This window comes from Paenibacillus sp. HB172176, assembly GCF_011947265.1.
GTDB lineage: Bacteria > Bacillota > Bacilli > Paenibacillales > Paenibacillaceae > Pristimantibacillus.
On the sequence record NZ_JAATHD010000037.1, the window covers coordinates 1 to 49,124 of the forward strand.

General features: G+C 50.1%; 32 protein-coding genes. 18 read left to right on the plus strand and 14 right to left on the minus strand.

All coding sequences use genetic code 11. The annotated features are described in order from the left end of the window. Positions 1–829 precede the first annotated feature (829 nt). The 4 genes from HFP08_RS27240 to HFP08_RS27255 all read left to right on the plus strand — a co-directional run bounded on the left by HFP08_RS27240 (position 830) and on the right by HFP08_RS27255 (position 6,731). Entirely contained in the window at positions 830–1,549 is a 720-nt protein-coding gene (locus HFP08_RS27240) for a DUF6973 domain-containing protein (protein WP_168123794.1), read from the plus strand. Positions 1,550–2,492: 943 nt separating this feature from the next. Further along, positions 2,493–2,933, plus strand: a complete 441-nt coding sequence (locus HFP08_RS27245) for a hypothetical protein (protein WP_206109328.1) — start codon at positions 2,493–2,495, stop codon at positions 2,931–2,933. Positions 2,934–2,935: 2 nt separating this feature from the next. Next, positions 2,936–4,774 carry an ABC transporter ATP-binding protein gene (locus HFP08_RS27250; RefSeq protein ID WP_168123795.1) on the plus strand — a complete coding sequence of 613 codons (1,839 nt, stop codon included), beginning with the start codon at positions 2,936–2,938 and terminating at the stop codon, positions 4,772–4,774. Then, positions 4,767–6,731: an ABC transporter ATP-binding protein gene (locus tag HFP08_RS27255; RefSeq protein WP_240941909.1), complete on the plus strand. Its 1,965-nt coding sequence runs from the start codon at positions 4,767–4,769 to the stop codon at positions 6,729–6,731. Before HFP08_RS27250 ends, HFP08_RS27255 begins: the two co-directional genes overlap by 8 nt. 96 nt (positions 6,732–6,827) lie before the next feature. Here the strand turns inward: HFP08_RS27255 and HFP08_RS27260 are convergent, their stop codons facing one another. Further along, positions 6,828–8,210 (minus strand): MFS transporter, encoded by a 1,383-nt coding sequence (locus HFP08_RS27260; protein WP_168123796.1) that lies wholly within the window; start codon positions 8,208–8,210, stop codon positions 6,828–6,830. A 135-nt stretch (positions 8,211–8,345) separates the two neighbouring features. On the opposite strand from HFP08_RS27260, the gene HFP08_RS27265 reads away from it, so the two are divergent. Further along, on the plus strand, positions 8,346–8,684 hold the full coding sequence (locus HFP08_RS27265) for an ArsR/SmtB family transcription factor (protein WP_168123797.1): 339 nt from the start codon (positions 8,346–8,348) through the stop codon (positions 8,682–8,684). A gap of 57 nt (positions 8,685–8,741) precedes the next feature. Here HFP08_RS27265 and HFP08_RS27270 read toward each other — a convergent pair whose 3' ends face one another. Both HFP08_RS27270 and HFP08_RS27275 read right to left on the minus strand, forming a co-directional pair. Then, a complete protein-coding gene (locus HFP08_RS27270; RefSeq protein WP_168123798.1) occupies positions 8,742–8,918 on the minus strand; it encodes a YjfB family protein in 177 nt (58 codons plus the stop codon). Between the two features lie 61 nt (positions 8,919–8,979). Beyond that, positions 8,980–11,292, minus strand: a complete 2,313-nt coding sequence (locus tag HFP08_RS27275; protein WP_168123799.1) for a helix-turn-helix domain-containing protein — start codon at positions 11,290–11,292, stop codon at positions 8,980–8,982. 197 nt (positions 11,293–11,489) lie between these two features. On the opposite strand from HFP08_RS27275, the gene HFP08_RS27280 reads away from it, so the two are divergent. The 8 genes from HFP08_RS27280 to murA all read left to right on the plus strand — a co-directional run bounded on the left by HFP08_RS27280 (position 11,490) and on the right by murA (position 24,216). Beyond that, a complete protein-coding gene (locus HFP08_RS27280; RefSeq protein ID WP_240941910.1) occupies positions 11,490–12,407 on the plus strand; it encodes an ABC transporter permease in 918 nt (305 codons plus the stop codon). A gap of 13 nt (positions 12,408–12,420) precedes the next feature. Further along, the gene (locus tag HFP08_RS27285) at positions 12,421–13,314 is read left to right on the plus strand and encodes a carbohydrate ABC transporter permease (protein WP_168123800.1); all 894 of its coding nucleotides are present in this window, start codon (positions 12,421–12,423) and stop codon (positions 13,312–13,314) included. A 74-nt stretch (positions 13,315–13,388) separates the two neighbouring features. After that, a complete protein-coding gene (locus HFP08_RS27290; RefSeq protein ID WP_168123801.1) occupies positions 13,389–14,924 on the plus strand; it encodes an ABC transporter substrate-binding protein in 1,536 nt (511 codons plus the stop codon). 104 nt (positions 14,925–15,028) lie between these two features. Continuing rightward, on the plus strand, positions 15,029–19,273 hold the full coding sequence (locus HFP08_RS27295) for a LamG-like jellyroll fold domain-containing protein (RefSeq protein WP_168123802.1): 4,245 nt from the start codon (positions 15,029–15,031) through the stop codon (positions 19,271–19,273). Between the two features lie 85 nt (positions 19,274–19,358). Next, the gene (locus HFP08_RS27300) at positions 19,359–20,855 is read left to right on the plus strand and encodes a sulfatase family protein (protein WP_168123803.1); all 1,497 of its coding nucleotides are present in this window, start codon (positions 19,359–19,361) and stop codon (positions 20,853–20,855) included. 16 nt (positions 20,856–20,871) lie between these two features. Next, positions 20,872–21,906 carry an SGNH/GDSL hydrolase family protein gene (locus HFP08_RS27305; protein ID WP_168123804.1) on the plus strand — a complete coding sequence of 345 codons (1,035 nt, stop codon included), beginning with the start codon at positions 20,872–20,874 and terminating at the stop codon, positions 21,904–21,906. A gap of 209 nt (positions 21,907–22,115) precedes the next feature. Beyond that, positions 22,116–22,934, plus strand: coding sequence for a DeoR/GlpR family DNA-binding transcription regulator (locus HFP08_RS27310; protein ID WP_168123805.1), 819 nt, complete (start codon positions 22,116–22,118; stop codon positions 22,932–22,934). Further along, positions 22,921–24,216 (plus strand): UDP-N-acetylglucosamine 1-carboxyvinyltransferase, encoded by a 1,296-nt coding sequence (gene murA / locus HFP08_RS27315; RefSeq protein WP_168123806.1) that lies wholly within the window; start codon positions 22,921–22,923, stop codon positions 24,214–24,216. Before HFP08_RS27310 ends, murA begins: the two co-directional genes overlap by 14 nt. Positions 24,217–24,224: 8 nt before the next feature. Here the strand turns inward: murA and HFP08_RS27320 are convergent, their stop codons facing one another. From HFP08_RS27320 to HFP08_RS27330, 4 genes are all read right to left on the minus strand, one after another. Next, complete coding sequence (locus HFP08_RS27320) at positions 24,225–25,013, minus strand: helix-turn-helix transcriptional regulator (protein WP_168123807.1); 789 nt, start codon at positions 25,011–25,013, stop codon at positions 24,225–24,227. Positions 25,014–25,111: 98 nt separating this feature from the next. Beyond that, positions 25,112–25,501 (minus strand): DNA glycosylase AlkZ-like family protein, encoded by a 390-nt coding sequence (locus HFP08_RS29415; RefSeq protein WP_346768771.1) that lies wholly within the window; start codon positions 25,499–25,501, stop codon positions 25,112–25,114. Then, positions 25,383–26,264 carry a winged helix DNA-binding domain-containing protein gene (locus HFP08_RS27325; protein WP_240941911.1) on the minus strand — a complete coding sequence of 294 codons (882 nt, stop codon included), beginning with the start codon at positions 26,262–26,264 and terminating at the stop codon, positions 25,383–25,385. Before HFP08_RS27325 ends, HFP08_RS29415 begins: the two co-directional genes overlap by 119 nt. 54 nt (positions 26,265–26,318) lie before the next feature. Then, positions 26,319–26,597 (minus strand): hypothetical protein, encoded by a 279-nt coding sequence (locus HFP08_RS27330; RefSeq protein ID WP_240941912.1) that lies wholly within the window; start codon positions 26,595–26,597, stop codon positions 26,319–26,321. Between the two features lie 780 nt (positions 26,598–27,377). Here HFP08_RS27330 and HFP08_RS27335 point away from each other — a divergent pair. From HFP08_RS27335 to HFP08_RS27355, 5 genes are all read left to right on the plus strand, one after another. Continuing rightward, on the plus strand, positions 27,378–35,675 hold the full coding sequence (locus HFP08_RS27335) for a cadherin-like beta sandwich domain-containing protein (protein WP_168123808.1): 8,298 nt from the start codon (positions 27,378–27,380) through the stop codon (positions 35,673–35,675). A gap of 160 nt (positions 35,676–35,835) precedes the next feature. After that, positions 35,836–36,978 (plus strand): response regulator, encoded by a 1,143-nt coding sequence (locus HFP08_RS27340; RefSeq protein WP_168123809.1) that lies wholly within the window; start codon positions 35,836–35,838, stop codon positions 36,976–36,978. Between the two features lie 8 nt (positions 36,979–36,986). Beyond that, positions 36,987–40,070 carry a sensor histidine kinase gene (locus HFP08_RS27345; RefSeq protein WP_168123810.1) on the plus strand — a complete coding sequence of 1,028 codons (3,084 nt, stop codon included), beginning with the start codon at positions 36,987–36,989 and terminating at the stop codon, positions 40,068–40,070. Positions 40,071–40,205: 135 nt separating this feature from the next. Further along, positions 40,206–40,952, plus strand: coding sequence for an ABC transporter ATP-binding protein (locus tag HFP08_RS27350; protein WP_168123811.1), 747 nt, complete (start codon positions 40,206–40,208; stop codon positions 40,950–40,952). After that, positions 40,949–42,916 (plus strand): ABC transporter permease, encoded by a 1,968-nt coding sequence (locus HFP08_RS27355; RefSeq protein ID WP_168123812.1) that lies wholly within the window; start codon positions 40,949–40,951, stop codon positions 42,914–42,916. The genes HFP08_RS27350 and HFP08_RS27355 overlap by 4 nt, the downstream gene beginning before the upstream one ends. Positions 42,917–43,039: 123 nt before the next feature. Here HFP08_RS27355 and HFP08_RS27360 read toward each other — a convergent pair whose 3' ends face one another. The 7 genes from HFP08_RS27360 to HFP08_RS27390 all read right to left on the minus strand — a co-directional run bounded on the left by HFP08_RS27360 (position 43,040) and on the right by HFP08_RS27390 (position 48,894). Then, the gene (locus HFP08_RS27360) at positions 43,040–43,432 is read right to left on the minus strand and encodes a PIN domain-containing protein (protein WP_168123821.1); all 393 of its coding nucleotides are present in this window, start codon (positions 43,430–43,432) and stop codon (positions 43,040–43,042) included. Continuing rightward, positions 43,432–43,665 carry a hypothetical protein gene (locus tag HFP08_RS27365; protein WP_168123813.1) on the minus strand — a complete coding sequence of 78 codons (234 nt, stop codon included), beginning with the start codon at positions 43,663–43,665 and terminating at the stop codon, positions 43,432–43,434. Before HFP08_RS27365 ends, HFP08_RS27360 begins: the two co-directional genes overlap by 1 nt. An 87-nt stretch (positions 43,666–43,752) precedes the next feature. Further along, positions 43,753–44,760: a sensor histidine kinase gene (locus HFP08_RS27370; RefSeq protein ID WP_168123814.1), complete on the minus strand. Its 1,008-nt coding sequence runs from the start codon at positions 44,758–44,760 to the stop codon at positions 43,753–43,755. Then, entirely contained in the window at positions 44,757–45,428 is a 672-nt protein-coding gene (locus HFP08_RS27375) for a response regulator transcription factor (protein ID WP_168123815.1), read from the minus strand. Before HFP08_RS27375 ends, HFP08_RS27370 begins: the two co-directional genes overlap by 4 nt. Positions 45,429–45,509: 81 nt before the next feature. Continuing rightward, a complete protein-coding gene (locus HFP08_RS27380) occupies positions 45,510–46,622 on the minus strand; it encodes a TolB family protein (protein WP_168123816.1) in 1,113 nt (370 codons plus the stop codon). Between the two features lie 131 nt (positions 46,623–46,753). Beyond that, complete coding sequence (locus HFP08_RS27385; protein ID WP_168123817.1) at positions 46,754–48,208, minus strand: sensor histidine kinase; 1,455 nt, start codon at positions 48,206–48,208, stop codon at positions 46,754–46,756. Beyond that, a complete protein-coding gene (locus HFP08_RS27390; RefSeq protein WP_168123818.1) occupies positions 48,205–48,894 on the minus strand; it encodes a response regulator transcription factor in 690 nt (229 codons plus the stop codon). Before HFP08_RS27390 ends, HFP08_RS27385 begins: the two co-directional genes overlap by 4 nt. Positions 48,895–49,124 lie beyond the last annotated feature (230 nt).

The window sequence follows — 49,124 nt, forward strand, 5'->3', positions numbered from 1 at the left end:
CCTTGCTGCGATTCAGAGTCTGTGCAATCTCCGTGACAAGCTTCCCTTTGAGATGTAAGTACACGGTTTGATAACGTTCATACATGCGGCGTTCTTTTTCTTGCTTCATGGCTTGTGTAACTTCTTCTAACGATTTGTTCTGTTCCATCTGTATCCCAACCTGTCCGAATAAGTTTCCTTACCTATTCGACAAGCAGGTCGCAATTTCCTTACCATAGTTTTCTAATACTTTAGTTCAACTTATATAGTTTAAGGACGGAAAGATTGAACTCATTGGAGGCCCAAAACTGAATGTTCTACGGACAATGTCCAACAATTTACTTATTACCTGATGACCGCTGATCTTAATTGGACAGGAAGCTTAGCATAGGAAGGGTTTGGTGTTTATACCCCCGAACGTCTTAGCCTGTATTTAAGTTATAATATTGGCCGGTGTATCACAATGCTAGCTTAAATATTCTCCTATCCACGGAGTTACCTCAATTATAACGAGTTTAGATAAACGCGATTTGTTGGCGGGACCCCTGAAGATGCCTATGGCATGTTAACAAAAACGGGATATGAAGTTGCTTCCAGAAACTGTTCTTTTGCTGTTTCTAACGAGGTGGAGCCGTAAATAGTGGATATAATTCGACAAAAACATACAAAGTTTGTAGTTTTATTTATCACTTTATACTACAATATGACTATTTTCTATTTTCCCGACAAGTGATACAATTAATTGGAAATTCACACCTAAGAGAAACAGGGGATGAAATTTTCCCGAAAAACAGGATTTTTTAGAAGTAGGTATTAAAAAAGTAAAAAAGTTTAGGAGGAATTTGTAAGTATGAAAAAAAATGTTTTAATTGCAACGCTCTCTGTATCCGCAATGCTTTTCAGTTCCACTGGCACGATGTATGCTGCTTCTGAATCTACACAAATGACTGCCTCTACTCAAGTAACCCATCATCCTAATCAAAAAGCTTTAGAACAGATCAGCATGGCGGTTCATTTAAAGATGGTTGAGGAAGTAAAACAAGGTTTGATCACTACGGATGAACAAGCTTGGACTAGAATTGCTGAATTGGATGCACTAGATCTTCCTGGAAATATTCAACCATTAGCTGCCTACGTCGGAAGCTATCTTACTAGCGCAGGAGAGATGTCCGCTGCAATCTTGGCAGTAGGTCCAATTGACGCATATACTGCAAAAGCTGACGCAGACACAGCATTCGCAAAAGCTGCGACTTCTGGTTATAGTAGACCAGAGGATGGGAAACAAGATGCTTTTAGACATGCCTATTGGAATATATTAATGACAAGAGATATAGGGTCTGGCCAAGCAAAAGAAGTAGCTGATATTCATGAAGAGTATAACCCGGGTTCTGCCCTTGCAAATGAAATGGATTTATATAATAATTCGATAGGGCGAGGCGCTTATAGCGCAGTACTACCCGGCGCTGATGATTCAGATAATGCCCTTGTCACTGAAATCAAATCGTGGTTAGATAATGGATTCCTCAAATACATTAATACAAGTGGATCATTAGTTTGGACAGATGAATAAAAGAATCTTAGTAACATTTGCTGTATTACTTACTTACTTTCTTGCTTGTTGGATGGTTGATCTAAGCAACAGTACAATTGTTATGAACGCTTCTGGCGGTTCTTACAATATTGAGAATCATTTATTTTTCGACAAGTATATCTTTTATAATGAAAACGGCGTAAGCAATACCGAGATAAACCTTAAACTAGACAGAATATTTTTGCTCTGTACGTTTGTTGCTTTTTTAGTTTATAACCTAATGAGAAGATTTAAGCAACCTAAGTAATAAAACTGCACCTCCGATTGTTAGATAACACCTAACATTGGAGGTGCAGCTTTGTTTATATCAACATAGCTGACTTAACTACTGCGCTAAAAGAAAAGCACGTAATCTATCCAGTAAAGGAATATGCTACCTAAAGACCTTAGGGTTTATTTTCGTTAAAATGTTGGCTGGCCTTCTGATTGAGAGATTATGTTAGGAATGAGCCTAGAAGAGGGCTTTTAGGCGATCTTAGGGATTTTCGAACAGTTTGAAAAGGTGAGCGTGATCCGGATGAAAATCCACGGTGGAGCCATCAGCAAATTTCAGCTTTTCATTCTTTGAAATGAATGATATTCTTTGGACTGACCAGGTGGTTATATGTATCCAAGAAGTGAAATTCATTCCGTAGTGACCTGTCTAACGCTGTATGCAATCGTTCATCTTCGAGGGCTAGACAGAAAAACGCGAATAACGTACGCTAACAATTGTGTTGTGTTAGGGTTGATTCGGCTTGAATCCCCTATTTAATATAAAAAGAAGGCTTATTCCATTTGAATGATGATGTGAATAAGCCTTTTTTACGCTTATTTTATCACTCTTAATGACAAATATGAGCTCTGGACATTTTGTATGCATTTGTATACAATTAAAATGGATTGTCGTGTATACAAATGTATGCGAGAGGAGCGGGAGGCAATGAAGAATTCGGGAGACCGAATGAAAGAAGATATGCTAAGCGATGGCAAATTAATCAGCGAAAGCGAAAGAAGCGGGAGGCATAGAGGCGGAAGGCATAAGGGAAAGCATCATCATCACCATGGGGGCGGCGCGCAAACGTTCCGTCGCGGCAGGGCGCTTGAGTTTCTGGAGAGGCTGCGGACGAATCGCGACACTTTAGAGAAGCAGCTCGGGTCTCCGGAGCTGCAGGAAATCAAGCCTGTCATGCTTGGCGAATTGAAGGCGATTGAAATGATCATCGATCAGTATACGCAGCATTTCGAGCTTCATGAAAGGATGGAGATGAAGGAGAAGGATGCTCTGGAAGCTTTGACGGCTAAGGATGATAGGCATGAAGAAGAAATGAATGTAGAAGAAATGAATGAAGAAGAATCGCATGGGCAAGGAGAGCGGGAATAGGCATGTGGAAATTACGAGCATACTGCAGGCCTTACTGGAAATTCATGATTCTGGGCCCGCTTTTTATGATTTTCGAGGTGTTCTTCGATCTGCTGCAGCCGAGATTGGCGGCCTATATTGTGGATTTCGGCGTAGTCGAACGAAATTTTAATGTCATAGAGCAAACCGGACTGACGATGGCGGGCGTGGCGATTCTGTCGCTTGCCACGGGTGTCGCCTGCAATCTGTTCGCAAGCCGCGCTTCCCAGAATCTCGGCGCGGATATTCGGGAAGCGCTGTTCACGAAGGTGCAAACCTTCTCCTTCGAGAATATGGACAGCTTCAAGTCGGGATCGCTCATCACCCGCATGACAAATGATGTGGTTCAAGTTCAGAATTTGATGCAAATTGCGCTTCAGGGTCTTGTTCGAGCGCCAAGTCTGCTGATTGGCAGCGTAGTCATGGCATTGCTCATTAATCTGCGATTGGGACTAATTCTATTAGCGGCTCTTATCGTTCTCGCGGCGGTTCTCTTTGCGCTGATCAAGTTCTCGGCGCCGTTATTTCGAAGCGTGCAGGCGAGGCTTGATGCCGTGAATACGAGAATGCAGGAAAACCTCGCGGGTATCCGCGTTGTGAAGGCGTTCGTGAGGTCGGATTATGAAAGGCAGCGGTTCGGCGAGGTCAATCGGGAGTATACGCAAATTTCCGTGAAAGCGGCGAGGTTCATTGCGATCAATTCACCGATTGTGACATTAATCATGAACACTTGTTTGGTCGTTATCCTGCTTTATGGCGGGAATCTGGTCTGGGACAGCGCGCTTCAGGTGGGCGAGCTCGTCGCTTTCGTCAATTATGTCGTGCAGGTGCTCTCCTCCCTGCTCATGGTGAGCGGCTTGCTGATGAATGTGTCGCAGGCGAATGTGTCGGCGCGGCGCATTCATGAAGTGTTGTCGGAGCAGCCGACTATGACAAGCGCAGAGGCGGGGACAGGAGCGAATTCAGAAGTGGGAGCTGCAATAGGGGCTGTCGTTGGCCACGGCGCTGGAGTCGGAACTGTCGCAAGAGCAACCGTTGGATCTGGATCCGGCGCATCCCTGCCCGCCCGGCAGGTCAGCTTCCATAATGTCGATTTCTCCTATTCGTCGTCAGCGGAGGTCAAGGATCGGATACTGAGCGATATTTGCATCGAAGCGCGTCAAGGCGAGACGGTTGCCATTATCGGCTCCACAGGAGCGGGCAAATCATCGCTGGTCCAACTGATTCCAAGGCTGTATGATGCATCGTCGGGGTCTCTTCAAATTGACGGGAGAGATATTCGGGAAATTCCGCTGGCCGAGCTCCGCGGCAAGATTGGCATGGTGCTTCAGGAGGCTTTTCTTTTCACGGGAACCATCCGGGACAATATCGCGTTCGGCAAAGGGGATGCGACACAAGAGGAGATCGAGCATGCGGCGAAGATTGCGCAAGCGCATGACTTTATCTCGAAACTGCCAGACGGATATTATACAAAACTGGGACAGAGAGGCGTCAATTTGTCCGGCGGCCAAAAACAGCGAATTTCGATCGCGAGAGCATTGCTCGTCAAACCTCCAATTTTAATTATGGATGACAGCACGAGCGCTTTGGATTTGGAGACGGAACGCAGGCTTCGCTTAGCTTTGAAGGCGGCGATGCAGGGCAGTATCACGTTCTTGATTGCTCAGCGAATTTCATCGGTCATCGACGCACAGCGGATTGTGGTTATTGAAGACGGCGCCGTTGCGGGCAATGGCACGCATGAGGAGCTTATGCGCACATGCGAGGTCTATCAAGACATATACAGATCGCAATATGGCAGTGAGGAGGAAGCTTATGCCTAGCCCCATCAACTCCGCGTCCAGCGAGAAATCTGCGGCGAATATGGCCCAAATGGGCTTTCAGCAACGCCAAGGTCATCAACTGGACGTGCAGACAGCAAGATCGAAGCAGGCCAAAAGCATCTTGCTCCGAATATGGACATATCTGCGGCGGCAAAGACTTTCCTTAAGCGTGGTGTTCGTCTCAACCGTCCTGACTTCCTGCTTCTTGCTTTTGGGACCTTATTTGATTGGCAGAATGATCGATGATTATATTGTTCCGCATAAGCTGGAAGGTTTCATAGGAATGGGGCTCATGTTATTGGGGGTGTACGCGCTCGGAGCAGCCTTCACGTGGATTCAGCAATTTATGGCGTCAAGCCTGTCCCAACATACCGTGCGTGAGATGCGCCAGGACTTGTTCGAGCGTTATCAGAGCTTGCCTATTCCCTTCTTCGACCAGAAGACGCACGGCGAGCTGATGAGTCGGGCGACCAATGACATAACCAATGTCTCTAATACGCTTAATCAGACGGTGGTGCAGCTTATTTCGAGTGTGCTGATGCTGGTGGGGAGCGTGGTCATGATGCTGAGCTTGAGCGTATGGATGACGCTTGTCACCGTGTTGACCATTCCGTTCATTGCGCTGCTCACGAAGAAGATTAGCAAGTACACGCGCCAGTTCTTCTCGGAGCAGCAGAAGACACTTGGCGAAGTAAACGGCTACGTACAGGAGAATATTTCCGGCTTGAAGGTTGTGAAGGTGTTCGGCAGGGAAACCAGGTCGATCGAGCAATTCCGCGAGATTAACGAGAGATTGCGGTCGGTCAGCATTAAGGCGCAAAGTCTCTCCGGCTCACTAGGCCCCATGATGAATACAATGAGGAATATCAGCTTCGTTATCATCGCGGTATTCGGCGGCATCTTCGCTTATCATGAAGTGATCACGATCGGTGTCATTATCAGCTTTCTCACCTATTCAACCCAGTTCAGCCAGCCAATCAATCAGCTTGCCAATCAATATAATCTATTCCAGTCGGCAATTGCCGGCGCGGAGCGGGTGTTCGAGGTGATGGATCAGGAGCCTGAGGAGGCGGAGTCGATAGGGGCGGAGATAGCGGATAAGACTGGCAATGCGAGGAGTTCAGGAAATTCCGAAAGTACGGAGGGATCGGTTGGATCGGAAAGGCTGGGAGCAGTGGTGAGTTCACTCGATCTTGGTGCCGACAGCGACCGTCTCGCGTTAAGAGGCGATGTTGTTTTTGAAAATGTCAATTTCGGCTACAAACCGGATGTGCCGGTTCTGAAAAATCTGTCGCTGCATGCCTCGCAAGGGGAAATGATTGCTCTGGTTGGTCCTACAGGCGCGGGCAAAACGACGATTATCAATTTGCTGACGCGATTCTACGACATTCAAGCCGGCGCGATTCGCATTGACGGGAAGGATATTAAGGAAATTCCCTTACATGTACTGCGCAGGAGGATCGGGCTAGTGCTGCAGGACGCGTATGTGTTCTCGGGCACGATTCGCGACAATATCCGCTACGGCAGACTTGAAGCCACAGACCAAGAGGTGGAGAATGCGGCGAGGCTTGCGAATGCGGACGGCTTCATCAGGAAGCTCCCGAACGGTTACGAGACGGAGCTTAGCGCAGAAGGAGGCAATCTGAGCCAAGGGCAGAGGCAGCTTCTCACCATCGCGCGCGCGGTTCTCGCAAATCCTTCCATTCTTATTCTGGACGAGGCCACGAGCAGCGTGGACACTCGGACGGAGCTTCATATTCAGGAAGCGATGAAGACGTTGATGAAGGGCAGAACGAGCTTCGTCATTGCGCATCGGCTTAGCACGATAAGGGAAGCGGACAAGATTCTCGTCATTAACGGCGGGGAAGTCATTGAGCAAGGAACGCATAAGGAGCTCTTGAAGCAGGAGGGCTTCTATGCAAATCTGTGCCGGTATCAATACGCGGGGGCAGGTTAATCCGAACGAAGAAGAGAGAGCAATCCGCAATGTATTGCTCTCTCTTGCTTGTCGGTCATGCGGTTGCAGGCAGACTGGGCCATATTCCAACAGTCATCAAGCCGACGCGCTTGCCTGCCGCGCATGGGAGCGCAGATACACGAACGCGCTGATGATTGACAGAGCGACGACAACCGCGAGGCCCCAATAGATATTGCTGAAGGCATGAGCCTGGGTGAAATTCTTCTGCCATTCCAGAGCGCTGGCCGATACGGCGACCCCGAAGGCGCCGCTGATGAATTGAAAGAGCTGGAATAAGCCCAGTCCCGATCCGATCTGCGCAGGCTGCAGCAGGCGCGACATCTCGTTCGAAATGCTGCTCGACAGTACGGTGAAGCCGCTGCTGAGCAGCATATAGATGAAGAGAATCGACAGATAAGAGCTTCCGACGAACAAGGCGAACAGGATGACGGATAGCAGCACGAGCATCGGAACAAACTGTATGAAAGTACTGTTGCCCCGCGCATCGATGATGCGTCCGACTCTGCGGGAGATTAGCATCGCGAGCAAAGAGCCAGGGAAAATGACGAAACCGGCTTCGATGGGGCTTAGCTCATATTGATGAACCAGAATCTGCGGCATCAGGAATAGCGTGGCGAAGCTGCAAAGATAAGCGGCAATGCCTACCGCTCCGAGAGTCAGATAAGCCTTGTTGCCGAACAACGATGGCAGAACGAACGGCTCCCGCGCCGAACGAATGCGGATGACGAATAAGAGAATGCCGACGATTCCGCCTACAAGCGCGTACCACCAATGATTCGTCAGCGCCAGCAGCAAGCCGGTGGTGCCAATGCCGATGAACAAAGCGCCTAGCGCATCGAAGGAGCCTTTGCGCGGCTGCTCCTTCGGCAGCAGCAGCGAATACAGCGGCGCTAGCAGCAAGGTGACGGCGGTTACGACGAACAGCATATGCCAGCCGAGATATTCGACGATGGCTCCGCCCGCTACAGGGCCGAGCCCCAGACCGACGGACACGGCGGACATAATGACGGCCATCGCTTTGCCCCGTCTTGCGATAGGCACATAACGCGACAGCAGCACCAGGGACAGGGCCGGAATCGCGCCAGCGCCGGATGCTTGCAAAATGCGGACAATCAGCAGCATAAGGAAGCTGTTGCTGAATATCCCGGCAACAGCCGCGAGACTTAGCGACAGAATGCCGATCAGGAACAGCCGGCGAATCGGCACGAAATCGGCAAGACGACTGTAAGTAATGGATGAGATCGCGAATACGATGGAATAGCCGGTCACGATCCAGGATGTTGATGAAGCCGACAGCCCATAATCGATGGCAACATCCGGCAAGGCCAGATTAAACATCATCGTATTCATAATAACGAGCACAATGGTCAAGCCGAGCAGCAGCGTCACCGTTCCTTCTTTCATCACGCTTTGCTCCGCGTTGCTATTGCCCGCTTGCGAATGAGCTTGGTTAGACATGGTATTCCACTCCCTTTATCTATAAATTCGATTATCATCGAACAATAGAAATATATCATGCGTTATGGTAAAATGCAATCATTAACTTCACGTTCACTTTCGGCTCTACAAGAAGTGTGAGGGGGAAATCATACCATGAAGATACTGCATCATCCAACCACTGAGGATTTGCAAATATCGGCGGTGCTTTATGCTTTAAGCGATCCCGTTCGTCTATTGGTCGCTTCCGAGATTCGCAAGGCGGGCGAGCAATGCTGCGGCTCCATCGACGTCCCCGTCGTCAAGTCTACGTTGTCCCATCATATTCGCACGCTCAGAGAAGCTGGAGTCGTTCATGTCAGAGCTCAGGGGACGCAGCGACATATTTCACTCAGAACGGAGGATCTGGAGGAGAGATTTCCAGGACTGCTGACAACGGTATTGGACGCATTCGAGCAATCCGAGGAACGATCGAAGCTGCTGCAGCCGGAATAGGGAAGTACGGGAATGAGAAAAGCCCGCCGAAGCGGGCGGGGCGAACGGCGAATCGACTCAGATCCGAATGTCGATACTCTTGCCCAGATTCGGGTCAAGGCTCCCGTTCATCATTTGCACCAGGCCTTGGCTTTGCGCTTCGGCTTGGCCTTTCGCGAGGTTAGCGACCTTAAGGCTGACCGCCTGCGCGAGCGATGCTTGACTCAGCGACATCGACAAAGCTGCTATGTCCATCGTGAACACCTCCACCATTTGTATCGGCATTAGGAGCGTAATTTTGAATAATTCAATTCTTCTACTCCTTTTCCAAGGTATCAATCTTAATCTTCAATCGAAATTCGGTCGGTGTTGCTCCATAACGCTTCTTGAATATAGTGAAGAAATATTTTTTGTTCTCCCATCCGATTCGGTCTACGATTTCTTCCACCGTTAACGAGGTATGGCTAAGCAGATCGACTGCTTCCACCAGACGCACCTCCGTTATATAGTCCGATATGGATTTCGAGAGATGCTCGCGGAACAGCTTTCCCAAGTAAGAAGCCGTTAATTCCAAATGATCGGCAACCATGCTCGTGGACAGCGCTTTATCTTTATAATGCTGTCGAATGTATTTTTGAGCATTCGTAACAAGCAAGAAGGAGCGCTCTCCTTTCGTTTGATTTACCTTGGAGATGATGGAGTCGAATAGCTCGCGAAGCTCTTCCACGATTTCCTCCAATGTTTCTTTCGCTTTCATTTTTCTATCGAAGGAGACGAAATCAAGATTCAGGTTTACCGTACTGTTTCTCTCGAGGGTATTAATGGCTTGAAAGACCAGAGCAATCATCGTGGACAGATTGTACATCAGACTGTTGTAGCTCGCTGTTTCGAGTAAAGCTTGAATCTCTTGAAACGAATTCCTTAATTCCTCGGCATGACCCTTCAATAGACTCTCCGTAAGTTTTGCAAGCAAAGCATGAGGGATGATGATTTCTTGCAGTTCTTCCTCAACAAATCGATTGGTGTCCAAGAGACAACCATGCCCAAGCTTGAGTCGATACTTCGATAGCTGCAAGCATTCCTCGTACATCAAGCTGACCTCGCGAACGTTATTCGCTATGCTGCTAATAAATATCGAAAGTCCGATGGAGCAATACTGTTGACTGCTTGCTTGTATGGCACGGCATAATCGGGTTAACTCGTCGCATGGCAATTCCTCGATATTTAATAGAAGCACGATGTGGTCGAATTCCATGTCGACACAGGAGCATTTATAGACGGGTTGAATGATTTCTTCCGCAATGTTCATCAAGGCGAATTTTAGCAAGACTTGGTCGGCTTCGCTGTATTGTTCGCTGAAATCGGCGAAATAATCAATCTTGAATAAAATAACGGCAATACTCTCGAGAGGATCGATCTTGACGTTATGCTCTTGAAATTCCTTCTCGAAGTTCGGAGAATGAGTGCGGTTCAGCATCGTTCGAAGAAGCTTCTGTTTCAGTGTGTCCGCATGCGATTTTCTGAAGGTATCCAGTGTCTTCAATTGATCTCGGGTATGCGCGAATGCAGTTGAAATGTAGGAAAATTCATCCTTATGCTCCATGTGCTGCTGTTTATCAGCTAGATTGGCAATGGCTGCTCCCAGATTGCGAATCGGCAAATAGATATGTCTAGAGAGCAGGAAGGCAAGAATGAAGCATATTGCGAGCATGATGGAACCGATCAGCAGCGTAATCGTTTTGACTTTGTTCACCGTTCCGGCGATAGCTGAATAAGGGGTGATACTGACCATGCTCCAATTCGAGCTCGAATCTCTGGAGAACGTAACGACAGATGAAATCCCATCCACAGACGTTAAAAAATACCCCGAGCCGCCACGAGAGTCCAATACTCGCTGTACATACTTTTCACTTGATAAATCGGACAGAAACCTATCGCGGTTTGAATGAGCGATCGCTTTACCTTCGGAATCAAGCACCATGAAAACAGAAGAACGATTATTGTCTCCGCCACGGTATGCCAGCAATCGGTTGAATATCCAATCCACCTTTACGTTGACGGCAATTGCGCTGTTAGGTTTATTCGCTCCTGTCGAAAAGTCGGCAAGCATATAGCTGAACACTTCAATGGATCCGGCATCCGCGTTTTCGGACAAGGGTATTTTCCGGGCTATGGGCATAGAAGTTCTGCTATTCCAAAGGTTTACCATCTCATGATCGAAGAAGTCCTCTGGTTTTCGGCTGATGGCATTCGATCCCAACATATATACAATATCGGATTGTCCATTATAGAGATATACGGAATACAGGAATGGAGATGAAGTAATAGAGCCATCCAAATCGCGCAAGCTGTTTAAATTGCTGCGTATGTCGTCTGAATCCCCCATCATGAGCTGGGTCGCGTCCGGATGCTGGTAGAGCGAGGTTGTGAAGGCTTTCGCGTAATTATTGAACTGCAGCGCATTCTCGAATGCGTTCTGAATTTGACGCTCGTCCGATTTATACAGCAGCTCCAGACTATAGGATTTGAAATTGAAATAGAGAAATCCGGCCAAAAAGATAATGATGACTATCAGGGCAAATGTGATTCGAATATAGAGCTTGTAGAAGTATTTTGACAGCGTACCCACCTCCTGGTCGTCATTAGTATAAGAGGATTACGCAGGAATAGGAAGCCGACAGCGGTGAAATTCACTTATTTTATACGAATGAATCGATTTTGAACGCCATGATTCATGCTGAATTGCACTTAATCGCTTGGTTTGGCCCTACAAGGCTCGCCTCAAAGCTTCTATGATCGAGTTATCGAGGAGAAAGAGGTGGTACGATGCAGCTTATGCAAATAAAGCGTTTGTGGAAAAATCGGTTTTTGCTCCTGCTGACGATGCCGATGGTCGTATTTATTTTTATCTTTAAGTACGTTCCGATGGTAGGGGCGATCGTTGCGTTCAAACATTACCAATTTAACAAAGGGATATTCGGCAGCGAATGGATTGGGCTTACTAATTTTCGTTTTTTGGCAGGATCTCCCGATTTACAGCGGTTGCTTCGCAACACCATCGGATATAATTTATCCTTTATCATTTTCACCCTGATCTGTGCCGTGCTGCTTGCGATATTGCTCTATGAGATCTCGAGCAAGAGGGCGCTTAAGCTGTACCAGACGGTGATCTTCATCCCGCATTTTTTGTCATGGGTTGTGATCGCGTTTATGGTATACGCTTTCTTGAACATGAAGTCCGGCATGTTGAACCAATGGTTCGATCAGTTGGGCTGGGCAAAGATGGATTGGTACAATTCTTCGAAGCCGTGGGTGTTTATTTTCCCAATCTCGCATATCTGGAAGGAAGTCGGGGTTGCCTGCATTATTTATTACGCCGGCTTGATGGGGATCGATCCTACGTATTTCGAGGCTGCGAAGATTGACGGGGCCAGCCGGCTGCAAATGATTTTGCGCATTTCTTTGCCATTCTTGTATCCCATCATGTCCATTCTGACCATTCTCGCGATTGGCAATATTCTTGAAGCGGATTTCGGCCTGTTTTATCAGCTTCCGATGAATTCTCCGTCTATTCTTTCAACGACGGATGTGCTTGACACTTATGTATTCCGCGCACTGATTGAACTAGGGGATATCGGTATGTCGAGCGCGGCAGGCTTGGCCAAATCCGTGGTGGGCTTCTTGCTTGTCATAGCGGCCAATGCGCTGGTAAGAAGAGCGAATTCGGATAATTCATTATTCTAGTCAGAGGAGCATCATGATGCGAAAATTACCGTTTAACCTGTTTAGCTTGTTCAATCATCTGTTTTTCATCTTGCTGTCGCTTGCATTCATTATTCCGTTGTGGTCGCTGGTTTCCATTTCGTTTTCGAGCGAACAGGATATTCTGCAATACGGATATCGGCTTATCCCGCATCAATTCAGCTTTCATGCGTATTCCTATATCTTCTCGACGCCGGCAACGATATGGAATGCGTACAAGGTTACTATAGTGATGTCGCTTGGCGGGACGCTGTTATCTGTATTCATGATTTCGATGTGCGCTTATGCGCTCTCGCGAAGAGACTTTCCATACCGGCGAATCATTACCTTTTACCTGTTTTTTACGATGCTGTTCAATGGAGGTCTGGTGCCTACCTATATTTTAATGACGAATTATTTGCATTTGCAGAATACGTACGCTTCGCTGATTATCCCGCTTATGTGCAGCGTGTGGTTTCTGCTGTTGATGAGAACCTTCTTCCAGCAGCTTCCGACGGCGCTTATTGAATCGGCTACGATAGACGGGGCGGGCGAATACAAGATTTATTTCCGCATCATTATTCCTCTCTCCACCCCGGTCATGGCGACAATCGGTCTGCTGCAGGTATTGCAATACTGGAACTCCTGGTTCCAGGCGCTGCTCTATATCTCGGATAAGGATATGTATCCGCTTCAATATTTGCTGCAAGTGATTTTGCGCAATATTGATGAGATTCTGCGGAGTATGAGTCAGGGCATGTCGATCAACGCGGGGCAGATTGCCGAGCTTCCGACGGAGAGCGCCAGAATGGCGATGGCCGTGTTATCCGTAGGGCCAATCTTGATGATTTTCCCGTTTTTCCAGCGATTCTTCGTGAAAGGCTTAACCGTTGGTTCGCTCAAGGAGTAGATATCAGTGAATTAAAGTCGGCAATTGCCGGTTTTAAGATATATTCGTAAGATAAATCATGGGAGGTTATGCACGTGACAAAGACAAGAAGCAGGAGGAGCAAGATTGGGGTATGGGCGCTTGCAGTATTCGTTGTGCTGGGCCTCGTTCTCGCTGGTTGTTCGTCGAACCAGGATTCATCCAACGAGCCCTCATCGAGTTCGGCGGCAACAACGTTATCCGAAACGCCGGCAACAAGCAATGAACCGCAGGGTCAGGATAAGGAAACGCTCGAACCGGTCAATCTGATCTGGTATATCCGGCAAGCGGAGCCTGCCAATCTGGATTCCGTTATGGCCAAATTCAATGAGATGGTGAAGGATAAGATTAACGCGACGGTTGAATTTCGATTTGTTAATCCCGCGGATTATGACAGCAAGATGCAGCTAGCGATGTCGTCGGGAGAAGCGTATGATTTGGCGTATACGGCTAACTGGACTAATAACTACCAGAACAATGTAGCGAAAGGCGCTTATCTAGCCCTTGACGATTATTTGGATAAATTTCCGAATCTGACGAGCTTGTTCAAGCCGGGGATTTGGGATGCAGTGCGCGTGGGCGGGAAGATCTACGGGGTTCCGAACAAACAGATCATGAATAATACGCCCGGGCATTGGTTTCTGACCGAATATGTAGACAAATATAATCTGGATGTAACCCATCTGAACAAAATCGAGGATCTGACTCCTATTTTTGAAACGATCAAAACAAACGAGCCTGATATCTATCCGATGCGTCAGGGTGAATTTAATACGTACAAGGAATTCACGCCACTTGTGGTCGATATGGGGGGCGAATATATTCACGTCGATCCGAAAACCTTGAAGGTCATCGACGAATCCCAAGAACTGATGCACTATTACAAAGTTATGCGCGAATGGAATCAGAGCGGGTATTTTCCACCGGATGTCGCTACGCTCAAAAACCAGAATGAACTGATTGCCGCAGGCAAGCTGTTTGCCAATTACAGTCGGCAAAAACCGGGCGCGGACGCCGAATATAAAACGAATTACGGACGCGACTTCACGTTCGTTACGGCAGGAGAAAGCGTCATTACGCAAGGCTCCGTTCAGAGTACGTTAACAGCCGTAAGCGCTGCTTCCGAGCATCCGGAGCGCGCATTGATGCTGCTCGATCTGCTCAATACAGACAAGGACATCTACAATACGCTCGTATTCGGACTGGAAGGGCAGGATTACACGAAAGTATCCGACAATCGGATAGAGCCGATTAAAGGCGGTTATTACGTCACGAATTGGATGGTTGGCAACGTCTTTAACAGCTACTTGCTGCCGGGCCAAGCGGATGATGTGTGGGAACAAACAGAAGCCATGGATGAGGCGGCGACAATCGATCCGCTGATCGGATTCACATTCGACCGGGAACCGGTTCAGAATGAAATCGCCAGATGCATCGCCGCAGCGAAGGAATTTATCCCAATATTGAAGAATGGTTTGGACGATCCAGACAAAACGTACCAAGCGTATCAAGAAAAGTTGAAGGCATCGGGCATCGACAAGATTAAGGCGGAGGTAGAGCGTCAGTTGGCTGATTGGAAGGCTGCGCAATAAATATGGCTTTACCCGGGTAAACCCACCGCTAAGGTCGGTGGGTTTGCCGGGATGCTTTCCAGAACAATGAAAGCGCTTAAAAAATGAAGATGGAGGGATTATTCATGAGAAGAGTTCTATCGGCTGTATTGGCGGCAATCTTGGTTATGGCAGCCATGCTCACTTCTGTTCCCAAGGCGGAAGCATCGGGCATAACGTATTACGTGGATGCTGCAAACGGCAATGATTCTACGGGAAACGGAAGTTCAGGAAGCCCCTGGAAAACAATTGGCAAGGCAGCAGGTATAGCTGCAGCAGGCGACACAGTCCTGATCAGATCGGGCACCTATCGCGAAACTGTCACTCCGGTGAATTCGGGTACAAGCGGCAATCCAATCACGTACAAGGCCGATACAGGCGCTACTGTAGAGGTAAGCGGTCTGGATTCTACAACGGCCACTTGGGCGGTTTATTCAGGGGATGTCTACAAGGCGAATATCCCGATGGATTTAGGGCCTGGAAACCAGGTGTTCTACGACGATAACCTCATGATGGAGGCAAGATGGCCTAATAGCGGCAACACTGATGCTACGGACAACACCTTCCTTCTGGAGCCTACCCTTGCGACTGCCGATACTGGAACAGCCACCGTCACCAAGAATATGGAATTAACGTCCAATTTCCTTATCGGTTCATGGCAGTTTGAAGATGATCTGAGCGAGAGTTCGGGAAATGAGCATGAAGGTGTAGGCTATGATCTCTCATATGTAGCTGGAAGCTACGACGGGTCTAAGGCGGCCAGCTTTAACGGGGCAAGCTCGTACGCCTATATACCTGAGAGGGATATCTATTCCTTTAAGAATTGGCAGCATTTTACGATTTCCGCATGGATCAAAACGACTTCTGTGAATGCGCCTATCCTTTCCAAGGGAAGGTATGATGCAGACTCCGATCTGGAGTACAGGCTATATGTGGATGGGAATGGAAAGCTCGCATTTGAAAGATATTGCTCGGATTGTACGCAGAAGACCTTTACGGTCATTGACTCGGATGGCGCATCCATTAATGACGGACAGTGGCATCAAGTCGCATTCGTACAGGGAGACTATGAAGGGATCGTACCTGACGGCCGGAGCCACAGATTATATGTCGATGGAAATCTTGTACAGGAAGACAATCAAACCTGGCATCCCAACGTCTTCTATGAAGAAAGAGAGGACAGAGATCCTATAACGGTAGGAAGATATAAGAACGACACGATCTCCGATACTTATTTCAACGGACAGATTGATGATGTAAGGATCTATAAGACATCGTTGCCTGGAGAAGACATCTTGCATCTGGATACTCATTTCATCAAAGGGCTATGGAAGTTTGAAAACAATGCGGATGATGCAACCGATTTTTCAAACAACGGAACGGGCAGCAATGTAAGCTATGTCGATGATGGGGCGGTTTCAGAACATGCCGGGAGCTTTAACGGCACGAACAGTTATATTTCGGTGCCGGACAGCCCTTCCTTGGCGTTTGGCGATCCTTCAGATCCTTTCACGCTATCGGCTTGGGTGAAAACAACGACAGGAGGAACGATCCTGTCCAAGGGGGTAAACAACAGCTCCAGTGTGGATTATCGATTGTACATTAACCGTTCGGCAGCAGGGAATTTAGGGTTTTCAAGGCTCAATGGAAGTTCGGGCGTTGAAGTGAGAGTAGAGGATACAAGCGGAGTGAATCTGAAAGACAATAACTGGCACCATGTCGCTTTTGTCAATGAAAATGCTTCAAGCCACAAGCTGTATATTGATGGAAATCTGGTTGAAACCAGTACGCAAACCTGGAGCGGCAACTTAATCACTTCCGACCCTCTGTACGTAGGCAGATATCATAATGTTGCGATCGGCGGCGATTATTATTACAAGGGCTTGATCGATCAAGTCACCATTTACGGCAAACAATTATTAAGCGACGAAATCGTGGATTATTCCGATATCGTGGATAGCGATTTGCCGGCGGGTATCGATTTTACAGGCACCAAAATACACCAATTTACTTTTCCGTTAAATGGCTTTGTCACTTATACAACCAGTGTCCTGACGCATTCGGAAAATACGATCCGAACGCCTTATCTTGGTACGCTTAACGTAAAGAATAAAATCCAACCGAATAGCGCTTACTACCTGTTCGGTAATAAGGATTTGCTTGACGCTCCAAGAGAATGGTTCTTTGAGTCCTCCACCTCTACTTTGTACTTCTACAAGCCTGGCGGAGGGATGCCGGATTCTTCGAAAGTGGAAATCAAGAAGAGAACGATTGGTATTGACTTAAGCGATAAATCGTTTATCCAGATCGAGAACATTAACCTTACAGCCAGTACAATTGAAAGCAACGAGAATACTTCCGATTGCACCATAGACGGGATGACGGCCAAATACGTTTCTCATGATTCCAGGGGTACAGCAAACGCGGAAGGTCAGGCGGTTTTCTTTTACCAAAAGGATACGACAGGCATAAATATTTCCGGAAGCAATAATACGTTGAAAAACAGCGAAATCGCTTATAGCTCGGGAACGGGGATCCGAATAAGCGGAAGCGGAATTCAGATTGTTAATAATTACATTCATGACATGGATTATATTGGATCCTATGCGCCTGCACTCGGGATAACGCGGTGTTCGAGTTGTTTGATCAGCCATAATACATTGACAAGAGCAGGCAGGCAGCTAATTTACGCCGGCAGCCCGCGCGCAAACCTTATTCAGTATAATGATATTTCCAGCACAGGATTCCTGAATGCGGATACTGGAGTGGTATATTCTACAGCTGCAAGTGAAAACACAAGGTTTTATCGCAATTTCATCCATGATGCGGGACAGGGCAATTCAAGCATTTATCTGGATAACAATGCCAGCGGGTTTATCCTTGACAATAATGTATTCAGAAACGATACAGGAGAAGGGAAATATGCGATAACACTAAATTTGCCGCAAGAATACACGCTTGTATTCAATAATTCGGTGGATGAAAAAATAGGTCCTTGGGCTTCGGTAGGAAGCGGTGTAGACAGAAAGTTCAAATATGACAGCTTTGGCACAATGCTGCTGAATAATAGCACAAAGCTTTCGATCCGCAAGATTACTCCCCAGAATCTATCTATGCCGCAATTAACAGCGCCATCAAGATATAACCTTGAAAATGCAACGGTTTATGCCAGCTCTACCGATTATCATCTGCAAGGTTTACCGAATGGCGCAGCAGCTATTGATCAAGGTATTTCTATAGAGGGCGTAACAGACGGTTACGTTGGAAATGCACCTGATTTCGGCGCTTATGAGTACGGCGGGTCTGATTGGACGGCTGGACATGACTTTGAAAATCCTCCTAGCCCTGTCTATGCGCCGAGCAATGTGGAATTTATGAACAGGGTATCTGATTCAAGCTTTGAAGAAGGCAACTTGACCAAATGGACCGTACAAAACGGCTCCAATACTAGTGTAAATACGTCCACCAATTGGTGGAGCAACGCTTACGCCAAAAGCAGATTAGGCGGATCCTCATTGAAATTGGGCAACGGCTTGGGCGGCGAAGTCACTCAGACGGTTGCCGGACTGACGGCAGGAAGGACCTACCGGGCGGCTGTCTGGGTAAGGGTGGATGACGGCGAGACGGCCGAACTGGCGGTCGACGGTTTCGGGGGAAGCGCATTATCTGTTTCGCAAGGCTATACCGAGAATACATGGAAGCGGCTTGAATTGATCTTTACGGCGGGTTCAACCAATACCAGTGCGGTTCTGCACGTCAAGAAAACATCTGCGGGAAACAAGAATGTATATTTTGACGATGCAGGATTACAGCAGCTTATGGCATTTGAAGAATTCGAGGACGGAGTGGCGAACAATTGGGATGGTGTCAAAGGGACATGGAGCATAGCAACGAATGGAACTGAGGTATACAGACAGACACCCGATGCGTATGGAATCGCGACGACATTCTACAATGCCGTGTGGAATGATGCCGAGATTGAAGCGGATATTACCCCGTCATCCTTCTCGGGCGGAAATGTAAGCCTTAACCTGAGATATGCGGATGAAAACAACAAATACGCGGCGCAGCTGTACCAAGGCAACACTTTAAGGTTGTATAAAGTGGTGAATGGGCAGCATGCGATTTTGCAGCAGAAGAGCTATACCCTTAATACAGGAACGGCGTATCGCGTGAAATTCTCGGCAGTCGGAAGTACGCTCAAGATGTACGTGAACGGAGTCGAAGAGCTTTCGACGACAGATACAAGCCTTGCCGCGGGAGGCAAAGCAGGATTGGTCGTTTATAATGCGGCAGCAGATTTTGACAACGTCATGATTCACAACAAATAACGGAATAAGATGGAAGAGAGCTAATCCCTCGCGATATTTGATTTCGACGATTTCGAGGGATTAGTTCCAGGGAGGAAGAACAGGAATGGAGAAGAGACCTAATATTGTTATATTCAATCCGGATCAATATCGCTCTGATTTTGTTCGCCATTTGGGAAATCCAGCAGCTGTCACCCCTAACTTTGACAGCATTATTCAAACAGATGCGGTATCTTTCAGCCGCGCTTATTGTCAAAATCCGGTTTGCACCCCCAGCCGTTGCAGCTTCATGAGCGGATGGTATCCGCATGTGAGAGGACATCGCACGATGCTGCACATGATGCAAGAGGATGAGCCTGTGCTATTAAAAACCTTGAAGAAGGAGGGGTATTTTGTCTGGTGGGGCGGCAAGAATGATCTGATTCCTGGACAAAATTCTTATAAGCCCTATTGTGATGTCATGTATAAGCCGAGCCGGAAGATCCAGCCGGGATTGCATACGGATCAAAGCTGGAGGGGGCCAAAGGAAGAAGACAATTATTATTCCTTCTACGCTGGGAAATTGGATACTGGCGGGGATGAGGTATACTACGATTCGGATTGGGCGAATGTGGACGGAGCCGTATCTTTCATAGAATCTTTTGCAGAGAATGCTCCTCAAGAGAACTTCTGTATTTACTTGCCGCTTACCTATCCTCACCCGCCTTACGGCGTGGAGGATCCTTGGTACAGCATGATTGACAGAGAGGCCATTCCTGAACGCATTCCCGCTCCGGAGAATTGGGAAAGCATTCCGAGCATGCTGCGGGGGATCTATGAGCGTCAAGGCTTGCAGCATTGGACGGAAGATCGCTGGAGAGAACTGCGCGCGGTTTACTTGGGCATGTGCGCCCGAATCGATCATCAATTCGGCATGATTGTAGAAGCTTTGAAAGAAGCAGGGATGTATGACAATACGGCGATATTCATGTTCAGCGACCATGGAGATTTTACGGGAGATTACGGGCTTGTGGAGAAGACTCAGAATACATTCGAAGAATGTCTGACGAGGGTTCCATTCATTATAAAACCTCCATCAAATGTTCCGATCAAGCCGGGAATCCGGGACGGACTAGTGGAACTGATTGATTTCCCCGCTACCGTGGAGGCACTGGTCGGAATAGAACCCGCCCATACGCATTTCGGACGATCCTTGTTGCCCATGATAGCGGGAGAAACAGATGTTCATCGGGATGCCGTATTCTGCGAAGGCGGTCGATTGAAGGGAGAAAGACATTGCAGGGAAATGAGCCCTGATGTTGAACATCCGTCAACTGAGGGATTATACTGGCCGAGGTCAAAAATGCAGAGCCAGGATAGCGCAGCGCATACAAAAGCGATTATGTGCCGAACCGAAAGATATAAGTATGTTAAGAGATATGATGAGTTGGATGAGCTGTATGATCTTCAGACGGACCCGCATGAACGGAACAATCGAATCGATGATCCGGAAATGGCTTCTGTGCTGTGCAGGTTGAAAGAAAGATTGTTGGATCATTATATGGAAACTGCGGATGTTGTCCCTCATCAACTGGATGTTCGCCAGATCAAAATAGATTCATAACCTCTTATCCAGCAGCATGGAGAAAAAGAAAGGGCGTTTGAGTGTGAAGAGATTACAATTGTCAGAGGAATGGTTCGAAGGCGCAGTATCTGTCGAGAAACGAGGAGATGGCTGGAAACCATGGCGTCTTCCCTATCAGGATTTCGATTTATTCCCGCCTAATGGAATAGGCAATCATGGAGAATTCTGCGGAGCGGCAAGGATTCGTTTCCAGACGAATACAACGTCTATCGTGCTTCACTGCAGCGCGGTACAGAGTGATGTGAAAATCGATTGTATGTCGAATGGTCAATGGATTGGGACGGGTTCCATTGCAAAGGGTGGCAAAGCAGTAAGCTGGAGCAATCTTCTGTCAGGGGATAAGCTCATCGAACTTTGGCTGCCGCAGAGAGCGGCAATGATCATTTCTCATCTGGAGATTGATGACGAGGCAACAGCTGAACTTGTGCCTGATCATCGTCCCAAATGGATTGCTTATGGCAGTTCTATTACCTTATGTTCGGACGCAGACAGTCCGACAAAAACTTGGCCGTCTATTGCTGCCCACAGAGCAGATTTCAATGTAACCTCGCTTGGCTATGGCGGCAATTGCCACCTTGAACCTATGGTTGCCCTTATGATTCGCGAACTTCCCGCTGAGCTTATAACGCTATGTCTTGGAATTAATATATATGGCGCAAATTCGCTCGGCCCTCGTACCTTTAAAGCAGCGATTATAGGATTCTTGCGAATTATCCGAGAGAAGCACGCAGAAACACCGATTATCGTTTGTTCCCCAATCTATGCTGTCGAGCGTGAATGGAAGGAAAACCTCGTTGGCTTCAACATTATTCGAATGAGAGAGGAAATTGCTGAAGTGGTGGAAATGCTTCAGAGACGTGGTGATCAACATTTGTATTATCGGAGCGGTAAGGATTGGTTCGGCGAAGAGGATGCATATCTATTGCCGGATAATCTGCATCCGAATTCGGAAGGTTATCGCCTCATGGGCGAGCGTTTCGAGAGCCGCATCCTGCAATCAGTTGGTGTGAGAACCAAAATTAAGCAATAGGAGATTAGGTGCTTGTTATTATGCCATCTTTTTCGCCTTGGGGCGAAGAGGATGGCATTTTTGTTTTGATGGTTATACCCTGTTTTCTTGCTGTAAAATGAGAAAACATGAAGAAACATGAATTTTGATTGACAAACAGGAAGGAAACCGAATAACATAGATACGATTGTGAGCATTATACATAGAAAATAGTCGGAGGAAGCTTATAGATGTTAGCGGAAGAGCGCCGTCAGCTTATAGCGGATATCATTCGAAGGGAAGGCAGCGTGGTTGCCAAGGATTTGTCGGAGATGTTCGATTTATCGATTGATTCCGTCAGACGGGATCTGACCATTATGGAGAATCAAGGTCTGCTGCAGAAAACGTATGGGGGAGCCGTTTCGAACAGGAAGCAACCCAAGGTCCGTACCTTGCCGCAATCCGAGGAAATTCGGTATGGGAAAGGCGAGCCGCATCAGAACGCGATTTCCAAGCAGGCGGCTTCGATGATTCGCAAGCATGACACGGTGTTCATCGGAGGAGCGGGCATTCAATATGGCATGCTGAGCTATCTGCCGGAGGATATTCCGTTCACCGTCATTACGAATTCAATGAAGATCGCGGAGGAGCTCCGGCTGCGCGACAATATCGATTCCTACCTGATTGGCGGCAAAATAAGAAGAGAATCTGCGGGCGGCAATTTCAACGATACGCTCGCTATTGAAATGATAAGCAAATTTACGATAGATATCGGTTTCTTGACGGGAGGGGGCATCGCCTCTTGCGGAATCAGCATGTCGACGCCGGACAATGCGTCCTTCAATCGTGCGGTCGCGCAGGCATCTAGAAGAACGGTTGCGCTTGCGCCTCATGAGAAGCTGGGGCTTCGCATGTTCGTGCTGTCTGTCCCTCTCGAATCCATCGATTTGATCATTACCGATCAAGTTGCTCCGGCGTCCGTGCTTGCGGAGCTGGAGAGAAACTCCGTCCCTGTCCAATTGGCAGATGAGAAGGCTGTGAAGGGGAGAGTCGAACATGAAATGGTATAGTATTGAACATACAGGGCAATTGCAGGGAAGCGTGAAAATTCCGGGCTCGAAGAACAGCTCGCTGGCCTTGATAGCGGCAGCATGCTTGTCCGATGAGGGGGTTACGCTGCATGGGGTGCCGAATATTGCCGATTTCCGCGTCATTTGTCAGCTTGGCGAGGAAATGGGCTGCCGAATGACCCGTGATGAGAACGGCACGGTGCGCGTCGATCCTTCACAAATCGATCGTACGGATCTCGATCCGAAGAAGTCTTCCTCCTTCAGGACGGCGTATTACTTTATCGGGGCTCTGCTGGCCAAATTCGGCAAGGTGTCTCTCGGTTATCCCGGAGGGGACGACTTCGTCGCGCGGCCGATGGACCAGCATGTCAAGGCACTGCAGATGATGGGCGCGACATTCACGTATTATGAGGATTATTATGTCGTGGAGGCTTCGAAGTTGAAGGGGGCGACGATCTTCTTCGATACGATTACATCCGGCGCGACGATGAACGCGATGCTCGCCGCCTCGCGCGCTGAGGGCAATACGGTATTGCTGAATGCCGCACGGGATCCCGAGGTGACCGACACGGCGATGCTGCTCAATCTGATGGGAGCCAAGATTAGCGGAGCGGGCACGGATACGATTCGCATTACGGGCGTTTCCCATCTGAAGGGCTGCGCGCATACGGTCATTCCGGACCGTCTGATTGCAGGCGCATTCTTGATGGCGGCGGGCATTTCCGGTGGAAGCGTAACGGTGCAAGACATGATTCCGGAGCATATTACTTCTTGCACGGCGAAGCTGAGAGAGATCGGGATGGAGATCGAAGAGGATGACTATTCCGTGACCGCTCATTCCAATGGTATTTTGAAAGCTACGCGCATTCGCACAGGGATGTATCCTCGCTTCGCTACCGATCTTCAGCAGCCGCTAACGGCATTGCTCACGCAGGCAAATGGAAGAAGCATCGTCAGCGAGCGGATTTATCCGAATCGCTTCAACCATATTCCGCAGCTTGTCAGAATGGGCGCGGACATCCGCGTGCGTTCGGGCGTGGCTTATATTAAGGGGAAGTCACCGCTCAAGAGCTCAACGGTTCACGCCTCGGATATTCGCGCAGGCATCTGCCTCATTCTGGCGGCGCTCGCCGCGGAAGGACGCACGACGATTACGGGCGTGCAGCATATTGAACGAGGCTACGAGGATGTGGCGGAAGCCTTCCAGGCGATCGGAGCGAATATCGAGCTGCATGATTCCTTGCAACGGGAGGAAGAGGTCGCGCTTGGCGATGCGCAATAGAAGCGTGTTTACTGCGCTTCAGAATTCTCTTTAGAATAGCGTCCAGCCATTGCGGCTATTTCACGGAGCAGCTCGGCGACAACCGCAGGAGGGTCCTGCACCTGTACGTGGCGGCCATAGCTGAGAATTTTCTGCAGAGCCTTCTCCATGGAAGAGAAATGGGCGGTTACCGATAAGGTGCCGTCCTTATTGCTGATGACGGGATCATAACCGAATTCATCGTGAACTCTCGTTCGCACTTGCGCATCGAATGTCAGCTTGGCTTGAATCTTGCTGAAGTCGGCTCGGCTCATGAATTGCTGCTCGACCTTTCTCTCCGAATCATTACCCTGACCGTCAAGATAGTGAAACCGAACCAAGCGAAGCGATTTGATGGCATTCTGCAGGACAGTGAATTTCTCCCGGTCATTGGGTGTAAGCTTGAAATCCAAATCCACCGAGCCGTGATCGTGAACAGCTTGCGAAGGATTGGGCGGGCGCAGCGCTCCGAATCTCTCCAGCAAACTCTCGATATCCGGACTTTCGGTTGCAGACTGAATGCCGCGAAGCGCAGTAATGATAGAGGTGAAGTCATCTAGACTGAGCAACTGCTTATCAATACGGTAACCGGACATAATGTCATAACCGCCATCCGCCCCCGGGTAAGATACGATTGGGATTCCGGCCTGATTAATAGATTCCATGTCCCGATAAATCGTGCGAAGCGACACCTCGAAGCGATTAGCCAAATCGGTCGCACTGACGCGTGTTTGATTCAGCAAGGCCATTGTAATGGCTAGCAGACGATCGAGCTTCACAGCATGTTCCCCTTTCCGGAATTCAACTCCAAACAAAGATTTAACTTCCTGCTACTATTCCATTTCCACTCCTCGTTTTCCTTCTTTCTGTTCATCCATCAGGTTGTGCTTTTTTTCCTGCAAGGCTCAGTTGCAATGCTATTCACAATAAGATGGTAAGCATCGGCGTCTGGCGCGGCGAAGCGCAGAAGCTTCATGCCTTCCTCAGCAATAGCTTGTCGCTCGGAGTCACTGCAGAGCTGGAAGGCAGCTATCGTTAAGGTTGCCGTCTTGCTCTTCTGTTGCAGCTGCCAAGTGCCGCGGACAAATCCGTCTAGAAGGATGGTTGGACGAACCAGGCCATTGCGGGTGAACACCTGCTTGCGATCCTCATCGCGAAGAATGCGGTTCCGATTGGCATGAGAGAGCAGTATATTGTCGAATTCGCCAAGGAAGCGAATCCCAGCTGGAGTATCCGCCGAAGGACGGGGGGGCATCCGGCAGATCATAGAGGAGCTCTCCTTTTTCATTCTGAAAGCTGATGAGCTGGTCTGAAAGCAATTTCACAACCTCGGACAGCTTAGTCAGTCCCGACCAGATCTGCATGTCTTTGACGGATGCCGGTCCAAAGGCGGAGAGGTAGCGCAGCAGCAGTGCCTGGAGCTTCTCTTCGGATGGCTCTGCCAGCGGCTGCCCGAGCCATACATCGGCTGAAGCATGCCTCGCTTGGCCGCTCCTGTTCCAGAGCCCGCGCGGAGGCAGCTGCACGAGCGGCACGTTGTTGCGCGCCGCAGCGGCAAGCGCCTCTGGAGCCTGCTTCGGCCATTTGGTTTGAAGCCTCTTGCCGAGCTCGTTGTGGCTCAGCGCTTCGTCCGCCAAGAGGTCTCTGGCTGCTTGCTCTAACTGATACAGATTGACCCCTTCGAGGCGCTTGCCAAAGCTGCCCTTGAGCGACTGGGCAAAAACAGGCTCCAGGCTGGATCGCATGTTGAGGCAATCCTGGGCGGAAACCAAGTGCAGCGTTGAGCGCATCATGGCGATGCGAACGGCTTTGCGCTCGAGGAGCAGCCTGGACAGCTCCGTCGGCTGGAATTGGTCGAGCCGCGCCCATAATCCGAAGTAAGGGGCATCTGTTGATTGGGCCTGCATGCCAGCCAGCCTTTCGATGGCTTCAAGCGCTGGAAGCCGCACACGGTCCAGCAGCATTTGACGAGCGAGCAATGCGCGATTCAAGGACCGGTTGCAGAGCACAATCGGTTGTTCTTTTGACATCCTTCATTCCCCCTGCTATATGGATTATGGTACTCCCAGCTGCCTCAATCCTATTTATCTGAATCGACCGAAGAAGGAGCGAATATCCTCTGCCAGCAGCTGAGGCTGATCCATCGCCGCGAAATGCGTGCCGCTCTCGAACTCGGACCAATGCACGATGTTCGTATTGTCTCTTTCCGCGAATGGACGAATAGATTTGAAATCATCTCCGAATACGGCTAATCCGGTTACGGCGGTGTTCGGTGCTTGCGAAGATTCCTCCGCGCTATGGCCGTTCTCGTAATAGAGTCTGGAGGAGGATTCGGCAGTGTTGGTCAGCCAGTAGATCATCACATTGGTCAGAAAGGCATCTCGATCGATGAAATCGATATGATCGCCGAAGCCGTTGAAGAGATCAGCAATCCAAGCCAGAATTTATAGAATATTGGGTAAGGGTCTTCTGTCTAGCGCTGATTACGAACGTTACAACACGATCCCAGACGGCTATCCACTCTGCAAAGTTGGTTACCAGCGTTGCAGCTTGCAAAAAAAGCGCGGTACCACGCGTTTGCGCAGATTACCTTTTACAAGGACACCGGAGGCCTCAATAGAGGTTTTTTTCACGGTTAATTGCGAGATTGTCTATTCATTGTGGGCAGTCTCATAAAAAAGCGCAGATTGACATGTTGACGGACACAGATGCGCTTATTTCCATCAAAAATCATCATTTGTCATCTTAACGGACACCAGCGCTCTTATTTGCGACAAATCGAGGAAAAAAGGGTGTATTCCACACAATAAGGTCTGTCATGTCCGCCAATATGGAAGAATCCCCGCATTTGAGCCGAATAAGGTCTGTCATGTCCGGTAAAGCTGGTCAGACTGTTCAAAGGATGCCAATATGACAATTCTGAGGTCTAATTTGCAGTCCACGGTTAAACAACAGCTTCTATTGTGTCCGTTAGGCGTCACTCGGCATCCCTTCTTGAAAAAATAGCAATGCGATGCGGTTTTACAATGAATCGAAAACCTTATATAGGACTTTATGTTCAGATCCTGATAATGCCATACTCCTATAATCTTAAAGTAGTGAATGTCGCTAATGATTAATGCAATAAACGAGGAGGAAGTCGCATGATTGGAAAACAATCAAGAGCAGGAAGCAGCAGGGGATTCAGAAGCAAGATAGCTATTCTGTTATCGTTAATGCTGCTGCTTCAAACAGGTCTGGCAGGCGGTTGGTGGGTGGGGACCCAAGTCGCCGAAGCCGCCGCTACGAAATACATAACCTTCCTGTACGATGATTTCGGACAAGCAGCATCGCGCCTGCAATTCAACGGGCAAGCTCAAATTGCGAATGGCGCGCTGCGTTTGACGCCTTCAACTAAAGCCACCTTTGGCTCCGTATTCAACAAGGAGCGAGTCTCGTTAAGCGATCAGAAATCGTTTAGCACCTATTTCGAGTTTCAAATGTCGGATCCCGACAGCATAGACAATTATCCACCGGGAGCGGATGGCTTCGTCTTCACGCTTCAGACGAACTCCAACGATGCAGGCAGCATCGGCAACGGAATCGGTTATGGCGGCATTGGGAACAGCATCGGCATTGAGTTCGATACGTTTGCGAATCAGGATGCTGGCATCGAAGATCCCGATGATCATCATGTCGCTATTCAATTCAACGGCAGCGTGAAGCATCAAGGCCAAACAGCGGGCGTTGATTATGCTACTTCTTATAACTTTAAGCAGGGCGGGCCTTATTATGCCTGGATCGACTATGACGGAGCGGCGCAGACAGTCAAGGTCTATGTGAACAACAGTGCTGCTCGACCGTCCTCGCCTCTGCTCGTCAAATCGGGGATTAATCTTAGCGGTATTCTCGGCTCGAATGACGTGTATGCGGGGTTTACTTCCGCGACTGGCAGCGCCTTCGAGAATCATGATATCAAGCAATGGTATTTCACCAATCGCCATGATCCCATTGATCTGAGCTGCGGCTGCTATGCGGAGGCTCCGGCCAAGCTTAGCTATACGACTGTCGTGAACAGCGTATACGGCTACTATACGGATATCGCGCTGTCATCGCTCAGCGGGCAGCCGGGCGCGAATGTCGCTTTGGAAATCAGCCAAGAGAGCCATGTCGTTTTCGTGGACGCGAATGACAATTCGCAGGATCTGGCTGACGCTCCCGGCGTTACGACCGATGCTAACGGTTTGGCGAGAGTGTACTTCCGCGGCGAAGGCGGCGATCCTTCCTTCCGCGTATCGACCGAATATGGCGTCTATAAGGATATTATTTTCACACTGCCTCCTACAGTCACGACAGGAGCGATAACGCCCGCCTATCCGGGCATGACCGCTTCCATCGGGTTGAATGTGGTCGGCACTGGCGGAGAGACGATTACCGACTGGGGCGTGCAATATCGCGAGAAAACGACGCCTGAAGCCAATTGGATTCCGGTAAAGGGCGATCCGCCTATTCTTACCACTACCGGTCCTCACGCCGTAACGCTTGCAGGATTGTCGGAGAATACGGACTATGATCCGCATGTTTACGAAGCGCGGGCATACGCGGTCAACGCGCAAGGAGCTTCCTACGGAGAGGTGAAGGAATTCGCCGTCGAAGAGCCTATGTCGCCTGGCGATGTAGTCTATGACCGTACGGGGCCTTCTCATATTTATATGGATGACGAGATTACGCAGCAGATTGTCGGTCATGGCTTCAACAAGCTCAAGAAGCGAATGAACGGCCTTAGCGTCAGCCTGTTCGATGGAACGGATACGACGGCGATTGGGGCGGAGCAGATTCATTACATCAGCGATACGCTGCTGTCCATTGATATGCCGGAAGGGCTGCCGCTGGGCGCGTATGATTTGATCCTCACGCATTCCTTCTTCAACGACAGGAGCTTCGAGGATGCTTTGACCGTTACGGACGATCCCATCTACAGAACGAGAAATTACGAGGAGATTACCGCCGAGAACGAATTCGCGGATGCGGATCAAGTGTCCAAAATCGTGCTTCGCGGACCGTTCAAGGAATATGCGAGCGAGCCTGGCATTTTCAAGCTTAGCGATCCCAATGAAGTGGTGTCGCTGAACGGCAATTTGCTGTTCAAGGGCTCGTCGCTTGAGGTGGACAAAACCGGGCCAAGAGATATTATCCGGGGCAACGGCAGATTGTATGTGAACGGGAAAGGCACGATCGATGTTCTTACCGCCTATACGTTGCATGACGGGGAATTCGAGTTGAAGCCGGAGGATTTCGAGCTCGTGCTCGAGGATAATCTGCTTTCAGTCGATTATATCGGCATGTCTACGCCAATCAACGTTCATTCCATCTCCTTCCTGGAGGATGGCATTCGGGTGAAGGGCAGCATCGAGGTTGGCTTCAACATGGGCAAGACGTCCGTCGGGGGCTCCGCGATCGTGAACGGCCTGGATTTCAAGGGCTCGCGCGTGGACCTCGATGCGGACTTTACGATTGGAGCGGATTTCAAAACAGGACCGATCGACAGCTCGGAGCTTCGCGTCGGCATTAATACCGCCATTCAAAGGTACAGCTTCGGCGCGACCGCCGGACTGCGCAAGTACAATTTGGGCTTCGAGATGGATCTCGCCATCAAACAATCGCAGCTAGACGCCGTCAGCTTCGCGATTCATGCGAATATGCCGATTCCGGGCACAGGCGTGCAAGTTACACGGCTGGGAGCAGGAATCGAAAATCTGGCCGGACAGAGAACGGCTCCATTAACCTTCCGGGCGCTTGGCGGTTTGTCCGATATCGTCACGCCGATTGTGGACGGCGATCGTATGGTGAATATCAATCCGCTAGATGCGGAGATTTCGGCGAATCACTTCGGCGCGAACGGAACGCTTGCATTATATTCCGTGGATGTCGCGAATCTGGATCTGTTCGTGGTAGCCAATCCTACGGGGTACAAGGGCTATACGAAGGCCGGCTTCAAGTTAACGGCGAATGTGTCGCTGCTTGATGTTCTGGTCGGCGAGATTATGGCCAAATATTTCAGCTCGCTCGGGATTGAAGGCTATGCGAAGGGGAAATTGCAAATTCCGCGGAATATTCCGCTTGTCGGCGGACAGAAGCTGGCCAGCGCGGAGATGGGTGTGGATAGCGAGCGGGCCAAAGGCGGCTTCTCTGTCATCGGCATCGGTTTTCGAGTGGCGTATATTTTCAGCAAGGATGATGTAGACTTCGATGTCGATATGTTCTCTACGGTTAAGAATGTAGCCAAAAAGGCCGTGAATACGGTCGTTAACGTGGCGAAGAGCTTATGGCCGTTCAGCAGAGCTCCTCATGATCCGATTGCCGCAAGCTTGTATGCCTCGGGGCTTCATTCAGGAGTTTCCGGCATTCGAGGCTCCGTTCAGCCTTATAGTAATGAATCGAATAATGAGGATACGGATGCGGACAGCATCGAGGTCTCGCAGATTATCGGCGAGAAAATGCAGAACCTGAGCGGACGTCCGGCTGAGGGCAGCGGCCGCTACATGGAGGGATATGCGACAACGATGAATGTCGCATTGAATCCGCAGGTAACAGCTGCTGGCGGCGATACAACAATCATCCGTCATTCCTTCGAGGTGAAGGAAGCTTATCGCGCGGTTCTTGATTTGAGCGGCGCCGGCGCGCTGCCGTCCATTGTGTTGAAGAAGCCGGACGGAAGTCGTTATCCGCTTCGCTTCGAAGCCTCCGACGAAGGGGAGGCGAATGCGGTATATTCGGCGGAAGCAGGGAAGGTACTGGCAGAGGTCGAGTTCAACGAGAAGGGCATATGGACGCTGGAAGCGCCGGATACGGTGTCGATGACCGCAGGCAAGCTGTTGTTCCGCAAAGCGGATGTTGCATTCGAGGAGCTTGCCGATCAATGGCTGGCGACGGACGAAGCGCAGCTTGTTCCGATGAAGCTTGACAAGCCGGATCTTCTGCTACTGGAGCTGACGGACGCAAGCCCGGATACGGCAATCTATCAGCCGGACGGCCGTCCTTATGTATTGGAAGCGAACGAAAACGAACCGGCATGGAATCGCTATTACGATTCCCAGTCAGGCAAGCTGTATCTCTACGTGGATGCAGCCGAAACGGGCACATGGCTTCTTGCCGGCGGCGACGAGGCGCTGCTGAACACGTATCGGATACAGCCGGGCAAGACGATGCGCGAAGCGCTGAATTGGCTCCAGTCCGATCAGCATGAATCGGTTCTGCAGCTCGACAGCAGCTTCTCCGGCGGCGTTGTCTTGGAAATCGAGCATGCATCGGCGGATGCGGCTGTATTCCGTCCTGACGGGACGGAATATCCGTTGCAATCGAATCCTAATCTGCCTGGCTGGAATGCTTCGTACGATGCTGAGCGCGAGGCGATGACCGTTCTGCTGGATGTCGATCATTACGGCTTATGGATGGTTCGTTCGGGACAATTCCCGTCCGTCTACGCCTTCGCTCTCAAGAGCTCGCCGTCCGATCTTGGCGATTTGTTCGAATCCAGCCGAAGCATGGGGCTCGACATGCAAGAACAGGGGCGCTATGTATTCGCGATTTCCGGAGAAAACGATGGCATTGCCATTCAGAAGCCGGACGGCTCCGCTTACGAAATTGTCAGCGATGAGAATGCCTCCGACCGCAACGCAATTTGGAACGAAGATCAGCAGACGCTCTACGTAACCGTTGATGTAGATAAGCTTGGCGTTTGGTCGGTGCGGTCCAACTCCTGGTTCGGGCTTGATCTGTACACCGCTCCACCGGCGCAAACGATTGAAGCTTTCCACTCGGAAGCGGTGGAGGGAGCGGAAGGGAACACCTTCCGATTGTCTTGGAATGTCTCGCATCCGAAGCCGGACACGCATGTGACAATGATGATCGTACCTAATGCGGAGGAGCGCGTGGGAGAGATTGTCGCCGACGGGCTTCCTGCGGCGGGCATAACCGAGATTACCTTGCCTGAAGGCTATATGCCGGGTGAATATTGGCTGGTCATGAAGGCGGACGGCGATTCTTCCGGCCCAATGTTCCGCTTGTCCGACAGCGCAATTAACGTAACGGCCAAGACAATGCTTCCTCGTCCCGAGCAACTGGAAGTAGTGTCGACTGGCAATGGAGAAATTACTCTCCGATTTACGGATACGCATGCCGAGGATGTGTCCTATTTCCGCATTCTGACTGCGGATGAGGAAGGCAACCTGCAATATGAAGGTCCGACGCTGGATGTTGAACCGCAAGAAGGAGCGGAGCAAGAAGCCATTGTGTATGGATTGGAGACAGGTCAGACGCATCGCCTTGCCGTCATGGCCATCAAGGAGAATGAGGAAGGAGCGCTGTACAGTCAGCCTTCTGAAATCGTGACGGCCGAATTGCCTGTACCGAACCGCGCCGCGCTGGATGTTGTGATCGATTCGGGCGGGGCGGCGCAGGTCGAGCATGAGTATACGCCGTATTACGCCGACGATTCCTCCGATGAGCAACTGCGGCTTACGGTTACTTCCTCCCATGAGCTGACGCTGACGGTTCAGGCTGATCAAGCGGTATCCGCTGAATTGTTCGTGGGCGGGGAATCGCAAGGCGTGAAAGAGGCCGATCCGGAGATGGGAGCCGAATTCTCCTTGACGGATTTGACCGAACGGGATTACACGATCGAGATTGAAGCCGAGAATGAAGCGGGAGATATTAGCCGTTATTATCAGAAGCTGTTCGTCGACGAGACCGCGCCGTTCCTCTATGTGGAGGAGCCTGTCAGCGGGTATGTGGAGGATGGCAATCGGGTGTTGTTCAGCGGCGCGGCGGAACCGGGCGTGCGCCTGACTGCGAATGACCGGCTCATTCCGGTCAATGAATATGGTCAATTCCATGCTTATTTGCCAATAACGGAAGATGAGGGCGTGCTGCCGATCGAGCTGCTGGCAAAGGATGAGGTTGGCAACACGACGACGTACCGGTTGGAAGTGTTGAAGGGCAACGGGGGAGCCTCCGGCCAGGAGAGTCCTGCCGATTTGTCGGCGCTGACAACGGATATGGGCGACATGTCGACGCTGTTCGATCCAGGCGTGACTGATTATTCCTTGCTGCTGGACGCGGCCACGAAACATATCCGGGTATGGGCCACAGCCGTGAATGGGGATTCCTCCGTGAAAATTAACGGGAAGTCGCCGGATGAAGACGGATCGGTTATGATCGATATTCCGGAAGAGGGAACGACAGTTGAGGTGAACGTTACGGCAGCCAATCTCAGCACGAAGCAATACGAGCTTCATGTTGCCCGCGACACCGACCAAATTGCGATTCTGAATAATCTGCAATTGGGCTCTGGCGAGCTGAACGCAAGCTTCAACGGCATGCGTACCAGCTATACGATGAATGTCGGCAACGAGGTGGATTCGCTCACGGCAACGGCAGAGGCATTCGCATCAGGCTCGACGATTCTTGTGAATGGGATGCCGGTTGCCGACGGGCAGGCATCCGCTCCGATTGCATTGCCGACGGGAGATAGCCTTGTCAGCATTGAAGTGAAATCGCCGAACGGGGAAGCGTCGCGCATGTATGAAGTGACGGTAACGCGCGAGAAGAGCGGCAATGCCGACCTGTCGGAGCTATCGCTTGGCGACGCAGAATGGAATCAGACATTCGCCAGCGATATCAAGCAGTATGCGGCAACTGTAACCGAAGGGACTTCCACATTAAGCGTCGCGGCGACGACGGCTGATGAAGCAGCGGTCATGACGCTTAATGGCGAGACCTTTGTCAGCGAGCGGCAAGTGCAGCTGCAGGATGGAGCCAATCAGTTGGAGATCGAGGTAACAGCCGAGAACGGGAACACGAATACCTACATCGTGAATGTCTACAGAGAGACGGTGCCGGAATTCACGGCGAATTTGAAATCGCTGACGGTGAAGCAAACGGAGCTGTCAACCGCATTCTCGCCGTGGGTCATGAATTACGCATTGGAGGATGAGTCCTACACGGGCAGCATGATGACAATCGAAGCTTTCTCGGAAGACGAGCAAGCGAACGTAACGGTGAATGGCGAAACGCTCCAGGGTGGCGGAACGTTCCAGGTGCCGATTCGACAGACGGGCAACAACTATGTCGGAATCAAAGTCGAATCGCCGGATCAGTTCCAGACGAGGAACTATGCCATTAAAGTGGTCCATCCTCAGACTTCTTCTCCAATCGTTAATGGCGTTAATGTAAACGGTCAGGGGAATATCGCAACGGGCTCCCAGAAGAACGAGTATGGCCGTCAAGTGATGCACGTTTCGTTCGATGCTGTGCAATTGGACAAGATGATTGAAACGGTGAACAGCGGAGATCGCATTACCGTGTCGATTCCTTCCAGCGCAGAGGCGATGAACGGGATGTTGACCGGCGATATGGTGAAGAAGCTGGAAGGCAAGCAATTATCGCTCGACATTGTGATGGGCCGGGCAACATACACAATCTCTGCGGAAGCGATGGAGATCGACAGCGTGCAGGAGCATTTCGGCGCAGCGGTTCCGCTTGAGGATATTGAAGTGAGCATTCGCATTGTTCCGCCGACGGTCGAGCAAAAACAGGTTTATGAGGGAACAATGGCGGAGGCGGGAATCGAGCTTCTGGCCGAACCTGTCGATTTCACGATTGTCTACTCGCATAATGGGCAAGCATACACCCCCGATCGTATGCCAAGCTATGTGGAAAGATCCGTGCTTGTAGATGACGAAGAGCAGGCCAAGCGAATCACAACGGGCGTGCGCGTGAATCCGGACGGCAGCTTCGAGCATGTGCCGACGATAGTCTATGAACAAGACGGACAATATTGGGCGCGAATGAACAGTCTGACGAACAGTCTGTACGCCGCTATCTACCATCAGCAGAGCTTCGCGGATACCAAGGGACACTGGGCTCAGGCGGCGGTTGAAGATATGGCATCCCGATTAATCGTGAACGGCAAGAGCGCCGATCGCTTTGAGCCGGACAGCAGCATTACAAGGGCCGAATTCACGGCGATGATTATGCGTGCGCTGGGATTGCCGGGTCAATCCGGTCAATCTTCGTACAGCGATGTATCCGCCTCGGACTGGTTCGGACCGCTGGTGCTCGCAGCATCCGATTATGAATTGATTTCGGGATACGATGATAAGACCTTCCGTCCGAATCAACGGATTACTCGAGCGGAAGCGATGGTAATAATGAATCGGGCAGCACGGCTTGCCGATATGGAAGCAGTCATGTCCGATCAGGATGCGAGAACGCTGCTAAGCGCCGCTCCGGACAACGATGACATTCCAGGCTGGGCTTACGCAGCGGTCGCGATGTCATTGAAATCGGGAATCGCGAACGGCTACGAGGATGGCAGCATCAAGCCTAACCGTTCGGTCACGCGAGCGGAGACGGCTCAGCTCATTCGCAATTTGCTGGTGAAAGCGGAATTGATCGAATAGCAGCAGTCTTCGCGCAATCCGAATGAGGAGCATGACAAGCCAATCGAGGTAGGCTCTCCGCGAAGCGGGGAGCCTTCTTGTTTCTTTCGTTCTAACGATAGATTGGGCAGCCCCTGTGCTACACTATAGTCAAGATGAAATTCACTCGCGGAGGTCCGATATGCTGAACGTGATGTTATTGGATGATGAAGAGAATGCGATAGAGCTGTTGAATATGATGCTGACGGACACGGGAAGAGTTGCGATTACAGGCGAATACTTGAATCCGACGGTTTTCCTGGAGGATCTCCAGAAGCGCAAGGCACAGGGGCAGCTTCCCCATGCGGTGTTCATTGATATCGAGATGCCTGAAATCTACGGCTTGACAGTCGCGGAGAGAGTCTATGAGATTAGCGGAGATATCCAGGTTGTATTCGTGACCGCGTATAGCGAATACGCTGTTCAAGCCTTCGAGCTGCATGCCCTGGATTATATTCTGAAGCCGGTTAACCGAGGCAGGATCGCGATAACCATCGCACGCGTTGAAGGAGCCGTTCATCTGCTCGAGCAAGCTTCTTCCTTGAAGAAGGAGCGCGAGGTGAGGATTCAGTGTCTTGGGGAATTCGCGATTTATCGCGAGGGAGAGGAGCGGGTGAAATGGCGCACGGTCAAGTCCAAGGAAATATGCGCCTATCTGCTTCATGAGCATAACCGGCTTGTCACGACGGATACGTTGCTGGAGCTGTTCTTCAACATGGAGGATAGCGAGAAGGCGAGGATCTATTTGTACACCACCATCTATTATGTCAGAAAAATATTTAAAGCTTTCGGTTTTCCCGGAGCGCTGCAAAAGCTCGAAGACGGTTATCTATTGAATATTAGCGGCATGCGCTGCGATTATCTGGAGCTGCTGCAAGCCCCGGCCGTATCTGCCCATACTCGTATTTCTGTCCATAATGTCGATGATTTCGAGAGCTTAATAGAGCTATACCAAGGCGATTATTTCTGCAATATGGATCAGCTTGCTTTCCTGGGCAGAAGAGAAGAGCTTAGACAATTGACGGTACAGCTGCTGCGCTTGGTGAAAGCCTATTATCAGGCAGAGGGAGAAACAAATCGCATGATGACCACTCTGGTGAAAATCATTGCGCTGGCCCCCGATTCGGAGCAGGATGCGTGGGAATTAATTCAGCTGTATGCGGAGCAGGGCAAGCGGGCTCAGGCCATGAGCGTTTATCAAAAATTAATGCTACGTCTGGATTCCGAATATGGCATACGGCCAAGCGGAGAGTTCATCCAATACGTGCAGAATACGCTGAAATGAGGCTTGTGATGAACAAAAAGGTCGTGGTCATCCTATTAAGCGCTGCAGCCGCCGTCATCGTTTATCTCGGCCTGATGATCGTGCTGCCCAAGCTAAGCCCGGAAACGGAAAAAACGGCTGTGCAAGGGAGGATTGATTTGACCGGGCTCGAGATGGACTCGACTCATGTGATCCCCCTGAACGGAGAATGGGAGTTTTATCCGAATCAGTTATTGAGCCCGTCTGATTTCAACTCCGGGGAAGAAGCGGCGCAATACGCCCAGGTGCCAACGTCTTCATGGAGCAAGTATGAGCCCGTTGAAGGACAGCGCATGGAGAAGCTGGGCTTCGGCACCTACCGTCTTAAGGTGCGGCTTCGCGAAAGCGGACAGACACTGGGCTTCAAGATGACTAATATCCGCATGTCTCATACCCTCTATGTTAACGGGAATTTAATTGGTCACAGCGGCAATCCATCAACGGATGCTGCTGCTTATGCGCCGGGCAATACGCCGTACACGGCTTATATCACTCCGAGCTCTACCCTTGTAGAAATCGTCATACAGGTCGCCAACTTCAGCTATGGAACGGGCGGGGGCATCTTCCAACCGATCTATATCGGCTCGGATGAAGCGATCGCCCACTACCGGGAGAGGGCATTGCGCAATGACTGGATCGTAACGATGATCTATCTCATCAGCGCATTGCTGTGCGCGGGGATGTACGCGCAGCATGACAAGCAGCGATGGTCGCCGCTCTTCCTCGGGGTGCACAGCGTCATGAGCGCGGCGTACATAGCCAGTCATGGAGAGAAAGTGATGCTTGATGCTATTCCCATGATGTCATATGAGGTTTTTCAGAGAGTGCAGTTCATGTCCGGAAGCCTGCTGTCGATGTTCCTGCTGATGTATGTCTATCATACCTATCGCGAGGTTTGCTCCAAGAGAATGGTAGTCGGTCTTATGTCCTTGGGAGCGCTCTTCACGCTCATGCCGATTGTGCTGCCGCAGATTATGAATACCTCGCTTGAATCCGCTCATGTTCTGTACAGCACTTTGGTATGGAGCTACATCATGTATTTGTTCATTATTGCCAGTCTGAATCGGATGGATGAAGCGGGTTTCATTGTGCCTTCGATATTCGCCTTCTTCATGCACGGCATGTCATACAATTTGAATATTTTCGGCCTGGTGGAAGTGAGCTCGATTCCGATTGTATTCCCGCTCCTCTTTGTGTTCATGCAGCTCCTGATGCTGTCGAGGCGGTTCTCCAACGCGTATAAAGAAGCGCATGAATTGTCGCAGGAGCTGGCGCGAACGGACCGCATGAAGGACGAGTTTCTGGCTCGAACCACGCATGAGTTCAAGACGCCTCTATATGGCATAATGGCTATAACGGACAGCTTGATTCAGGGGGAGGAAGCGGTGATTTCCTCGAGAAGGAAGGAAGGCTTGCAGCTCGTGCATCAGACGGCGCAAAGGTTGTCGCGGCTTGTGCATGATATTCTGGATTTATCCCAATTAAAGCAAGGCCAGCTCAAGCTGAATCCAACGCCGCTTGATGTTCGCTCCTCCGTTCAGGTCGTGCTCGATGTATTCCAGTTCATGATCGAGGGGAAAGAGATTAAGCTCGTTAATGCTGTAGGTCATGAGCTGCCGCCGATATTGGCGGATGAGTTCAGGCTCCAGCAAATCTTGTACAATCTGATCGGCAATGCGCTCAAATTTACCGAAAAGGGCATTATTTCATGCACGGCATTACAGCAAGGCAATGAAGTGCATATAACCATTACGGACACGGGCATTGGCATTCCCCAAGACCAACTGCAGACGATATTCGAGCCTTTCGTGCAGGCTGCCGCCGCATCCGAAAGCGGCCATCGCGATTATCGTGACGGAGCTGGAATCGGTCTCAGCATAGCCAAGCAATTAACGGAGCTTCATGGAGGAAGCATTGGAGTGACGACGGAGCCTGGAACGGGAAGCTCCTTCACCGTCACCTTTCCGATAGCGGCGAGTCATGAGAAGGGAGGGGCGAGACGTTCTGCTGAAGCGTTTCGGATGGAGGCTTCCGCTGCGCGAGGCTCGAAGGAGCCGCTTCTGCATCTTAACGGAGGCCGTTATACGATTCTGATTGTGGACGATATTGAGCTCAATCTTAGAGTATTGGCGAATCGCTTGGGAGAAGAGGGCTATAATGTCATCGCGGTGCAGAGCGGCGAGGAAGCGCTGGCTCAGCTTGCTCAGCACAAGAATATCGATCTGGCGCTGCTGGACATTATGATGCCCGGCATGTCGGGCTATGAGGTCTGCGTGGAAATACGCAAGGAATACGAGTCGGTCGAGCTGCCGGTCATGCTGCTAACGGCAGCCATTCAGGACGAGGAGATGCAAGCCGCCTTCCATTCCGGGGCGAATGATTTCCTGCACAAACCGTTTCAAATGACGGAGCTGCTATTCCGCGTGCGCAGCTTGCTGCAGATGAAGCAATCCTCCATCGAGCGTACGAATATGGAGGTTGCTTTCCTGCAGGCTCAGATTAAACCGCATTTTTTATTCAACGTATTCAATACGATTATTATGCTGAGCTATAAGGATGTGGAGAGAGCGAGGGAGGTGCTGAACCATCTTATCGAATTTTTGAGAGGAAGCTTCGGATTCGCCAATACGGATCAGCTCGTGCCGTTCCGTACCGAATGGGAGCTGGTGCAGGCCTATCTCGAGATCGAAAAAGCCAGGTTCAAGGATCGCATTCGCGTGGAGTGGGAGATCGAGGAGGGAGCGGAATTCGTGCTCCTGCCGCCTCTGCTCATTCAACCGATTGTCGAGAATGCGGTTCGCCATGGCATTACGAAGAAGGCGGATGGCGGCGTGATTCGAATTCATGCGAAGCAAGCCGAGGGTATGTTCATCGTGCGTGTGGAGGATGACGGCGTCGGGATGTCGAAGGACAAGCTTGATGAAGTACTCTCGCTGAATGCGCGCTCGAAGCATGTCGGCATTCGGAATATACGCAAACGGCTGAAGCAGCGTTACGGCACCGATCTGCATATAAGCAGCGAACTGGGCAAAGGAACGGTAATGATTATGCGCATCCCGCTGGAGACGCGCTGAGCGGCTGCGCATCTCGCTTGAGAGGAGTCTTTACTTAAGCAAAGTGACAAAAATGTCACGTTGCTGCATGAAGCGTCGATGGTTGGATTTCCCGATTCTGATTATAGTAAGGATACAGAGAGGGAGGGATTGACCATGCAAGCCATTATGCAAACCAGAAATCTATATAAGAACTACGGCGCTGTATCCGTGCTGAAAAGTATTGATCTCATAATTGAAGCGGGAGAATTCACGGCGATTATGGGGCCGTCGGGTTCGGGGAAATCGACGCTTATGAATGTATTGTCCACGATCGACCGTTTCTCGGGCGGAGAGGTGTGGCTGGAGGGGAAGCCGCTTCTCGAGCTGAAGAAGAAGGAGCTTAGGCAGTTCAGGCAGCAGCGAATGGGCTTCATCTTCCAGGATTACAATTTGCTCGACACGCTGACCGTGAAGGAAAATATTTTGCTGCCGTTGTCGCTGCGCAAGGTGAAGACCGAGGAGATGGAGAAGCGGCTGAAGCCAATCATTCAGGCGCTTCATATTGAAGAGCTTCTGCACAAGTATCCGGGCGAAATATCCGGCGGGCAGAAGCAGCGCACGGCGTCGGCGCGCGCCATCATCATGAATCCGGCGATCGTATTCGCGGACGAGCCCACCGGGGCGCTCGACTCCAGATCCGCCACACAGCTGCTGGAACAGCTGGCGCAACTGAACGAATCGCTTGGGACCGCCATCTTGATGGTGACGCATGACGGCTATGCGGCAAGCTTCTGCAAACGAGTGATCTTCCTGCGCGACGGAGGCATTGTGAGCGAGCTGTACGCGGGGGACCAGTCCCAGAAGATGTTCTACGACCGCATTCTCGAAACCCAAAGCTTGCTAGGGGGCAATCTGCGATGACCTTGCTCGAGCTGACCTACCGCAATGTGAAGCGCAACTTCCGCCTGTATTCCATCTATCTGATGTCCATGATGATCGGCGTCGTTATTCAGTTCACCTTCACGGCGCTGATGTATAACGGCGATGTGATGGATGCGCTGCGCAATCGGAACAACTTCCAGACGGGAGTGGCGATTGCATCGGGGGTCGTATTTCTCTTCATTATCTTCTTTATTCTGTATGCGAACTCTTTCTTCATGAGGCAGAGGAAGCAAGAATTCGGCATGTATCTGCTCTATGGCCTGAACGAGAGGCAGATTACGCTTATGGTGCTGTATGAGTCGCTGATGATCAGCGGTGTCGCGCTCATTGCCGGCTTCCTGCTCGGCGGATTGCTTTCCAAGCTGTTCGGCATGGTGCTCATGAACCTGATGCAATATGATCAAGTCATTTCGCTCTCGTTCCCCATTGAAGCGATTGTATCCACGGCAGCGTTATTCGTCCTGCTGTCCATCATCATAAGCGTTCAGAGCTATTTCTCCGTCAATCGGCTGCAGCTAACGGAATTGTTTCATGCGAAGCAGAAATCGGAGACGGCGTTCCGCGGCTCTGCTTCGCTGGCGATTCTGTCTTTGCTGCTCATCGGGCTGGCCTTCTTCTTGATCGGAAGCGGCAAGTCGTCCGTATTCTGGCAGGATTACGCCATGATCAGTCTTGTCGTCGTTACGGTCGGCATCATTGGAGGCACTTATTTGTTCTTCCGCCAATTCACGGGCTGGCTTCTGGGCGTCATGAGCCGGAGCAAGCGGAGCCAGGAGGGCAACCGAGTGCTGTGGGCGTCTTCGCTGCGGTTCCAGGTGCGGGGCAACACGCTTAACCTGACCTTCATCTCGCTCTTCAGCACCTTGATTATGCTGCTGCTGTGCTTCGTTGCGGTGAACTACAAGGTGCAATTCGAGGCGGTGGGGAGAAATCTTCCGAACGACTTGGCCTTTCAAACGTTGAGCGTCGACGCCAACAATCGAATTGACGAGCTGATCCGGAGCTCTGGGCATGAAGCGCGCTATCATTTGACGCAGGAAACCTTGGTTGTTGATCCCGTCACTCCAATGTCAGAGGCGGTGGATAATCCCGAATACTATGAGGAGAAGATGCTTCTTGTCTCCGAGCAGACCTATAATGATCTCATTGGGCGCAGAGAGAACAAGCAGTCCATATCGCTGGCGGGCGATCAGGCGGTGACGCTGGCGCAAGGCTCGGATTTCCCGAAGATGTTCGCTCCTGGCGAAGAACGACCGTTCACGGTTCGGCTCAATCAAGGGGAAGCGTCGTTCAAGCTGATCGAGAAGAAGGACTACGCCTATATCGGCTGGGAATCCGACCCGGTGAAGTCTATGGTGAAGAAGACGGCCGTGCTCGTCATCTCCGACGAAGCCTATGCGAAGCTTCGCCCGCAGGCGTCAACGCGAAGCTTTGAAATTTACGGACTCAAGGATGCCAAGTCGGCGGAGGATTTGTCGGCGCAGGCGCATGAGATTGTGAAGGGGGAAGGAGATCTGTATTATTCATCCTTCGCAGATGTCTATTCCAAGCAAATCGAAGGCTCGTCGCTGCTTTTATTTGTTAGCGGATTTCTGGCGCTGATTGCGATATTCGCGCTCGCGAGCGTGATTTATTTCAAGCAGCTTCGCGAAGCGACGGAGGAGCGTCGGCAGTATGATATTTTGCGCAAAATCGGGGTGGAGAACGGCGAGATCAAGTCGGTCATTCGCAAGAAGCTCCTGTTCGTCTTCGCTCCGCCTCTGGTGCTTGGCGTTCTGTTCAGCTGGTTCATCATCAAATACTATATTCTCGATTCCGTACAGGATTTCTCCGGTCTGACGAGCGCGGTATGGGGCATTATGGGCGTATACACCTTGATTTATCTGGTGCTCTATCTCTCGTCGACGAATGTGTATTATCGCATTGTGCAGGAAAGGGCGTAGAAGCGGTGAGAGTTCGAGCTTCGCGTAAAAATAGCAGCGGCAGCCAAGGACAAAGCAATATAGTCCTTGGCTGCCGCTGATTTTATCAAATAAAAAAGAGTACCGAGGACTCTTTCTTTGGCTTTAAATATGAATTAACGGGATATCTAACTCACTTTTGACAAAGTTCATATCAGTATCCCTGGATACTAAACCTAACTGATATTCGACAGCAGTAGCAATAATTATCGCGTCGGGGGTTTTGAGCTTTCTGCCATGATTTCTTTGCTCTCTTCTTAAATCACCTGCAAGTCTTGCGATATTGGAATTAACATCTATACATCTGCGTGAATTAAACAACTTAATACCTTTCAAGCGATAATCGGATTTTAACCCGCTAAATACCTCACACTCTGTAATAACAGAAAAATACATAATCATACGATCCTCTTTGGCCTGTCTGGCAAAATTCAAGGAAGCCTCCTCGCCTGCCAAGAGTGCGATAGCTATATTCGTATCAATCAAAAAACCTTCCATCAATTCCACTCATCCTCGCGCATTTTTTTTATTTCCTGAGTTAATTCATCAGCTTGCTCAGGACTTAATACGCCGGCAGAATCTAAAATGTCATCAATAGAGTAGTCGTCCTCTACTTCAATCGTATCGTTGTCTAAATCAATTCTGACTCTACTCTGAGTAATATTTATTTTAAATAAAAGAGAACGAAGCTCATTGGCGGTTTTGCTATCCATTTTTTTAGGTAAGGACATAATAATTGCAGCCCCTTTCCGAAAAGATACTTTTGACAATAGTATATCATACAAATACTTAGCTCTAACACCGGCAGATTCATTCCATTACCGAACATCGGAGCCGCGCTGCAGAACGCTCAAATGCAGGTCATGGTTCCTTGGAAAATGAATCGTGAATACAGTCGGACCGCCAGGCGCCGACTCGCAAGTGATATAATGCCCCAGCTTTCTCGACAGCTCTTGGGCAAGATAGAGACCCATGCCTGTCGATTTCGTATGAATGCGGCCATTGGAGCCGGTGAAGCCCCGGTTGAAAATTCTCGGCAAATCCTTCGGCTCGATGCCGATTCCATTGTCCTCGATAATAAGCTGCTTATCAGCCGCTGTCTCCGCCGTCTTGATGATGATCTCGCCATCGCCTTGTGCCGGCGTATATTTCAACGCGTTCGTGATAATTTGGTTCACAATGAACAGCAGCCACTTCGAATCGCTTTGAATGTTCATGGGCTGCAACTGCAGATGAAGCTTGATTTTCTTGGAAATAAAGGTCTTGGCATGCAGCTTGACCGTCTGCTTGACCGTTTGCTCCAACTCACAGCGGGTAATCTCGTAATCCTGATTGAAATCGTCCAGCTTGGCATAATACAACGCCTGATCGACGAAATACTCAATTCGCGATAATTCCTCCTCGAGGCTCTTAGCGTCTATCTCTGTTTGCTGCATCAAGCGAAGAACGGCTATCGGCGTCTTGATCTCGTGAAACCAGGACATGATGAAGTCATAATGCTCCTTCTGCTTCGCTTGAACGGTGTTCAAAGCGCGAATATGCGAGATCTCCTGCTCCTCGAGCGCATCTCTGCAAGCTTCCGCTTCCAGAGATTGCGGCGGGGCGTGACCGTCCTTCATCCCGCGAATCGCATTCGACTGACTGGCATACCGGTAGAGGAAGAAGCCTGCAAGCAGCAGAACGACGAGCGCTAGAGCATAGAAGAAATTTTGCCAGCGGAAGCGGGCCTCCGGATCTGTTGCGAATATGAGCACCGTGAGCAGGAACACGGCTGCGCAGACGACCAGATAGGGCCGCTCATACCGGAAGAATCGCCAAAGCCTCATTCGATCATATACCCCATTCCTTTGCGCGTGGAGATGAATTCCTCAAGACCAAGCTGCGCGATCTTGCGGCGCAGCCGATTCACGTTCACCGTCAGCGTATTGTCGTCGACGAACTGCTCGTCATTCCACAGCATCTGCATCAGCTCATCCCGAGAGACAATCTTCCCTTGCTTTCTCAGCATCGTCTGCAAAATAATAAATTCATTGCGCGAAAGCTCCGCCGATTGCTCGCCAACCTGAATCGATGAGTTGGCGAGATGAAGCCGCAGCTCGCCATGGGCAAGCTGCAGACTCTCATCCTGATACGTGTAATTGCGGCGCAAGAGCGCGCTTACCTTGGCGGTCAGCACATCGAGATCGAACGGCTTCTGCACATAATCATCCGCGCCCATATTAATCGCCATAATGACATCCATATTCTGATTCCGCGACGAGAGGAAGAGAATCGGCACCTTGGAGACGGCGCGAATTTGCTGACACCAATAGAAGCCGTCGAATACGGGCAGATTTACATCCATAATCACAAGCTGCGGCTGATCGGCGTGAAATTGCTCCAGAATGTGATCGAACTCTTTCGTCTCCACAACCTCGTACTTCCACTTGCTTAGCGTATTGGATACAATGCGTCTAATTTTCTCGTCGTCTTCGATGATCATAATTCGAAACATGAAGCATTCCCCTTACTTTGCGTTATGCTTCTTTTAGTATAACGCAGCACGAGAGACAGGGAAATGCTGGCAGAGACGAAATCAGGAGGCGGAGGAATCGTTGAAAGTGACAATGCTGCTGTTTAGTTGCTCGCCGTCCCACTCTTTATAGAGAAGCGCATTGCCAGATGGACTCCAGAAGGTAGTTGCATTCTCGACACCTGTTGCAATTTGCATGGATTCGCTTGTCAGCAGATCAAATACATAGAGGCCTCCCGCCGCAGCGCCATCGGACTTCATATGATAGGCAATCATTCGTTGATCCGGCGACCAGGACAGTCCGCTCAGCTCTGAGGCTTCAGCAATCACTTGCTGATTGCTGCCATCCATTTCACTTAAGATCAGGGATGATTCTGTGCCGTTGTAATGTGCAATCAGCAATTGATTCCCTTCAGGGGAAGGCAATAATTCATACACTTGCTCCAGATTCATGCTCTCCGTTTGCTTGGTATCTAGATCCAGCCGCATTAAGGAAGGATCTGAGTTTGTGTTGTAATAGACGTTGCTGCCAACCTTCCGCACAATATACAAAGCACCCTCCGTTAGTCCATCCAGAACGGCAATCTTCCCATCTACTGTTGCGATATATGCTCCACCGCTATAAGCCGCGCCGATGATCGTCTGGGAATCCACCCACTTAGCGCTCATGGCCCCGCCGATAGGTTCACCTTGCAGAGCAAAAGTTTCCTTCGTGTCGAGGTTCATAACATAGTAGAGAGGATCGCCAAGCGAATAAGAGGAATAGAGAAGATATTTCTTGTCCGGCGATAGCCGAGCATCTCCCAAGAATGTATTCTTCTGTTCCTTCATTAGCTTGAATTCTTCCGTTTCCAGGCTGTACGAGTACAAGCTTTTTGGATACTCATCTGATAGCTCGGCCAGAGTCATTTTATCCAGAGACTTGTTCTCCTTCGACACAATGACGGTATCTTCATCCAGCCAATCACTCACATCGAGGCCAGGGAAAGGCTTTATTTCTTCGATAGACACATCGGGATCGCCTGTCGCCTCCTCGTTATCCTCAATGATGGTGATGGATTCGCCGTTCGACTCTTTAATCACCGTCCTGTTTGCATTGCCTCCATCGGTGCAAGCCGTCAGGCCCAGAAGAAGCAGTGAAGCAAGGGATACCCATTTGACTATTTTCGTGTTCATAGCTTTCGCCTCCTTGAACCCTACTGTAGCAATCCATTGTTCCAGAAATGCAACCGAATGTTTCCAAGTTGTAAACAATGTTGCTGTCGTTGCACGAAATATCGCATCCTCACCATGTTCGGGTCTCTCCGCTAAGTCGTTGCCGGGAATGACACCCGGAACAGGGTGCCGCTGGCGCTCGAGCGAATCAGCTCAAGGGAGCCGCCTTGCATCTCCGCGTAGGTTTTGGCAAGAGAGAGCCCGAGTCCTGCGCCGCCGCTTTGCCTGGATCTGTTCTTATCCACCGTGTAGAACGGGTCGAATATCCTGTTAGCCGACTCCTCTGGTATGCCGATGCCGGAATCGGCAATATCAATCAGGACGCTGCCTTCCTTGATATAGCTGCTTACGGCGATATGCCCCTGCGGTATATTGTATTTGATGGCGTTATCCAGCAGGTTGACGAGCACGATGACCATGCTGTCCTTATCCGCTATCGCATGGCTTTCGGCCAGATTCGTTTCCAAGGATAGGCCGAACTTCTCCAGCTTTCCCTTCAAGCTCTGCAGCACGTCCTTGATTGTTCGAGGAACATCCACCTTTTCTTTGCTGAATTCAAACTCGTACTTCTCCGTAGCCGACAACTGCAGCACCTTTTCGACCATTTCATACAGGCGCTGGGCTTCCATGGCAATGCTCGACTTGGCTGTTTCGAGAAGCTGTTCGTCGTCGGGATACATATCAAGCAGGTCCAGATATGCCTTAATCGAAGTCAGAGGGGTTTTGAACTCGTGGGTCACATTGCCGATGAATTGCTTCTGCTGAAGATCCAGCTTGGATAATTTCTGTACGGCCAGTGCCAGCTTTTCCCGCTCCGCGTCCTTCTCCTGCAAGGTTGTCTGAATCTGTGCGCTCATGGCCGCAATGCCTCTGCTTAATTGTCCGATTTCATCTCTTCGCCGGAAGGAGGAGACTCCAAAGCTTCCCGCCTTGATGGCCGCGACGGTCTTGTTCAGCTTAATGATACGGCTTGCGAAAGCGTTGAAATAGAAGTAAGCGGCGATAAAGCTCAGGACAAACACAAGCGCGCCAATCGTGATAAAGAGCTCCTTGATTTGCTGATAGAAGGCATGGTCCTCCGACAGGGAGTAGTTGAACTGTATCACGCCGACCTGCTCGTTTCCTGCCCGTAAGGGCGACAGGTAGTACAAGGCGTCGTTCTTCTCCAAATAGGCGATTTTGTTCTGCAGCGCATACGATAATGTTCGCGCGATACTATCTTTATTGGCGACCGGGATGCCTGGATTAAGCATTTCTCCATTCGCATTGTACAGCACAACAGACTGACCGGTTAATTGTTCGACCTTATCGGCAAAAGTCTTCCCCTTGGCAGAGAGGAAGCTCTGCGGCGATTTGTTGGATTCGCTCAGGATCGACTGGAACATGAAGAAATTGGCCGTATCCGCTTGCTGAGCCAGATAGCGCTCTGCGTCTGTTTGTTGATTTTGGCGGATGCCCTCCAGTACCAGAATGCTGAGCGCAGCCACGACGAGCAGCAGCAGAATGGCGAGGAAGAGACTGAATTTTATTTTGATGCTGGAAATCATAGAGTGCCTCTTCTGGCTTTGTAGCCGATGCCATGTACCGTCTGAATGATCTCGCTGCCGGGCTCGCCGAGCTTCTTCCGCAGTCTCTGGACATGAATATCTACCGTGCGCGTCCCTCCGAAATAGGACATGCCCCATACGGAATCGAGCAGCTGCTCTCTTGAATATACCTGGCCCGGGCTTGCGAGAAGCAGCTCCAGCAGGTCGAACTCCTTGGGAGTAAGATCGAGCGAGCGGTCGTCGGCATGAACGGTTCTTTTACTCTTGTGCAGCGTGACTCCGTCGAGTGTAATTTCATCCGTATCCGGCTTCTCGCCTGCGGCCTGAATGCGCCTGAGCAGAGATTTCAACCTGGCCAGCAGCTCCCGCATATCGAAGGGCTTCGTTATATAATCGTCGGCTCCGAGCTCAAGGCCCAGCACCTTGTTGACGATATCTTCTTTGGCTGTGAGCATAATGATGCCGAGGCTTCCTTTGTTCTGCATATGCTTGAGCAGCTCGTAGCCGTCCATGCCGGGAAGCATGACGTCCAGAATAATCGCGTTCGGCCGGAATGCGGACAGTCTCTTCAAGGCTGTTTCGCCATTAAGGCAAACCTCGACGGTATAGCCTTCCCTTCGGAGCGCGTATGCGATGGCATCGGCAATCTTCTGTTCATCTTCAATGACCATAATGTGATCGCTCATGGCGGCTCCTTTCTGTTTCTAAAGCTCGTTATTTTCAATCATCTTACCACAGTCGAAGTTCAGAACGGAGCAAACAGCGGGTTACTAATCGAAATTTTAATGAGGACAATATACAAATATTGTAAATTTATCTTTTTCCTGAATCCGTGATGCCTTCGTTGCGGACTCTACTAGGATCTCCGAATTATGGAAAACAAGTTTTGAAATTTAGTCTATTCCGTCATTCACAT

Excerpts from the sequence above, each read along its gene's own strand:
- HFP08_RS27355 (WP_168123812.1), top strand. The coding sequence starts at position 40,949 with ATGACCTTGCTCGAGCTGACCTACCGCAATGTGAAGCGCAACTTCCGC.
- HFP08_RS27280 (WP_240941910.1), top strand. The coding sequence starts at position 11,490 with ATGCAGCTTATGCAAATAAAGCGTTTGTGGAAAAATCGGTTTTTGCTC.
- HFP08_RS27245 (WP_206109328.1), top strand. The coding sequence starts at position 2,493 with ATGAAGAATTCGGGAGACCGAATGAAAGAAGATATGCTAAGCGATGGC.
- HFP08_RS27340 (WP_168123809.1), top strand. The coding sequence starts at position 35,836 with ATGCTGAACGTGATGTTATTGGATGATGAAGAGAATGCGATAGAGCTG.
- HFP08_RS27360 (WP_168123821.1), bottom strand. The coding sequence starts at position 43,432 with ATGGAAGGTTTTTTGATTGATACGAATATAGCTATCGCACTCTTGGCA.
- HFP08_RS27390 (WP_168123818.1), bottom strand. The coding sequence starts at position 48,894 with ATGAGCGATCACATTATGGTCATTGAAGATGAACAGAAGATTGCCGAT.
- HFP08_RS27295 (WP_168123802.1), top strand. The coding sequence starts at position 15,029 with ATGAGAAGAGTTCTATCGGCTGTATTGGCGGCAATCTTGGTTATGGCA.
- murA (WP_168123806.1), top strand. The coding sequence starts at position 22,921 with ATGAAATGGTATAGTATTGAACATACAGGGCAATTGCAGGGAAGCGTG.
- HFP08_RS27350 (WP_168123811.1), top strand. The coding sequence starts at position 40,206 with ATGCAAGCCATTATGCAAACCAGAAATCTATATAAGAACTACGGCGCT.
- HFP08_RS27265 (WP_168123797.1), top strand. The coding sequence starts at position 8,346 with ATGAAGATACTGCATCATCCAACCACTGAGGATTTGCAAATATCGGCG.
- HFP08_RS27365 (WP_168123813.1), bottom strand. The coding sequence starts at position 43,665 with ATGTCCTTACCTAAAAAAATGGATAGCAAAACCGCCAATGAGCTTCGT.
- HFP08_RS27255 (WP_240941909.1), top strand. The coding sequence starts at position 4,767 with ATGCCTAGCCCCATCAACTCCGCGTCCAGCGAGAAATCTGCGGCGAAT.
- HFP08_RS27370 (WP_168123814.1), bottom strand. The coding sequence starts at position 44,760 with ATGAGGCTTTGGCGATTCTTCCGGTATGAGCGGCCCTATCTGGTCGTC.
- HFP08_RS29415 (WP_346768771.1), bottom strand. The coding sequence starts at position 25,501 with ATGATCTGCCGGATGCCCCCCCGTCCTTCGGCGGATACTCCAGCTGGG.
- HFP08_RS27345 (WP_168123810.1), top strand. The coding sequence starts at position 36,987 with ATGAACAAAAAGGTCGTGGTCATCCTATTAAGCGCTGCAGCCGCCGTC.
- HFP08_RS27385 (WP_168123817.1), bottom strand. The coding sequence starts at position 48,208 with ATGATTTCCAGCATCAAAATAAAATTCAGTCTCTTCCTCGCCATTCTG.
- HFP08_RS27335 (WP_168123808.1), top strand. The coding sequence starts at position 27,378 with ATGATTGGAAAACAATCAAGAGCAGGAAGCAGCAGGGGATTCAGAAGC.
- HFP08_RS27375 (WP_168123815.1), bottom strand. The coding sequence starts at position 45,428 with ATGTTTCGAATTATGATCATCGAAGACGACGAGAAAATTAGACGCATT.
- HFP08_RS27270 (WP_168123798.1), bottom strand. The coding sequence starts at position 8,918 with ATGGACATAGCAGCTTTGTCGATGTCGCTGAGTCAAGCATCGCTCGCG.
- HFP08_RS27380 (WP_168123816.1), bottom strand. The coding sequence starts at position 46,622 with ATGAACACGAAAATAGTCAAATGGGTATCCCTTGCTTCACTGCTTCTT.
- HFP08_RS27260 (WP_168123796.1), bottom strand. The coding sequence starts at position 8,210 with ATGTCTAACCAAGCTCATTCGCAAGCGGGCAATAGCAACGCGGAGCAA.
- HFP08_RS27240 (WP_168123794.1), top strand. The coding sequence starts at position 830 with ATGAAAAAAAATGTTTTAATTGCAACGCTCTCTGTATCCGCAATGCTT.
- HFP08_RS27300 (WP_168123803.1), top strand. The coding sequence starts at position 19,359 with ATGGAGAAGAGACCTAATATTGTTATATTCAATCCGGATCAATATCGC.
- HFP08_RS27310 (WP_168123805.1), top strand. The coding sequence starts at position 22,116 with ATGTTAGCGGAAGAGCGCCGTCAGCTTATAGCGGATATCATTCGAAGG.
- HFP08_RS27325 (WP_240941911.1), bottom strand. The coding sequence starts at position 26,264 with ATGTCAAAAGAACAACCGATTGTGCTCTGCAACCGGTCCTTGAATCGC.
- HFP08_RS27250 (WP_168123795.1), top strand. The coding sequence starts at position 2,936 with ATGTGGAAATTACGAGCATACTGCAGGCCTTACTGGAAATTCATGATT.
- HFP08_RS27305 (WP_168123804.1), top strand. The coding sequence starts at position 20,872 with ATGGAGAAAAAGAAAGGGCGTTTGAGTGTGAAGAGATTACAATTGTCA.
- HFP08_RS27285 (WP_168123800.1), top strand. The coding sequence starts at position 12,421 with ATGATGCGAAAATTACCGTTTAACCTGTTTAGCTTGTTCAATCATCTG.